Annotated in this window: 52 protein-coding genes (1 of these 52 cut by a window edge); 18 read left to right on the forward strand and 34 right to left on the reverse strand. The window is 49.2% G+C overall.

Translation table 11 applies throughout. From position 1 onward, the window contains the following. The 7 genes from K3G39_RS15810 to K3G39_RS15840 all read right to left on the reverse strand — a co-directional run. A protein-coding gene (locus K3G39_RS15810; protein WP_220627149.1) for a M20 family metallo-hydrolase crosses the window boundary here: on the reverse strand, positions 1–265 show its 5' end (the start). Its footprint begins 800 nt before the window's first position; only the first 265 of its 1,065 coding nucleotides appear in the window; it begins with the start codon at positions 263–265; its stop codon lies off the left edge, out of view. Then, a complete protein-coding gene (gene argB, locus K3G39_RS15815) occupies positions 258–1,073 on the reverse strand; it encodes an acetylglutamate kinase (RefSeq protein ID WP_255594411.1) in 816 nt (271 codons plus the stop codon). Before argB ends, K3G39_RS15810 begins: the two co-directional genes overlap by 8 nt. 23 nt (positions 1,074–1,096) lie before the next feature. Beyond that, positions 1,097–2,047 (reverse strand): acetylornithine carbamoyltransferase, encoded by a 951-nt coding sequence (locus tag K3G39_RS15820; RefSeq protein ID WP_220627150.1) that lies wholly within the window; start codon positions 2,045–2,047, stop codon positions 1,097–1,099. Next, on the reverse strand, positions 2,047–3,195 hold the full coding sequence (locus K3G39_RS15825; RefSeq protein WP_220627151.1) for an aspartate aminotransferase family protein: 1,149 nt from the start codon (positions 3,193–3,195) through the stop codon (positions 2,047–2,049). The genes K3G39_RS15820 and K3G39_RS15825 overlap by 1 nt, the downstream gene beginning before the upstream one ends. 128 nt (positions 3,196–3,323) lie before the next feature. After that, positions 3,324–4,325 carry an N-acetyl-gamma-glutamyl-phosphate reductase gene (argC, locus tag K3G39_RS15830; RefSeq protein ID WP_220627152.1) on the reverse strand — a complete coding sequence of 334 codons (1,002 nt, stop codon included), beginning with the start codon at positions 4,323–4,325 and terminating at the stop codon, positions 3,324–3,326. Then, positions 4,325–5,521 (reverse strand): argininosuccinate synthase, encoded by a 1,197-nt coding sequence (gene argG, locus K3G39_RS15835; protein ID WP_220627153.1) that lies wholly within the window; start codon positions 5,519–5,521, stop codon positions 4,325–4,327. The genes argC and argG overlap by 1 nt, the downstream gene beginning before the upstream one ends. A gap of 7 nt (positions 5,522–5,528) precedes the next feature. After that, positions 5,529–6,197, reverse strand: coding sequence for a GNAT family N-acetyltransferase (locus K3G39_RS15840; protein ID WP_220627154.1), 669 nt, complete (start codon positions 6,195–6,197; stop codon positions 5,529–5,531). A gap of 554 nt (positions 6,198–6,751) precedes the next feature. On the opposite strand from K3G39_RS15840, the gene K3G39_RS15845 reads away from it, so the two are divergent. Further along, positions 6,752–7,030, forward strand: coding sequence for a hypothetical protein (locus K3G39_RS15845; protein WP_220627155.1), 279 nt, complete (start codon positions 6,752–6,754; stop codon positions 7,028–7,030). A 1-nt stretch (position 7,031) separates the two neighbouring features. Here the strand turns inward: K3G39_RS15845 and K3G39_RS15850 are convergent, their stop codons facing one another. From K3G39_RS15850 to K3G39_RS15880, 7 genes are all read right to left on the reverse strand, one after another. Beyond that, entirely contained in the window at positions 7,032–8,279 is a 1,248-nt protein-coding gene (locus K3G39_RS15850) for an aspartyl protease family protein (RefSeq protein ID WP_220627156.1), read from the reverse strand. 294 nt (positions 8,280–8,573) lie between these two features. Beyond that, on the reverse strand, positions 8,574–11,195 hold the full coding sequence (locus K3G39_RS15855; RefSeq protein WP_255594412.1) for a DUF5686 and carboxypeptidase regulatory-like domain-containing protein: 2,622 nt from the start codon (positions 11,193–11,195) through the stop codon (positions 8,574–8,576). A gap of 325 nt (positions 11,196–11,520) precedes the next feature. Next, positions 11,521–12,255 carry an acetolactate decarboxylase gene (locus K3G39_RS15860; RefSeq protein WP_220627158.1) on the reverse strand — a complete coding sequence of 245 codons (735 nt, stop codon included), beginning with the start codon at positions 12,253–12,255 and terminating at the stop codon, positions 11,521–11,523. Positions 12,256–12,305: 50 nt separating this feature from the next. Continuing rightward, the gene (locus tag K3G39_RS15865) at positions 12,306–13,373 is read right to left on the reverse strand and encodes a DUF5700 domain-containing putative Zn-dependent protease (RefSeq protein ID WP_220627159.1); all 1,068 of its coding nucleotides are present in this window, start codon (positions 13,371–13,373) and stop codon (positions 12,306–12,308) included. A 79-nt stretch (positions 13,374–13,452) separates the two neighbouring features. Then, complete coding sequence (locus K3G39_RS15870) at positions 13,453–14,022, reverse strand: DUF4256 domain-containing protein (protein WP_220627160.1); 570 nt, start codon at positions 14,020–14,022, stop codon at positions 13,453–13,455. An 18-nt stretch (positions 14,023–14,040) separates the two neighbouring features. Beyond that, positions 14,041–14,685 (reverse strand): hypothetical protein, encoded by a 645-nt coding sequence (locus K3G39_RS15875; protein ID WP_220627161.1) that lies wholly within the window; start codon positions 14,683–14,685, stop codon positions 14,041–14,043. 36 nt (positions 14,686–14,721) lie between these two features. Continuing rightward, positions 14,722–15,081, reverse strand: coding sequence for a DUF4180 domain-containing protein (locus K3G39_RS15880; RefSeq protein WP_220627162.1), 360 nt, complete (start codon positions 15,079–15,081; stop codon positions 14,722–14,724). 1,124 nt (positions 15,082–16,205) lie between these two features. Between K3G39_RS15880 and K3G39_RS15885 the strand changes: the two genes are divergently transcribed. The 4 genes from K3G39_RS15885 (at position 16,206) to K3G39_RS15900 (ending at position 20,805) form a co-directional block, all read left to right on the forward strand. After that, entirely contained in the window at positions 16,206–17,813 is a 1,608-nt protein-coding gene (locus K3G39_RS15885; protein WP_220627163.1) for a sodium:solute symporter, read from the forward strand. Beyond that, the gene (locus K3G39_RS15890) at positions 17,753–18,205 is read left to right on the forward strand and encodes a GNAT family N-acetyltransferase (RefSeq protein WP_220627164.1); all 453 of its coding nucleotides are present in this window, start codon (positions 17,753–17,755) and stop codon (positions 18,203–18,205) included. The genes K3G39_RS15885 and K3G39_RS15890 overlap by 61 nt, the downstream gene beginning before the upstream one ends. Before the next feature lie 4 nt (positions 18,206–18,209). Continuing rightward, a complete protein-coding gene (locus K3G39_RS15895) occupies positions 18,210–19,283 on the forward strand; it encodes an alanine racemase (RefSeq protein ID WP_220627165.1) in 1,074 nt (357 codons plus the stop codon). 193 nt (positions 19,284–19,476) lie between these two features. Further along, positions 19,477–20,805 (forward strand): Na+/H+ antiporter NhaA, encoded by a 1,329-nt coding sequence (locus tag K3G39_RS15900; RefSeq protein WP_220627166.1) that lies wholly within the window; start codon positions 19,477–19,479, stop codon positions 20,803–20,805. A 52-nt stretch (positions 20,806–20,857) separates the two neighbouring features. On the opposite strand, the gene K3G39_RS15905 is transcribed toward K3G39_RS15900, so the two are convergent. After that, on the reverse strand, positions 20,858–21,781 hold the full coding sequence (locus tag K3G39_RS15905; protein ID WP_220627167.1) for a universal stress protein: 924 nt from the start codon (positions 21,779–21,781) through the stop codon (positions 20,858–20,860). A 161-nt stretch (positions 21,782–21,942) separates the two neighbouring features. On the opposite strand from K3G39_RS15905, the gene K3G39_RS15910 reads away from it, so the two are divergent. The 7 genes from K3G39_RS15910 to mnhG are packed head-to-tail and all read left to right on the forward strand — an operon-like array spanning position 21,943 to position 27,852. Next, entirely contained in the window at positions 21,943–24,258 is a 2,316-nt protein-coding gene (locus K3G39_RS15910) for a putative monovalent cation/H+ antiporter subunit A (RefSeq protein WP_220627168.1), read from the forward strand. Beyond that, positions 24,255–24,797: an MnhB domain-containing protein gene (locus K3G39_RS15915; RefSeq protein ID WP_220627169.1), complete on the forward strand. Its 543-nt coding sequence runs from the start codon at positions 24,255–24,257 to the stop codon at positions 24,795–24,797. The genes K3G39_RS15910 and K3G39_RS15915 overlap by 4 nt, the downstream gene beginning before the upstream one ends. A 4-nt stretch (positions 24,798–24,801) precedes the next feature. After that, on the forward strand, positions 24,802–25,164 hold the full coding sequence (locus K3G39_RS15920; protein ID WP_220627170.1) for a Na+/H+ antiporter subunit C: 363 nt from the start codon (positions 24,802–24,804) through the stop codon (positions 25,162–25,164). Positions 25,165–25,173: 9 nt separating this feature from the next. Further along, positions 25,174–26,682, forward strand: coding sequence for a proton-conducting transporter membrane subunit (locus K3G39_RS15925; protein ID WP_220627171.1), 1,509 nt, complete (start codon positions 25,174–25,176; stop codon positions 26,680–26,682). Position 26,683: 1 nt separating this feature from the next. Continuing rightward, positions 26,684–27,181 (forward strand): Na+/H+ antiporter subunit E, encoded by a 498-nt coding sequence (locus K3G39_RS15930; protein ID WP_220627172.1) that lies wholly within the window; start codon positions 26,684–26,686, stop codon positions 27,179–27,181. Further along, positions 27,178–27,447 (forward strand): monovalent cation/H+ antiporter complex subunit F, encoded by a 270-nt coding sequence (locus K3G39_RS15935; protein WP_220627173.1) that lies wholly within the window; start codon positions 27,178–27,180, stop codon positions 27,445–27,447. Before K3G39_RS15930 ends, K3G39_RS15935 begins: the two co-directional genes overlap by 4 nt. Before the next feature lie 3 nt (positions 27,448–27,450). Further along, positions 27,451–27,852 (forward strand): monovalent cation/H(+) antiporter subunit G, encoded by a 402-nt coding sequence (gene mnhG, locus K3G39_RS15940; RefSeq protein WP_220627174.1) that lies wholly within the window; start codon positions 27,451–27,453, stop codon positions 27,850–27,852. Positions 27,853–27,857: 5 nt separating this feature from the next. On the opposite strand, the gene K3G39_RS15945 is transcribed toward mnhG, so the two are convergent. Next, on the reverse strand, positions 27,858–28,664 hold the full coding sequence (locus tag K3G39_RS15945; protein ID WP_220627175.1) for a metallophosphoesterase: 807 nt from the start codon (positions 28,662–28,664) through the stop codon (positions 27,858–27,860). 195 nt (positions 28,665–28,859) lie between these two features. Between K3G39_RS15945 and K3G39_RS15950 the strand changes: the two genes are divergently transcribed. Further along, a complete protein-coding gene (locus tag K3G39_RS15950; protein ID WP_220627176.1) occupies positions 28,860–30,638 on the forward strand; it encodes a chloride channel protein in 1,779 nt (592 codons plus the stop codon). 10 nt (positions 30,639–30,648) lie between these two features. Here K3G39_RS15950 and K3G39_RS21195 read toward each other — a convergent pair whose 3' ends face one another. Further along, the gene (locus K3G39_RS21195; protein WP_220627177.1) at positions 30,649–32,355 is read right to left on the reverse strand and encodes a DUF748 domain-containing protein; all 1,707 of its coding nucleotides are present in this window, start codon (positions 32,353–32,355) and stop codon (positions 30,649–30,651) included. Between the two features lie 232 nt (positions 32,356–32,587). On the opposite strand from K3G39_RS21195, the gene K3G39_RS15960 reads away from it, so the two are divergent. From K3G39_RS15960 to K3G39_RS15970, 3 genes are all read left to right on the forward strand, one after another. Continuing rightward, on the forward strand, positions 32,588–33,142 hold the full coding sequence (locus K3G39_RS15960) for a TetR/AcrR family transcriptional regulator (RefSeq protein ID WP_220627178.1): 555 nt from the start codon (positions 32,588–32,590) through the stop codon (positions 33,140–33,142). A gap of 23 nt (positions 33,143–33,165) precedes the next feature. Beyond that, positions 33,166–34,023 (forward strand): alpha/beta fold hydrolase, encoded by an 858-nt coding sequence (locus K3G39_RS15965; protein WP_220627179.1) that lies wholly within the window; start codon positions 33,166–33,168, stop codon positions 34,021–34,023. Positions 34,024–34,088: 65 nt separating this feature from the next. After that, a complete protein-coding gene (locus K3G39_RS15970) occupies positions 34,089–34,685 on the forward strand; it encodes a hypothetical protein (RefSeq protein WP_220627180.1) in 597 nt (198 codons plus the stop codon). 51 nt (positions 34,686–34,736) lie between these two features. Here the strand turns inward: K3G39_RS15970 and hisIE are convergent, their stop codons facing one another. From hisIE to hisH, 4 genes are all read right to left on the reverse strand, one after another. Beyond that, the gene (gene hisIE / locus K3G39_RS15975) at positions 34,737–35,342 is read right to left on the reverse strand and encodes a bifunctional phosphoribosyl-AMP cyclohydrolase/phosphoribosyl-ATP diphosphatase HisIE (RefSeq protein ID WP_220627181.1); all 606 of its coding nucleotides are present in this window, start codon (positions 35,340–35,342) and stop codon (positions 34,737–34,739) included. A gap of 120 nt (positions 35,343–35,462) precedes the next feature. Continuing rightward, positions 35,463–36,221 (reverse strand): imidazole glycerol phosphate synthase subunit HisF, encoded by a 759-nt coding sequence (gene hisF / locus K3G39_RS15980; RefSeq protein WP_220627182.1) that lies wholly within the window; start codon positions 36,219–36,221, stop codon positions 35,463–35,465. Beyond that, positions 36,215–36,937: a 1-(5-phosphoribosyl)-5-[(5-phosphoribosylamino)methylideneamino]imidazole-4-carboxamide isomerase gene (hisA, locus tag K3G39_RS15985; protein ID WP_220627183.1), complete on the reverse strand. Its 723-nt coding sequence runs from the start codon at positions 36,935–36,937 to the stop codon at positions 36,215–36,217. Before hisA ends, hisF begins: the two co-directional genes overlap by 7 nt. Next, positions 36,934–37,515, reverse strand: a complete 582-nt coding sequence (gene hisH, locus K3G39_RS15990; protein ID WP_220627184.1) for an imidazole glycerol phosphate synthase subunit HisH — start codon at positions 37,513–37,515, stop codon at positions 36,934–36,936. Before hisH ends, hisA begins: the two co-directional genes overlap by 4 nt. Positions 37,516–38,240: 725 nt before the next feature. On the opposite strand from hisH, the gene K3G39_RS15995 reads away from it, so the two are divergent. Then, positions 38,241–40,280: a S9 family peptidase gene (locus K3G39_RS15995; RefSeq protein WP_220627185.1), complete on the forward strand. Its 2,040-nt coding sequence runs from the start codon at positions 38,241–38,243 to the stop codon at positions 40,278–40,280. Between the two features lie 236 nt (positions 40,281–40,516). On the opposite strand, the gene aroF is transcribed toward K3G39_RS15995, so the two are convergent. From aroF to K3G39_RS16035, 8 genes are all read right to left on the reverse strand, one after another. After that, the gene (gene aroF, locus K3G39_RS16000; protein ID WP_220627186.1) at positions 40,517–41,527 is read right to left on the reverse strand and encodes a 3-deoxy-7-phosphoheptulonate synthase; all 1,011 of its coding nucleotides are present in this window, start codon (positions 41,525–41,527) and stop codon (positions 40,517–40,519) included. Further along, positions 41,524–42,312, reverse strand: a complete 789-nt coding sequence (gene trpA / locus K3G39_RS16005; protein ID WP_220627187.1) for a tryptophan synthase subunit alpha — start codon at positions 42,310–42,312, stop codon at positions 41,524–41,526. The genes aroF and trpA overlap by 4 nt, the downstream gene beginning before the upstream one ends. Next, positions 42,302–43,492, reverse strand: coding sequence for a tryptophan synthase subunit beta (gene trpB, locus K3G39_RS16010; protein ID WP_220627188.1), 1,191 nt, complete (start codon positions 43,490–43,492; stop codon positions 42,302–42,304). Before trpB ends, trpA begins: the two co-directional genes overlap by 11 nt. Before the next feature lie 89 nt (positions 43,493–43,581). Beyond that, on the reverse strand, positions 43,582–44,223 hold the full coding sequence (locus K3G39_RS16015) for a phosphoribosylanthranilate isomerase (protein ID WP_220627189.1): 642 nt from the start codon (positions 44,221–44,223) through the stop codon (positions 43,582–43,584). 39 nt (positions 44,224–44,262) lie between these two features. After that, positions 44,263–45,087, reverse strand: a complete 825-nt coding sequence (gene trpC / locus K3G39_RS16020; protein ID WP_220627190.1) for an indole-3-glycerol phosphate synthase TrpC — start codon at positions 45,085–45,087, stop codon at positions 44,263–44,265. A 29-nt stretch (positions 45,088–45,116) separates the two neighbouring features. Continuing rightward, entirely contained in the window at positions 45,117–46,127 is a 1,011-nt protein-coding gene (gene trpD, locus K3G39_RS16025; protein WP_220627191.1) for an anthranilate phosphoribosyltransferase, read from the reverse strand. 85 nt (positions 46,128–46,212) lie between these two features. Beyond that, a complete protein-coding gene (locus K3G39_RS16030) occupies positions 46,213–46,776 on the reverse strand; it encodes an aminodeoxychorismate/anthranilate synthase component II (RefSeq protein WP_220627192.1) in 564 nt (187 codons plus the stop codon). 1 nt (position 46,777) lies between these two features. Further along, positions 46,778–48,187, reverse strand: coding sequence for an anthranilate synthase component I family protein (locus K3G39_RS16035; protein ID WP_220627193.1), 1,410 nt, complete (start codon positions 48,185–48,187; stop codon positions 46,778–46,780). Between the two features lie 555 nt (positions 48,188–48,742). Between K3G39_RS16035 and K3G39_RS16040 the strand changes: the two genes are divergently transcribed. Then, complete coding sequence (locus K3G39_RS16040; protein WP_220627194.1) at positions 48,743–49,150, forward strand: hypothetical protein; 408 nt, start codon at positions 48,743–48,745, stop codon at positions 49,148–49,150. Between the two features lie 83 nt (positions 49,151–49,233). Here K3G39_RS16040 and hisB read toward each other — a convergent pair whose 3' ends face one another. The 5 genes from hisB to K3G39_RS16065 form a co-directional block, all read right to left on the reverse strand. Then, a complete protein-coding gene (hisB, locus tag K3G39_RS16045) occupies positions 49,234–50,328 on the reverse strand; it encodes a bifunctional histidinol-phosphatase/imidazoleglycerol-phosphate dehydratase HisB (protein ID WP_220627195.1) in 1,095 nt (364 codons plus the stop codon). A 57-nt stretch (positions 50,329–50,385) separates the two neighbouring features. After that, on the reverse strand, positions 50,386–51,432 hold the full coding sequence (gene hisC / locus K3G39_RS16050) for a histidinol-phosphate transaminase (protein ID WP_220627196.1): 1,047 nt from the start codon (positions 51,430–51,432) through the stop codon (positions 50,386–50,388). Beyond that, positions 51,425–52,714, reverse strand: coding sequence for a histidinol dehydrogenase (gene hisD / locus K3G39_RS16055; RefSeq protein WP_220627202.1), 1,290 nt, complete (start codon positions 52,712–52,714; stop codon positions 51,425–51,427). Before hisD ends, hisC begins: the two co-directional genes overlap by 8 nt. Then, the gene (hisG, locus tag K3G39_RS16060; RefSeq protein WP_220627197.1) at positions 52,714–53,565 is read right to left on the reverse strand and encodes an ATP phosphoribosyltransferase; all 852 of its coding nucleotides are present in this window, start codon (positions 53,563–53,565) and stop codon (positions 52,714–52,716) included. Before hisG ends, hisD begins: the two co-directional genes overlap by 1 nt. A 363-nt stretch (positions 53,566–53,928) precedes the next feature. Next, on the reverse strand, positions 53,929–55,557 hold a 1,629-nt coding region (locus tag K3G39_RS16065; protein ID WP_220627198.1), incomplete at its 5' end, for an MBG domain-containing protein.

Genomic DNA, 55,557 nt, shown 5'->3' on the forward strand with positions numbered 1-55,557 from the left:
TAGCGGCAAAGGGGTCGCGGGTATAGCCGGTATTGGGCTTTACGGTATCATGGTGCGAGTTGAGCAACAGCGTTGGCAGCAACGGGTCAAAGTGCCTGTTAAACGCCCAAACATTGTTCAGTTTGCGCTCTATCTTCACCCCTTTACGCTCCAGAAAACCAGCCAACAAATCAGCTGTCTTTTTTTCCTGTTTGCTAAAGGAAGGTATAGCGATGAGTTGCTGTAGCAGATCAAGTGCCTCCAGGTATAAGTTTTCCTTATGCATGGCTGAGCGTGATGGTAGTGCCTGAAAATTGACCGGAATCTGCCAGAGAAGGCAACCCCTCCGCTTCCCCGATCAGCACGGCGCTCACGCCCTGCCGAAGTGCCGCAAATGCATTGTCCAGTTTGGGGATCATCCCGTCTTTTACGACTCCGTCTGCTTTCAGGGCGCTATACCTGTGCTGATCAATATGCGGGATAACAGCAGCAGCATCTTCTGCATCAGACAGCACGCCCTTCTTCTCGAAACAATAAACCAGCTGCACCTGATAATATGGTGCCAGTGCGGTCGCTAATACCGAGGCAATGGTGTCGGCGTTGGTGTTGAGCAGGTTGCCATTTCCATCATGGGTGAGCGGAGCAAAAACGGGGGTAAGTCCGGCAGCCAGCAGCGCCCGTATGGCGGTGGCATTAATGGTTTCGGGACCAGCAATATCACCGGCATAGCCATAGTCGACTGTTGTGACCGGGCGTTTGGTGGCAGGTATAGCATTTGCATCAGCGCCAGTCATCCCGATGGCATTGCAACCGAGCGCCTGTAGCTGTGCCACCACATTTTTGTTGATGAGTCCGGCGTATACCATCGTCACAAGGCGCAGTGTTTCAGCGTCAGTCAGGCGGCGACCTTCTACATAAGCTGGCTGTATACCTAACTGCAGACCAATAGTAGAAGCGATTTTGCCGCCGCCATGCACCAGCAGTTTCGGAACAGGCAGATGCGCAAAATCTTTTAAAAACCGCTGCAGGCGTTCCGGGTTGTCTAAAATGTTGCCGCCTATTTTAACGATGTACATGTTATTTAATGAGTGCATGAGTGCGTTAGTGAATGAGCAATTCAATTATTCTCTAACATCCGCTTCAACACGGCCTGCGCAGCATACAGCCGATTATTCGCTTGTTCGATCACCAGTGAGTTTGGCCCGTCCAGCACCTCATGGCTTAGTTCCAGACCGCGGCGAACCGGGAGGCAGTGCATTACTTTGGCGTTGTTGGTCAGGGCCAATTTTTCGTTGGTGATCATCCAACCCTCACCATCTGTCAGCACTTTGCCGTATTGCTCGTAGCTCGACCAGTTCTTTACATACACAAAGTCAGCATTCTGCAAAGCCTCATCCTGGTTGTGCAGTACCTGTGCACCTTTCGTGATCTCCTCTGCCAGGTCGTAACCTTCCGGATTGGTGATAATAAGTTCCACATCCGCCTGCTGCATCCACTCAGCAAATGAATTGGCCACACAATGCGGAATGGGTTTGATATGCGGTGCCCAGCTTAACACAACTTTTGGTCGCTTACCTGCAGCAGCCTGTTCTTTGATCGTGACAAGGTCGGCCAGGCTCTGCAATGGATGACGTGTTGCTGATTCCAGGCTCACCACCGGCACACCTGCCAGCTGAATAAATTTGTTCAGTAGGTCTTCGCTGTAGTCCTCCTCCTTATCCTGTAATTTCGGGAAAGAGCGGATACCGATGATGTCGCAGTACTGGCCCATTACGGCAGCAGCTTCACGGATGTGCTCCACTGTGGTGCCGTCCATGATCACGCCATCGCGGGTTTCCAGCGCCCAGCCTTCTTTGTCGAGGTTCATCACCATCACGTTCATACCCAGGTTCATACCTGCTTTTTGTGTGCTCAGGCGGGTACGCAAGCTCGGATTCATGAAGATCAGGCCAAGGGTTTTATCCTGCCCGAGCGATTTATGCGCGTAAGGGTTGTTTTTTAGTTCGAGTGCTTCGTTCACCAGAGCGGCTACGTCCTGCACATCGTGTACGGAAGTGAATTGCTTCATCAGGCGGTTACTTTTTTGGTAAGAATGGACGAAAATGCTTTCAGAAACTGATCGGCTTCGGTTTTGCTGATGGTCAGGGCAGGTAGCAGACGAAGCGTGTTTTTGTTGGAGGAACTACCCGTAAAGATGGCGTATTGGTTCAGCAGTTCTTTGCGGATGGCTGCGCAGGGTTCATTCAACTCTATACCTATCATGAGGCCCTGTCCGCGCACCTCTTGCACACCCGGCATCCCTTCGAGTTTTTCACGCAGATAATGCCCCATAATAGTCGCATTTTCCAGCAGGTTCTCATGCTCGATCACTTCCAGCACAGCCAGCGAGGCTGCGCAGGCCAGGTAATTACCTCCAAAAGTTGTGCCCAGCATACCATGGCGCGCCTCTATTTTCGGATTGATCAGCACACCACCTACCGGGAAGCCGTTGCCCATCCCTTTGGCAACCGTGATCAGATCTGGCTGGATGCCTGCATGTTGATGAGCAAAGAATTTACCGGAGCGACCATAACCCGACTGCACTTCATCTAAAATAAGCAAAGCACCTACTTTTTTACAGCCTGCTTCCAGTGCTTTCAGGAAATCAACTGTCGGGATGTTTACCCCTCCTACACCTTGTATACCTTCCACAATCACAGCAGCCAACTCTGCTCCGTGCAGTTGCAGCGACTCTTCAAAAGAGGTTGCGTCGTTAAACGGCAGGAAAATTATGTTATCGGTCTGGTTGATTGGTGCCACAATGCTCGGGTCATCAGTAGCAGCGACAGCAGCTGACGTGCGGCCGTGGAATGAGCTTGTAAAGGAAATGATCTTTTTACGACCAGTCTGGAAAGAAGCCAGTTTCAGCGCGTTCTCGTTGGCCTCGGCACCGGAGTTGCACAGGAAAAAGTTATAGTCATCGTAACCACTGAGTTTGCCCAACTTTTCGGCCAGTTCCTGCTGCATCGGCATTTGAACCGCATTGGAGTAGAAACCGATGTCGTATAGCTGGCGCGCGATGCGCTTTACGTAGTGAGGGTGAGAATGACCGATCGAAATAACGGCGTGGCCACCGTAAAGGTCAAGGTATTTGCGGCCTTCCTTGTCCCAAACAGACAGACCGGCGGCTCTTACAGGTTCGATATCGAAGAGCGGATAAACATCAAAGAGGTTCATGGCTATGGAATTAGATGTAGGAGGTTAGAAAATAGATGTAGAACAGTGTTCTTGGGTATTTTAACATGGCTAAATGGCTCTATTGTTAAATTGTTGATTGCTGATGGTTATCTGTTTACTGATAACTGTTAAAACGTCGTTGCTTTTAACTTCAGGCCTGTAGTTTCGTCCAGCCCGAAAACCAGGTTCATGTTCTGTACGGCCTGTCCGGCTGCTCCTTTCAACAGGTTGTCGATCAGGCTGGTTATGATGAGCATATTCCCTTGTTTTTGCAGGTATAGCACGCACTTATTGGTGTTCACCACCTGCTTCAGGTCAGGGTTTTGATCAGTTACCAGTGTGAAAGGATGTCCTTTGTAATAGTCCTTATAAAGAGCTTGCGCCTCTTCCAGCGTCAAATCCGTTTGCAGGTAGGCCGTAATGAAAATGCCGCGGGCAAAAGGTCCCCGGTAAGGTATAAAGTGAATGTCCGGCTGACTATCCGCCTGCAAGCTTTTAAGACTTCGCTTGATCTCGCGCAAGTGCTGGTGCTCCATCACTTTATAAGTCGAGATGTTCTCGGTGCGCCAGCTGAAATGCGAAGTAGCACTCAGACTTTGGCCGGCTCCGGTAGAGCCCGTTATACCACTCACATGTACATCGGCGCTGATCAGTTTTTGCTTGGCCAGCGGCAGCAAAGCCAGCTGTATACCTGTGGCAAAGCAACCCGGATTGGCGATGTGCTGCGCCTGCTGAATCTGCTCACGCTGTAATTCCGGCAAACCATAGACAAAACTTCTTTCCCCAGTCTCAACCACATCACATGTGGTATTTTCATTCCAGCGGAAATCCTGGCTCAGGTCGATGATCTTTGTCGCAGCCGGAACTTCATTTTCAGCCAGAAATTTAGCCGCCTCCCCATGGCCGGCACATAGAAAGAGCACATCCACAGCTATAGCAGCGTCAGCTGAAAACAGCATTTCTGTTTCGCCCAGCAGATCCGGATGCGTGGCGTACACTGGCTTGCTTGCCTGGCTGCGGCTCTGTACGAAAGCCAGCTCTACATTCGGGTGAAGCAGCAGTAAACGCAGCAGCTCACCGCCGGCATATCCTGCTCCGCCTACTATACCTGCTTTTATACTTGTTGCCATTATAGTCCGGTGTTGTTGATCTTGTGGTACATCATGGCCTGGTTGCCGAATATCTTGGAGAAGCCTTTCACATCCTCACCTGACCAGGCATTGTTCATTTCACCGTAGCTGCCAAACTTCGACGACATCAAATCATGCTCCGACTCTATACCTTCCACCTGGAAGCGGTAAGGCGCCAGCAGCACATGTACTTTTCCGGTCACATTCTCCTGCGTTTCCTGCAGGAAGGTCTCGATGTTACGCATGGTCGGGTCGATGAACTGCCCTTCGTGCAGCCAGTTGCCGTACCAGGTTGCCAGTTGGTCTTTCCAGTAAAGCTGCCATTTGGTGAGTACGTGCTTCTCCAGGGTATGATGCGCCTTGATGATTACCATCGGGGCAGCCGCCTCGAATCCTACTCTGCCTTTAATACCAATGATTGTGTCACCCACGTGGATGTCACGGCCAATGGCAAAAGGGCCCGCTATACCTTGCAGCGCCTGAATAGCCTGTACCGGACTATCGTATACCTTCTCATTTATACCTACAAGCTCACCTTTTTCGAAATGCAGTGTTACGCGCTCTGGTTGCTCTTTGGTCAATTGGGTTGGGTAAGCTGATTCTGGTAGTGGCTGGTGCGAGGTCAGTGTTTCTTTGCCACCCACTGAGGTACCCCAGATGCCTTTGTTGATCGAGTATTGCGCTTTTACAAAGTCGTATTCCACGCCGTGCTGCTTCAGGTACTCAATCTCTTCTTCACGCGACAATTTCATGTCACGGATCGGCGTGATAATCTCAATCTCCGGAATCATCACATGGAAGATCATGTCGAAGCGCACCTGGTCGTTGCCGGCGCCGGTGCTGCCGTGGGCCACATAATCGGCGCCCAGGGCTTTGGCATGACGGGCAATGGCCATGGCCTGCGTTACGCGCTCGGCACTAACCGAAAGCGGATAGGTGTTGTTCTTCAGCACATTCCCGAAGATCAGGTACTTGATGCAGCTCTGGTAGTAGTACTCGGTTTCGTCCAGGTTGGTGTGCTGCGTAACGCCCAGGTCATAGGCGCGCTGCTCGGTCTGCTGCAGTTCTTCTTCTGAGAATCCACCGGTGTTCACCAGTACAGAATGCACTTCTAGTCCTTTTTCCTCTTTCAGGAATTTCACGCAGTAAGAGGTATCAAGGCCGCCGCTAAAGGCTAAAACAACTTTCTTCTTCATGTTATTTTTAGATGCTTGTCGGGTTGATGTTTTGGTTTCCGTGGCTTTGCGCAAAGGTGCCATAGCCAACAGGTATAGCCGGTTCTTCGATCGGTGTCAGGATTTGTAGTTGCTCCCTGGCAATCGGCTTTTGCTCGCGTGCCGGATCATAAAGCATGGCGGTGCAGAGGCAGTTGCTGCGCTCCTTCATCACCAGAATGTCGTAGTTGATGCAGCTCTTGCAACCGTTCCAGAAAGCATCGTCGTCAGTCAGTTCAGAGTAGGTAACCGGACGGTAACCCAGGTCAGAATTGATCTTCATTACGGCCAGGCCAGTAGTCAACCCAAATATTTTGGCATCCGGATACTTGTGGCGCGACAGTTCAAAAATCTTGTTCTTGATCAGCTTGGCCAGCCCGCTTTTACGCAGCTCCGGCGATACGATCAGGCCTGAGTTGGCCACATATTTGCCATGGCTCCAGGTTTCAATGTAGCAGAAACCCGCCCAGGCACCGTTCAAGTCCAGGGCAATTACGGCCTTGCCTTCCAGCATTTTTTGGGCTATGTAGTCCGGAGTACGCTTGGCTATACCTGTACCCCTGGCTTTGGCAGATGCCTCCATTTCATCGCAGATCTGCTGCGCGTAGCTGGTGTGTTGCACATCGGCAACGGTAATGATAAAAGGAGATGGATTCATTTTAGAAATTATATACCCGGGCTATACTTGCGCATAACCAGTTGATACAGAATTAAAAATACCAGAAACAATGCTGAGAAAAGGCTAAGCGGTGAAGCATACCTTTGTCAGGCAACATTAAATACAATACAAAGAATTGGGAAGATTGACTACTGCGTAGGTAGTCGGGAAGCACGTCGGCCTAGGGCCTGTAGCGGACCACGGCATTAATAGCCCTCAAAACTATCCTGACAGACAGGATAGAAAAAGTCGCACCCTTCAGAGAAAGGTGATTTACCATCACAGATGATAAAACCGGCTTTTTTTTCATTTCAGATTGTTGGTTCAATTTTTAAAAACAGGTGTTTGCCTGTTTCACAAAGCAAAGATTTGCAATTAATATCGGTATCTACAACAAATGGTTGTAAATTATGATAAAATTTACACCTTACTACAAAATGTTACAACATTTAGTTTGAATCGACTCTTAAATCTTTCAAAAGAAGCTATAAAAGCTTAACCTGGCAGGAAGGAGGCTGATAAAATTATAGTGGCTTTGCGTATCTTGCGGCGCAATGAAGAATTTATCCCTCAGCGTTATCATCGGCCTTCTCTTTTCCGCCATCGGCACGGCTTCCCTGTTCCTGACCCGCGACCCGCTTATGGCTGCCATTTGGCTTAGTTTCGGTAATGGCCTTATACTTTCCAACCTGCGCTTCAGCAGACCTGATACGGCCGGCAATTTGGTGGCTGCCCCTGTTCCTAAAATCAGGTTCTATGTCGGAATTGCCTTAATTGTGATGGCGGTGATTTTACTGGGTGTGCAGGTATACACGGATATGCAGCAGGCCTGAGTTAGATCCGGCTCTGTAAAACCATCTCTACGTTCATCATCTTAGAGTTACGCTTCAGCTTCAACCGTACCTTGCGCCCCGGTTTGCTATCAAACAGTTCTAGCAGCTCGTCCAGAGCCAGTTCGGTACAATCACGCCCGTTGATGTTGATGATCTGATCGCCGGGCAAAAGTCCGCTTGCTTTGGCGGGCGAGTCGTCTATCACATGCGACACGATGTAGAAATTGGCGCCGGGCAGCGGGGTACTGATCTCAAAACCAGTCATGTTATAGTAAAACGGATCTCGGTACTTGCGATTGGGCATCAGGATCATGCGCTCGTGCGGATAGTCGAAAATAACCGTGAAACGCTTCAGAATATCAGAACCGATATTGCCGTTGCGGTTTGCCAGGTTGAGCGCCGCTTTGATCGACTCCTCGTCCGGGTATGAGGCCGGCAGGTTTTGTAGTTCGTATTTGCCCAGCGAAAAACTGTTGATGCGCCCGATCTTGCCGTTAATGTCCCCGCTCAATCCGCGACCCAGGTAGGCTTCCATCACTTTTGGAGGTAACTGCAAACGCTCATCCGTTGGCAGGTATAGCGATATCGAGTGGCTCGCTCCCGTATCAATCACGAGTTTCACTTTTATGGAATCCCCGTTGTGCTGCCGCACGCCCGCTTCTACATAGGCCTTGGTATTCTCGATATGGAGCGGGTATACCTCCCCTTTTTTCGGGATTCTGAGTTTAACATCAGGCCGGTAAAGCGTCAGGGTTTTGTTGCTGTAGTTGATCTTGACAATGAAATTCCGGAAAATGTCGTACCCGATGATGCCGTGTACTGCCATCCCCATGCGGGTTGACAGATTAAAGACATCCTCCATCAGCACGTATACCTCGTGGTTCACCCCCACTATACCTGGCATGCGCATAAAATTTCCTTTGGAATAAACTGCTTCCAGTTCATGACCGGTACCCAGGCCCTGCAGGGTGATGCGACCTGCTTCGTTCAAACTAAGTGAATCTGAATAATTCAGGCGAGTGATCAGGGTGTTTTTCACACCGGAATCCAGAATAAAATTGAGCGGTTGCGAGTTGTTGATCTGTACCGGGATAATGATCAGGTTATGAACGAGTTTGAAGGGAACAGTAATGCTTTTGCGTTTGGAGGTGAAGTAGACGGTATCCCTGGAAATAGCCTGCCCTACCGCTTCAGAAAATGACAGACAGAAGCAAAGACAAAGCAGAAGATAAGAGGAAAACCTTGCCATGGGAAAATCTACATAAGACACAGATAATCAGTCTTATTAGTATACGTAGATTTTCAGGCAAGATGGTATAGCTACTGAAATATATTTGTTCAGTGCAATAAAACAGATTATGACCCGAAGCCACTAGCTTATATCCTGACACAATGCCAAACACACCATCAGTACAGCGCTATACCTACACGACTTGTTTCAGCTCTAAACAGATCAGCAGCAGCTCGGGTATTACCTTATTTTTAAACCGTTGCAGGTATTAAGAATGGCATTAAAATACAAACCCGCTTTCCTCCTTAAACTCTAATTCTGATTAAATTTCAAAAGCGTCGCTATACCTATCCTGAAGCCGACTTCCTGGAAGCTGCGGTCGTGGAAAGAAGCTGCCGTTTCGATGCGGAATACCCGGAATACATTGTCGAGGGAGTAGCCGACTTCATAGTAATGCGGTGAGTGTTGGGTTTTGAGGTAGTTGAGGAAAACGTTTTCCTTTATACCTGTAAAGCGTACTTCCGGAATCTGAGTGAGCAGGAACTTGCGGAACTGGTAGTGCGTGTGTGCAGAAAAATAACTGCCCTTGGTGCTGTATTGGTAGTAATCGAGCAGACGGAACGAACCGGCAGGTTTCAGACTGCTCAGGATAGTGCGGTTGCCGTCGAAGTGGTTGTAATCCATGAAGTACATGCGCTTGCTATTCAGAAAAGTGCCGCCGCGCAATTCAAACTCCAACTTGCCCCTCACGCCAAACGCCAGCGCATGGTTGATGCCCAGCTGCACCTGGTCGAAGTTCACATCACTTCCCAGAACTCCTGAAATACCTTTGCGGTACATAAACAGCAACTCCGGTGAGCGCTCCATGATCGGAATCTTGCGGCCGTTGTATAGACGGTAGCGTTGCACGGGGCGGTAACTCACGTTAGCCTGTAGTACCAGTGCCTCGTGTTTCGGAAATTCAGTGCTCTCCAGCTCCACGTTGTCCGGCGTGCTGGGGGTAAAGATTCTGTCCTCATCAGTGTAAAAGAAGCTGCGGTCGGTGTTGTTGTAAAGTTGGTTGCGCTGCGACCACTCTATATTTCCGCTCACTTTCAACCAAACAGATGGCTTGTACTCGAAGCCGGTTTCCACAAAACTCTTCTCGTAAATCTTCATGTAGTTGCGTCGGAAAAGCAGTGTGCTGAGCGTGTTGATGTGCGGATGGATCGGGTTTTCGCTGTTGAACTGCTCCACAAATTTACCGCCGTCCAGGTATAGCATATGCGATTTGCCCTTGCTCCTCACTGAATGCGCCATGCGGGCTTTGGCATAAAAAGTTTCACTATCGAAGCCATATCGGAATGTAGGCGCAACTTCAAAAGAGCGGCGCAGACTATCATACTGGTGGCGCAGTTTGCCGCTCAGATTCACGTTCCAGCCCTCCACGGTGTTATAATACACATTCGTGAAAGTCGGGTCGATGTTCATGCGCGTTCTGGGTGAAAGTCTGTAATTGCCACCCGTCACCAGATCCAGCGGCTTGAATTTTCTCTTTTTGATAACCTTAGTGGAGTCTTTGCCTGTCAGCTCAGCCGATTTGATTTGCGCCAAAGAGTCATCGCGCTGGTAGCCTTTAAGCTCTTTGTCACTTAGCGGTACAGGGCGCACTGAATCCCAGTAGGCGGAGTCGCGTTTGGTGGCCAGTTTGTCTACCGTATAGCTGCGCTCCGATACCACTTCCGGATCTTTCCGCTCTTTCAGGGCTTCCTTTTCCTGCTGCACAATGAGCTGCCGGAACTGCTTGCGCGTCAGTTTATCCTGGTTGGCCAGCGCCTCCAGGTTGGGGTTTTTATTGCTCGACTTAATAGCGGCTATGGCTTCAGGTACTTCTTCTACTTTCTCATCGATAATCTCCTTCGGGGCCACCAGCTTTTTGTTGAGCACGACCTGGTAATCGGAGCTGGAAGCCAGGTAGCGGAACTCGCCACCAAAGCCCATCACCTTGCCTGAGAAATGAAACTGGTGCGTGGTCGGCATCCAGACGGTTGGCGCTACTTCGGCATAGTTCTGCTTCACCTTGATCGGGAAGCCCATCATGCTGGTTTTGAGGTCGAGGCTGTGGATGGCCCAGTAGCCTTCTATGATGTAGATGTAGCCTTCAAACACATTATCGCCGCGGGAGCGTGGGGTCACCTTGATCTTGTTTACGTCGATGTTGCCTTCCTGAAAACTGCCCTCGTATTGGAATTTGTAATAGGCAAAAGCGGAACGAGAAAGCGGCGATACCATCTCTACTACTTTATCATTGTAGAAACTCGCGCTCACAAAAGTCATCGGCGAAATACTGCCTTTGTTGTCGCCTGAAGTGCGGATGGAGATCACTTTTTCCTCAAACTTGTTGGGTTGCGCAAACTTGATCTCACTCACCGATTCCAGCGTATAGGCTTCGTTCAGCTTCACCCCTTCTTCTTTGAGTTTGTTTTTCAGAAAGAAAGGCGCATCGGTCAGTTCGCCGGTTCCTTTCACGTATACCTTCATCTTGTAGCTGTCGTACTGCAGCAGGTGGTATTTCTTTTTGGCGATCGCCTTGCGCATAATGGTATAAGCCGGGTCCTCCCCTTTGCCCTTCACCTGCACCTCTTTGAGGGCAAAGGATTGCTCTCCCAATCGGAAATCCTGCTGCATCCAACTATCCGTGATCTCTACCTGCACCTGCTGCGCTTCGTAGCCGATGTATTTCACCACCACCGTGTGCTTTCCGGCGGGCAGTTTTATCTCAAAATCGCCATTGGCGTTGCTCGACGAGCCGTTGTTGAGATTGGTGATGTAAACCGAGGCAAATGGCAGCACTTCGCCTTTCTGGTTTTTGATACTTCCGCGTATTCCTTGCGCAGAAAGTGAGAACTGAAATACGAGCAGTAAAAGGGTAAGCAGACAGGAAAATAAACGCATAGGAGTATCTGGCAATTTAATAAGCTTCAATGTCAGGAAGTAGTAAGAGCTTAGCTTTGTGAACTGAAATCAGAGCAGGTTTGAACACAGACAAGAAAAAGCGCATAGCGCAGAAAGGAAGCTAAATTAGTTTTCATAAAAAGGAATTAAGGTAGAAGCAGCAAGCAATAGAATTCTTACCGCAATATATAGTTAAGATGCAATTTAACCTCTATCCGTTGCATGATATTTCAAAAAATAAGGAATAGCCCGAAAAAATAAACAGCTGCTATACCTGAGGACTTCCAACAGGTATAGCAGCTGTTATGAACAGGTCAATGTTGCGCTATTCCATCGGCAGATATAGCGTCAGACTGCCCAGTTTGAATGCCGCTTCATCCAGGTGACCCATTTTAGAGCGGTCTTTCGTGATCAGGTGCAGGTGCATGAAAGTATCGTGGTGGGTGAACACGGCTTTGTGCTCTGTCGAGAAGAAACCGACAATGTCTACCACCTCGTTGCGCAGCGCATAATTTACCTGCCCCTGGTGGGCTTCGTCAGGATTACTGACTTTAGAACCTGCCGGCAGATTGACAATGTGGATGGTTGCTTGCTCGATTTCGCCGCTCACCTTAAATGGAAAAGGCCGTTTGCTGTTTTGGGTTTCGCTGTCCAGGTATAGCTCCAGTTGCTGCATGGTTTGGATGGAGTCCGGCAAGGAGCGCTCCTGCCAGGCGGGCACCTGGGCATAAACAAAAAATGGGGCTTTGGCCGCAAAGGTCTCTTCTACCTGCATGGTCAAGTCGCTCACCACCACCGATTTATAGGACTTCCCATCCATGATCAGCAACTCGCCTGCCAAGTACTCTACCGGCCCCAACCCGTATAACTGCTCTTTTCCTGCAATCGAATCCAGATCGATCGTACCGGCCAGTTCGCCTTTCCACATCACGTTGCGCATCGCTCCCACTACCTGCACTTCGCTGGCAGCATAAGACGCGGCCTGATGGGTATCTGAGGTGCAACTGCTCAACAGAAGAGCAGATATAAGACTGAAGGAGGCAAGTGAAAGGTGTTTCATGTTCTTATTTTGTATCCGCTACCCACCTGAGGCAGCAGACAAATATAGCTTTAGTTTAAAACTTTGGCTTCGGACTCTACTTTCTTGAGGTATGCAATGGCTTCGTCAGAGAAAACAAAGGGCTTCGCTTTGTCTTTGCGGGCAGCTTTGTTGTAGAGGTGGATGATCTGGAACGGATTGCCCATAATCGACACCAGCTTCTTTTTCAGCCCGTTTCGTTCAATCACATCGGTCATGTAGAAGCCGGGTATGTGCCCACTCATACCTATCACCTGGTTTCTTATTTCTTTGCTGGAGTACTGCTTTTCGCCGGAGGCTATCTCTTTGATGGCGGCATCAACTTTGGGAAGGTGCTGTTTGCCCAGGTCCAGCAAGTAGGTTCCCCACTGCATATCGTCCGGCATGTTGGGTGCAACCGCATATTTCTTGTCAATCAGATCAGGAACGCCTTCGTTCATAATCAACTGCAGCATCAGCAAAAGACTTTTATCTTGTTCGGCCACATCATAGCGCTTTGTTTTGTTGAGCGTATGGTGCAGCTCGTGACCACCCACAGCGCCAGGCTTCACCTGGTTGAACTTGTACTCGAGCCACAGGTTAAGCACTATGTTTCCTTTATGAGCCACCGCATCGTTGCCCAGCGCGATCAGGTATACACCGGTTTCAGGGTTCTTGCTGTGCAAGCGTTTTGGCAGCATACTGTAGCAGGTTTGGTACATTGTGTTCACATAACCCTCTTTGTCGGCAGCTAACTGCGCCAGGTATTGCCGAAGCTCCGCTTCATGCGCTTTGTAGACGTGAATGCTGTAGGTCATGTAGTTCGCCTGCCGGTCCTGTAACCGGGCTTGCAGGAGGCTGTCATGCTCAGGCATGTAAACCACTTCCATCGTCTTGCGAAAGTTGTTCAGGTAAGCTTCCTTGTAATTCTGGTTTTCGATGTACTGCTCGTTACCTTCCATAGCCAGAAACTGCTGCCAGGTAGCATCATGCAGCCGTTTACCCGATTTCAGGGTATCCACCAGTTCAAAGTAGCGTTCGGCTGCCGATACATCCACTACCTGCGCCTGCGCAGCATATCCGGAAGCAGCTAAAAGCAAAAGGGTAAAAAGTTTTTTCATGTAGGTATAAGTTTGTTTAGTTAATCAATCTGAATTGATACTAGCTGATGCAAGGTATAGCTTAGGTAGAAGAAGATGCTCAGACCCTCAGCGAGCCACGGAATGCCCGGCTACTGTAATAGGATTGCGCGCCGTTGTGGTATACAAACACATGGCCATAGCGGAAATCGGCAAACAGTGCTCCTCCGAGTTTTCTGATGTCGGCTGGTGTCTGGATCCAGCTTGAGGTTTTCTGATCGAACTTGCCAAGTTTCTGTAGCTCCCGATATTCCGTTTCTGATAAAATCTCAATGCCCATATCAGCAGCCAAATCCAGCGCATTGTTTTCCGGTCGGTGCTCTTTCCTGGACTCCAGTCCTTCACGGTCAAAGCAAACGCTCCGTCGTCCTTTAGGGCTTTCGGCGGCGCAATCGAAGAAAATGAATTCGCCGGTTTTTGGGTCTTGCCCGACCACATCCGGCTCACCTCCCGTTGTCTCCATTTCGTGCAGCGACCACAGTTTAGCAGGGTTCGCTTCCAGTCTGGCTTGTACATCCGCCCACGCTATACCTGTGTGGCGTTGCATGTTTTTTTCAAAGCGGGATTTGAGGGTGTCAAGAAGTGCTTTACTTTGCTCCGGGGTTACTTCTTTTGTATTTCCCATGGTCATTTCTAGGTTTAAAAATAGCTATTCAACACTAACGCTAAACTTGTCCTGCGTGCCATACTTTTCTGGTTTTCCCAGCGAGACCAGCCACCTGTCGTATGTTGCTTTGGCCAGCCATTGTACCACGTAATTATCCTTTAATTCGCTTACCGCAGCAGCTTCGCCAGCCAGCTTTTGAGCAATCTCATAGAGTTCACTTCTCTTGCTGTGATGGAGCACAAAAGCGGCATAAAATTTATCGATCGGCAAGCTGATTTGTTCGTCCTGGTAGAGTTGGGTGACTTGCCTGAGTCTTATGCTGTCTCGCTCCGCCATACTGTCTTCGAACAGGCCAAGATAAGTGCCAACGGTCATACGGTCTGATTGGTCTGTCTCATAAGCATACGCTAACTTATGACTCGCATCACCAGCGTTCATGACCGCAGGATTTAAGGGACGCAGCAGGCCAACCAGCACACCCAAAGCGCAAATAGTTGTTATAGTTAACGGCAGTCTCAGCCATTTTTGATCGAGGTTTGGACGTAAAATCTTAGTTATACCTACCACCAATAAAGCTACCAGGCACAGGACAATGACTGCAAGCAACAGAAAGCTCGTCAGGCGATAGACATAAGAGAGTATGCCAACAGGTATAAGGAAAAGCAGCGGGGTGAAAAACTTTTTCATTTTTGCAATGGTTATCTATGGCCTTTTATTTTTCAGTTATTGAGAGAGTTTAGCTAGACCCTCTTTAAGAGAGCTCACAAAATTGACTTGTTTACCTTTGTTGCTTTCATAAATGAAGTCTTGCACACTCTGCCGGGTATATTTTGAGAAGTCACCAACGATAGCCAAACGGACGCGATAATTGGAAAACTTTTGCAGTATTTCGCCTGCCATTCCATTCTTCAGTTCAAAAAAATCAGGTGTGATGTTCTTCTCGTATATTAAAATTCTATCAAAGTTCTGGTAGTAAATGCTTCCCAATAAGTCCACTCCGTCTTCACTGCTATTGATTATCCTGTCTTCCGATATCACTTCGGCTATTTTAATGTCGTTTAAAGAATGTGTTTCTATTTTCATTTTGTTTGTAGGTTTGCAAGGGGCCTTTTAGCAATCCCCCTAACGGTTTAGCGATGAGCAGTAGCGAACCGCAGGAAGCTATTGCTTGTAGGTTTTGTTGTGCGCTCGGCCATTTTCATTCTATTGGTTCCCATTTTCCTTTCTTGAAGAAAACGTGATGAAATTTCGGCGAGCTGAATACTAGATAAAAACTCCAGGCACTTCGGTAAGTTGTCGGATTACTTGTCAAAATATGGTGTGTTGGTTGTTCCATTTCAATAATTAGTCTGTCAGAGCGGTAATTTTTGGGGTCAGTCGTTTTAATTGTCCCTCTATATGTCTTCAATATTTTCTTTTTGTCTGTAACGTGAAAGAAGATTGAGTCTTTGTCAGTTATTTCATACCGAAAATGATTGTATTGCCAATCCGTTTGTTTACCCTTAAAGTAATCTCTATTTATCACATATTCACCGTAGTAGTCGTCTTTGTCCAATTCTGTTTTGGAAGTCAACCAATTTAGAATGCTGATGAGAACAACAAGTCCAATTATACATAACCAAATAATTCCGAGTATTTTTCCGATCAAAAGTTTTCTGGATAAAAACCATGTAATCAGGAGAATTCCTGTCAGTGGGACAAGAATCTAAATGAAGAATAAGTTAAATCCAAAACCAATTTTGATTGCTTAGTTGTCTTATTTTAGCTTCCGCATAACTAGAGTATAGCAGGAGGACCTACTCCCACTAGCTGCACTATACCTAGCCAAACTTCCTTCTCCAACTATTGTAGTTATATAGCGTCCATCCAATATAAGCATTTATCTAAATTTTCAATCCAATATTCATAATAATTTAACCCAGCACTCCTCCTTTTCAAAATGAATTTACCGGGCTGAACAACCCATTTCATTCGTTCTGTCTAAATATTATTATCCTAACAAAACCTGCCCTTCAACCCTCTTTTTGACTCGCTACCAGTCGCTGCTTGTTTTCACCCGATTTGTATAAAAACCACACACCATTTTAGCTAATCCTTACCCCCAAGAGCGCTTTTCAAGGCCAAAACGGGCTTTTTAGCATAATTTTGAGTATATTCAAAATACCCGATACTGGTAACCATTACACAAACTTATACTATTCTAATACATGCACATTATTGACCTTACCATCTTCGTGCTCTATATGCTGGCCATGCTGGGCGTTGGTTTTTACTTCCTCAAAAAGAACCAGGGCGCAGACGATTATTATGTAGGAGGCCGGAACATGGGAAGCAGTCACATTGGTCTCTCGGTAGTCGCAACGGATGTGGGCGGTGGCTTTTCAATTGGCCTGGGCGGGCTCGGCTTCGTGATGGGACTCTCGGGTGCCTGGATGCTCTTTACCGGTTTGCTCGGAGCCTGGCTGGCAGCAGTTTTCCTGATACCTAAGGTCAAGCGCAATCCGGCTTTCGACAAGTTCCTCACCTTCCCCCAGATCTTCGGCCATTATTTCAATGCACGGGTGGCGCTGCTGGCGGGCATCATCTCGGCCATCGGCTATACCGGCTTTACCAGTTCCCAGATTCTGGCGGGTGCCAAACTGGCCAGCGGCACTTTCCTAAACCTCGACCTCAATACTGCTCTCCTCATCATGGGCATCATTGCGGTGGTTTATACCGTGATGGGTGGTATGAAAGCCGTTATCTATACCGACACCATACAATGGGCTATCCTGATGGGCGGACTCATCTTCATTGGTATACCTGTTTCTTTTCTGGCAGTCGGAGGCGGCGTAGAGCAGATCGGCTTTGGCCAGCTCACGGACTTGGCCTGGCTTTCGGCGCAGTCCGGTCACAGTATGGAGGCTATTCGCAGTACCTTGCCGGCCGAATTTCTCACGCTTACCAATATCACCTGGCAGCAAATCGTGAACTGGGCCATCACCATCATTCCGATCTGGTTTGTAGGTATGACGCTCTACCAGCGCATCTATGCCTGTCGCGATGAGAAAACGGCAAAACGGGCCTGGTACCTGGCCGGTTTGTTTGAGTGGCCGATCATGGCATTTATGGGTGTGAGCTTAGGTATACTGGCCAGGGTGGCTGCTGAGCAAGGGATGTTCGACGCACTCGGAATGGGCGCTGCAGTAGACCCGGAATCGGGGCTGCCGATGCTGTTGCGCTCGGTGCTACCGGTTGGTTTGATGGGCCTGATGCTCTCTGCCTATTTCTCGGCTATACTTTCTACAGCCGACAGTTGTCTGATGGCCTCCTCTGGCAATATTGTGACGGATGTGATCGGGCATTTCACTAAAACCGACCCGGATTCGCCCAGGATGCTGCGTTTGTCGCAACTGATCACACTCCTTGTCGGAGCTTTTGCGCTTTGGCTGGCTACCAACATGACCAACGTGCTCGACCTGATGCTCTATTCCTACGCTTTTATGGTGTCAGGCCTGTTTGTACCGATCATTGGAGCGCTGTTCTGGAAGCGCCGCAGCAGCGTGGCAGCTTTCTGGGCCATGCTTGCGGGTGGCGCTACTACCATTCTGCTACAGGTAACCATGAATACCGAGGGTCTCGTAAACATGCCGTGGTTCGATCTAAGCTTTAGCTTGCCTTACGGCCTCGACCCTAATTTATTTGGCCTCACCGCTGCCCTTGTACTTTACATTACGTTAACAATACTTTACCCCAATAAAACAGAAAAAGAGAAATGGCAGAAAACAACTCCGTCCAATACGAGATCCATACCCCAGCCAATCACCAACAACTAAACCGCGACCAAGTGCTTGACTTCCTGTTCCATCACCTGGACCAGTACGGCGACGCCCGCGAAGACATTGCCAAGTGCATGGACTATGCGCTGTCGGATGCAGAGGGCAAAGGCGGTTCGGTGATCGTTGCCCGGGAAGATGATAAGGTAGTGGGCGCGCTTATCCTGAACAATACAGGTATGAGCGGGTACATACCGGAGAACATACTCGTATACGTAGCTGTGCATGGCAACCAGCGCGGCAAAGGCGTTGGCAAAAAACTGGTGCAGCTGGCCGCCGAAACTGCTGATGGCAGCATTGCCCTGCACGTGGAGCCCGACAATCCGGCCAGACACCTCTACGAGAAAATGGGCTTCACTAACAAATATTTAGAATACAGACTTATCCGATAACAGCATGGCCGTCTTAAAACTGTGCCGCAAGAAACTCAGACACAACTATAATCACCTCGACCGGGTGTTCCGCGAGAAGGGCATCGACTGGGGCATTGTCACTAAATTGCTTTGCGGCGAACAGACCTTCCTGAAAGAAGTGCTCGACCTCGGCGTAAAGGAGGTTCACGATTCCCGCGTGTCTAACCTGATCGCCATCAAGAACATGGCCCCCGATGTGCAAACCGTTTACATCAAACCAGCGCCGAAACAAAGTATACCGGACATTATCCGCTACGCCGATGTGAGTTTCCAGACCGAACTTGACATTATCCGGCTGCTTTCAGAGGAGGCTGTCAGGCAAAACAAAACGCACAAGATCATCATCATGATCGAAATGGGCGATTTGCGGGAAGGCGTGATGGGCGATGACCTGGTGGACTTTTATGCCCAGATATTCAAACTGCCCGGCATCTCTGTGATCGGGCTTGGTGCGAATTTTAACTGCCTGCACGGCGTAATGCCGACGCAGGACAAACTGATTCAACTCAGCCTGTACAAGCAGATCATCGATGCTAAGTTCAACATTGAGATTCCCTGGGTGTCGGGCGGCACTTCTGTTACCATTCCGCTGCTCTTCAACCACCTGATGCCAAAAGGTGTCAACCATTTCCGGATTGGCGAGGCGCTTTATTTCGGACTTAACCTGTTCACCGGCGAGACCTTTGAAGGTATGTACGACGATGTGTTTGAGTTTTGCGCCGAAATCATCGAGCTCAACGAGAAACCCATGATCCCGATCGGGATGCTGGCCGAAAACCCCAGTGGCGAGAGCTTCGAAATTGACGAAAGCCTTTACGGCAAAACTTCACACCGCGCCATTCTGGATGTCGGGCTGCTGGACATCAACCCTAAATACCTCATCCCCAAAGACCATGGCCTGAGTGTAGTAGGCGCAAGCTCTGACATGCTGGTGGTAGAGTTGGGTGAGAATGAGCAGCACTACAAGGTGGGTGACGTGATCAGCTTCAACCTCCGGTACATGGGAGCGCTCAGCATCATGAATTCCCGCTACATCGACAAACAGGTGGTGGAATGATGTGCCTCCAGTCTTGATTAACTGAGCTATACCTGACACCCTCCCTCCGATACATACCGGAGGGAGGGCGTTGCTGCTTTTAAATAGTTTTAGCGTGCAGGTATAGCCGGGGCAAAACTTTTCGGGACTTGCTACGTCTCTAAGGAGAATCTGAATATGGCTATCTCTTTATACCTTGGCTGCTAAACCGACTTTGACCCATCGTATTGTCTACTCCTTCGAAAGTTTCGAGCAGGTGCTGGTGCGTGGTGGTACGTTTACTATGATGGTCGCTTTGCTGGCCCTTTCATGGCTCAACTCGCCCTGGGGTGCTTCCTGGCTATACCTGTGGGAAAATCCGCTGACCATTACGTTGGGGACTTACAGTGTTTCAAAACCGATCGGCTTCTGGGTGCAGCAGGTTTTGCTAACGCTCTTCTACCTGACATTGGGCCTGGAACTGAAGAGAGTGCTGCGCGTGGGTGAACTGAAGGAATGGCCTGATAGAATGTTTGCTGTAGCTGCGGCTTTAGGAGGTATGGCTATACCTGCGGCGCTATACCTATACCTGGTTCCGGCAGCTTCGCAGGCCGGCTGGTCTGTAGTGGCCACCGCTGATGCAGCGGCCGTACTGGCGCTGCTGGCACTGGCCAGTAATTCCCTGCCGTTTTCGCTGCGCGTGTTCCTTTCTTCGACTGCCATCGTGCAAGGTATAGCCACTTTATTGCTGAGTGTGCTGCTCTATACCTCCATCCAGAACCTGCTGGCGCTTTCGGTTGCCACGGGTGTGTTTGGCTTGCTTGTGGTGCTGCGGGCGCTGCGCAACCGTACCATGTGGCTATACCTGCTGCTGGGCCTGGTGATGCTGGTGTGCTTCCTGCTGGCAGGTGTGCAGGGTGCCGTGGCTGGTGTGTTGCTGGCGCTCGTTATCCCGATCCACGCGAGGGTGCTGGAAGAAGATTTCGTGACAACCACCGATACTGTGATGGGGCAGCTCCATGCCCTGCGCATGATGAAGCGCCCCGAGCCCGGCGAAGAAATAGAAGAAGACTTTCAGGCCGCCGTTCATACCCTGCGGGTTAATAGCACAAAGGCTCTGTCACCGCTCCGACGGTTGCAGCAAAGGCTTTCGCCCTGGGCGCTATACCTGGCTCTGCCCCTTTTTGCCCTGACGTATGTGCCGTTTGCCTACAATAGCTTTGCCTGGCGAGAGTTACTGGGTCCCGTGCCGCTAGGTATATTCGTTGCGCTGGTATTGGGCAAGCCCCTGGGTATGCTGCTGATTGCCTGGCTGGCTTCTTTATCAGGTATAGCGCGTATACCTGCCTCGGTGCATTGGGGACAACTGACGGGAGGTACAATGCTGATGGGTGCCGGCTTTATGTTATCGCTGTTTCAGGCGCAGCAGGTTTTTCCGCTTACCGAGCAACTCACCCTCGTAAAGATCATCCTATACGCTGCTGCTGCCGTGGCCGGGCTGCTCGGCATACTGGTGCTTGCGATAGCAGGCAAAACAAAAGACCTGCCACACACGCTGGTATAGCAGGTCTTTTAAATTTAGTTTTGTATTTGCTCCCGGGGCAGCAAACGAACGCTTATTCGGTGCTCAGAAGGGCATCGAGGAAACCGATCTCTTCTTTCTCTTTCTTATACACGATCATCGGGATGTCGTCGTTGTAGCGCAGGATTTTTTCCGTCACGCTACCCAGCACAAACAGCGCAGCAGCCGATTTACCTTTGGCACCGATCAAGAGCATGTCCGCTTTAGCGCGTTTGGCTTCCACCATAATCAATTCGCCCACATCATCCTCGTTTTCCTGTTTTACAAGTCGCAGCTCAGCACGCTCTTTCAACGCAGGGAAGCGCTCCAGCACCTGCTCAAACTTGTTGCGGGCCAAACCTTGCATGCGCTCGTCAAAGTCTTCGTAGCTGATGCCCAGCGTGATGTAACCGGTAGGCACCTGGTAAACGTGCAGGCAAGTGATGCGCACATCTTGTCTAAGAAGTGAAGAATTGAGCATACGTTCCAGCGCCATCAGGGAATAATCTGAGAAGTCAACGCTCACCATGATGTGGCTCAAAACACTGTCCTCGTTTTCCGGGACAAACAGAACACTCACGCGGCCGTTGCGCAGAATTTTCTGGGCCAGCACGCCGCTTCCACGCATGTGGAATTTGCGACCGACTACCACCAGGTCAATCTGATTTACTTTAGCCAGGTGCAACAGCTCTTTCAGTGGCGATCCTTCCACTACCTGCACCTCCACCTTCACCCGGCTGTCGGGGCCGAAGTGGCTGTCAACTTTTTCAACAAGCGAAGCACGGAGTCTTTCGTCGGCCGACATGCCGTTGGGCATGCTTTCGAGCAGTTCGTCAGGCAGGTCCAGGCTCTTTTCGGCGTGGATGAAGTAAACTTCCTCTATTTCAGAAATGGAGCAAAGAAAAGCGGTGTAGCGGATCAGGGTATCGTCCATCTCCGACAGGTCGAGCCCCACCATAATACGTTTCAGCGAATTCATGATAATGATTTGGTTTATGGGTTTACGTTTGCTGCGCTTGTCTTTTTCGTGATCACCCCCTCAATTTCGCCCCTGACGTAACATAAAATGCGCAGATTGGTACTAAGTGTTAAATCAGCTACGAAATTAACAAGGATACATTTACAAACTAAGCATTTTTGATGTTTTTAGCTATACTCGCAGGTTTCCTGTTAGCATTTGCCGCACCTTTGCTTTACCGCTGGCTCGGCAAATGGGTATACGTGCCCATGGCCCTTCTGCCTTTTTCCATCTTCTTATACCTGCTTACGCTTGCTCCTGCCGTGCTTGGCGGCGACAATTTAGGTGAACTGCATGCCTGGGCTCCCTCTCTCAACATCAACCTGCATTTCTTTCTCGACGGGCTCAGTTTGCTCTTTGCTTTGCTGATCACGGGCTTCGGTACCCTTATTATGCTATACGCGGGCGGCTACCTCAAAGGCCATCCTTTGCTGGGGCGCTTCTACTTATACCTGGCGCTGTTCATGACGTCGATGCTCGGGCTGGTTCTGGCAGGTAATATCATTTCCATATTTGTGTTTTGGGAGCTCACCAGCATCAGCTCATACCTGCTCATCGGTTTTGGCCACGACAAAGAGTCCTCCCGCAGTTCCGCACTACAGGCCTTGCTCGTTACCGGTTTGGGTGGACTCGCCCTAATGGCCGGCCTGATCCTGCTAGGAATAGCAGGCGATAGTTATACCGTGAGCGATTTGCTGGAGCGGGGCGATATGGTAACAAGTCATACGCTATACCTGCCTGCGCTGGTGCTGATCCTGCTCGGTGCTTTTACCAAGTCCGCGCAGTTTCCTTTTCATTTCTGGCTTCCCAACGCCATGGCCGCGCCCACGCCGGTGAGTGCCTACCTGCACTCCGCTACCATGGTGAAGGCGGGTGTATACCTGCTGGCCCGGCTCACTCCCGTGATGGGCGGCACCGACGAATGGCAATATACCCTGATGCTGGTGGGCGGTATTACCACCTTGCTGGGCGCCTTACTGGCCACGCAACACCTCGACCTGAAAGCCATTCTCGCCTATACCACCATCAGTGCGCTGGGCCTGCTGGTGACCATGACAGGTATAGGAACAGCTCCCGCACTGGAGGCGATGGTGGTGTTTCTGCTGGCGCATGCCCTCTACAAAGGTACGCTGTTTATGGTGGCCGGCAACGTGGACCACGCCACCGGTACCCGCGATCTGACGGAGCTGACCGGTCTGTCTGGGTCGATGCGCTATACGGCTATTGCTGCGCTGCTGGCAGGTATGTCTATGGCGGGCTTGCTGCCTTTTTTCGGCTTTATCGGCAAAGAGTTGCTCTATGAGGCATCGCTTCAGGAGAGTCCATTTCGATGGTTGTTATTTGCAGTGAGTTTCTTCTCCGGGATGGTATTTGTGGCTGTGGCGATTGCGCTGGGTTTTGGTATTTTCTGGCGCCGCAGCACGAGCCCTACTGCCCTGCAGCACCCCGACAAAACTCTGTTATACCTGCCTCCGCTCTTACTTGCCAGCACAGGACTGATCTTCGGTTTGCTGCCGGGCTTTTTTGTAACGCCGCTGCTGCGCCGTGCCGCGGAGGCCATGCTGGGTGTGGAGCAAAAGTTTGAGCTGGCGCTGTGGCATGGTTTTAACCTGGTGCTGGGCCTGAGTCTGCTCACGTTGGCACTGGGCTATGTGCTATACCGCTTTTCAAACCAACTGCTCAGCTACGCCGCCCGCTTCAACGGACTTTACCTTTTCGGCCCGGCCAATCTGTACCGACTGGCGCTCAAAGGCTTTCTGGCTGGTGCTACCAAAATAACAGCCACTGTACAGAACGGGTACCTGCGCAGCTACATTGCCGCCATCATCACGGCACACATAGCCTTGGTAGTAGTGTCGCTCTGGAAAAACGGACCGCGACTGGAGATAGCCAACCGCCTGCCCGAGCTTTCACAACTGCGCATGTATGAAGTGGTGTTGCTGCTGATGATCGTGCCGTCGCTGATCTTCCTGTTCAGGTCTCGTTCCCGCCTGACCTCCATTGCCATTATGGGCATTATTGGCTACTCAGTGGCACTCTTTTACATCCTCTTCGGTGCTCCCGATGTGGCGGCAACCCAGCTGCTCATCGAAACGCTTACTGTCGTGATCTTTGTCCTGATCCTGCACAAACTACCGGCCTTTCGTTACCTGTCGCACGCTTCGGAGCGCTACAAATATGTGCTGCTCTCGCTTAGTTTCGGGGCCATGATGACCTATATTATCCTGATCGTGAAACAGTATCCGCTCGACTCGCAGTTAAAGGCTTACTACGGCGAAAACAGCTACCTGCTCGGGCAGGGACGCAACATCGTCAACGTAATTCTGGTCGATTTCAGGGCGCTCGATACGCTCGGCGAGATTGTGGTGCTGGCGGTGGCGGCCATCGGCATTATGGCGATGCTGAAACTACGCATGCAGAAAGGAGATAAACTATGAAAACCGTCATACTTGCGACCGCTATTCGCATCCTCATACCTATCTTCATTATCTTCTCAGTTTATACCTTGTTCCGGGGTCATAACCACCCGGGCGGGGGCTTTATCGGCGGCCTGATCGGAGCCATTGCGTTCGTGTTCCATACCATGACCCACGGCCCGCAGCAAACCGTCGACACCTTCTTGAGACTCAATCTCTACGGCTATCCGCGGCAGCCTAACCAAAGCCGCTCGCTCTACCTGATGCGGATGATGCGTGTGAATGTGTGGCGGCGCAGGAAACTGGCCCGGCACCCGGAAATAAAACAACGCATGATCCGCATCGAACCAATTTACATTATCGCGACAGGTTTGCTCTTGTCTGCCACCAGCGGTGTGGTCGGGCTAATCGCAGGACAGCCTTTTATGCATGCCTTCTGGACGGACTTTTACATACCTGTATTAGGTAAACCAGGCACCCCTATCTTGTTTGATCTGGGCGTATACCTGCTGGTCATCGGGGTAGTGCTCAAAATAACCTTTGTAATGTCAGAAGAATAAGACCATGGAACTCATACTGCCTTTTTTGATCGGAATTCTTTTTTCGGCGAGCCTATACCTGATTCTGCACCGGCATTTTTTTAAACTCATACTCGGGCTGATCCTGTTCGGCCTGTCCACCAACCTGTTTCTGTTCGTGATTGGCCGCCTGACGCGCGGAGGTTCGGCTATTATTGGTCAGGAAGAAAAAGTAGCCACCGAACCCTTTGCCGACCCGGTGCCACAGGCGCTGCTGCTTACCGCCATCGTGATCGGCTTTGGCATCCAGGCATTCGCCATCGTGCTGATCAAGCGGGTATACCAGTCGTTCGGCACCACCGACCTCGACGACATGAGCACCACCGACCAGATAGAAGACAACCACTAAGCACACCCTATGAACCACCTGCTCATCATGTTGCCGATGCTCATTCCGCTGTACGGGGCTATTCTGAGTCTCTTCTTCTGGCGGTATGTGCGTGCGCAACAGCTTATCGGCATCCTGGCACAAGTCTGTTTGCTGATTGCTACTTTCCTGCTGCTCTTCGACGTAAATGATAACGGCATCCGGACCTCCCAGATCGGTAGCTGGCCTGCCCCCTTCGGCATCACGCTGGTGGCTGATTTATTCAGTTCAATGATGGTAATCACCAGTGCCATCACCGGTATGGCCATCTACCTTTTTTCCATCAAAGGGCTCGATAAGGCAAGGCAAACATTTGGCTATTACCCGGTGCTTCTCATCCTGCAGTTGGGCGTGTCAGGCGTCTGTCTGACGGGAGATCTGTTCAACATGTTTGTATGGTTTGAAGTGCTCCTGATCTGCTGCTTTGTACTGATCGCGCTGGGAGGAACCAAACCACAGCTGGAGGGGGCTATTAAATACCTAACCATCAACTTTCTGGCAAGTGGCTTTCTGCTCACAGGTATAGGGGTGGTATACGGGATACTGGGCTCTCTTAACCTGGCTGAGTTAGCAGTGCTGGTACGAACGCCGGTATCGCACCCGGCTCTCATTACCATGGCTGGTATGTTTTTCCTGATCGCCTTTGGCATCAAGTCTGCTATTTTTCCGCTGTTTTTCTGGCTGCCGGCCTCATACCACACACCGCCAATCGCCATTTCAGCGTTCATAGCAGGTATACTCACCAAGGTAGGTATGTATGCGCTGATCCGTCTTTTCACCTTAATCTTTGTCACCGATCAGGGCCTGACTATTCCGCTTTTCACGGTGCTGGCAGGTTTTACCATGGTGGTTGGGGTATTGGGGGCTGCCTCGCAAAATGATTTTCGCAAAATCCTCTCCTTCCACATTGTCAGCCAGATCGGGTATATGCTGATGGGGCTGGCGCTGTTCACCCCCCTGGCCATTGCGGGCAGCATCTATTTTATTATTCACAACATCCTGGTAAAAACCAACCTCTTTTTAATCAGCGGGGTGGTGGCGCATCGCCATGGTACCTTTGCACTAAAAAAGCTTGGCGGCGTATACCTGCAGCAACCTTTCCTTTCGGTGTTGTTTTTTATCTCAGCTTTTTCACTGGCGGGCATACCGCCTTTCTCGGGGTTCTGGGGCAAGTTTATGCTGGCCAAGGCCGGTTTCGAGATTGACAGTTTCATCATTGTGCTGGTTTCGCTGGCTGTCAGCCTGATTACTATCTTCTCGATGACCAAAATCTGGAATGAAGTGTTCTGGAAGAAGAAACCCGAAACGGACCCTTTGCTAAATGTGATCACGAAGCAAACGCACCGCGATAACCGGCTACTGCACCTGCCGGTTGCTTTACTGGCCATGTTTATTCTCTTCATCGGGCTTTATGCCGAGCCGGTGGTTTCGATGGCACAACTTGCAGCCGAACAACTTATGAACAGCGAATTATACATTAATGCCGTATTGAAAAAATAGCATGAAAACATTTATCATCCATTCCCTGATCGCTTTTATTGGCAGTTACCTTTACTTTAAATACGGTGAGCCTCTATTGCCTTATAATGCGGTCTGGGCCGTCTTTGTATCAACCTTCATCATGTTTGTGCTGTGGCTGACTTCGGCCTCCTATCACCGCGCCTATTTTCATAAACTGCCAAAGGCGATCAGCTTTATCGTGTTCTTTCTGAAAGAGCTTGTGATTGCCAACCTTCGTGTTGCCTACGACATCCTGACACCCGCTTACCGCATGAAACCTACTGTGGTGGCTGTTCCGCTTTCCGTTACAACAGACCTGGAGATTACCCTGCTGGCCAACATCATTACCCTGACTCCCGGCTCGCTCATGATCGATATAAGCGCCGACCGCAAATTTCTGTACATGCATACGCTTTATGTAAAAGACGACGATGTAGAGCAGGTCAAATACAATGTAAAACACGGTTTTGAGCGCCGGTTAATGCAGTTGACCCGATGAGTATATTTTCGTTTACACTCATTTTTGCCATGGCTGCGCTGAGCCTTTGCCTTGTGATGACAGGTATACGGTTTGCCATCGGCCCGACACTGCCTGACCGTATCACAGCATTTGACCTGTTTGTGGCCAACGTCATCGGCATCGTGGCCATTTATACCGAGCTCACCGGCAACCAAGACTTCATTGACGTAGCCATTATACTATCCCTGTTCGGTTTTCTCGGCTCTATCTCTTTTGCCTATTACCTCATGAAATCAGCCCGCTAGCCTATGTTTGAAGACATTAATTTTCTGCTTATCCGCGAAATCATCAGTTCGGTTTTTATCATCATCGGGGTGATGTTTATGTTGATCTCCACCATCGGTCTGTTACGTTTCCCGGACTTTTATATCCGCATGTCAGCCATCACCAAGGGGGCAACATTGGGGCTGGGGTTTATTCTGTCAGGTATGGGTATTTATTTCAACGAGCCCGACATGTTCCTGAAAGTGATGCTGATCATCGGCTTTACTTTTCTTACCTCGCCCGTGGCGGCACACGTGATCGGGCGAACGGCTGTGCGCAACAAGATACCGTTCTGGGACCATACTAACCTGGATGAGTTTAAAGATTACCTGCACAAAGAGCACAGTGCCCACCGCGACCATGAACGGGACAATACGCAGGTATAGCAGCCTTAATGTGTGGGGTGATGTAGGAAAGGTCGGATAGAATCGGCATAGGTACTGAAGGCTTCGACAGTCGTCAGGATATGATCAGGATAGGTCAGTGCTGTGAGTTTGCCACCGAATACGCAGCCTGTGTCGATGTTGATGGTGTTGTTTTTCCAGCGCGGCTCCAGTACAGGGGTATGCCCGTATACCACCACCGCGACTCCAGAGTAATCTGCGGCCCAGTCGAGGCGAACCGGCAGACCGTGTGCATCCACTTCTCCAGTAGTAGGGCCATACAGGCAAAGGTCACGCACTGATTTGCTGTGCCGACCGTGCAGGCGTTCTTCCAGCCCGGCATGCGCCACTACCAAGCGCCCTTCATCTAAAATAATATGATGCGGCAGATGCCCCAGAAACTCCCGTACCCTCGATATAAAAGCCTGATTATAGTGTTCGAGCTGCGCCATGGTCAGTTCCAGCCCGTGACGCACCTGCACATTACGCCCCATTAACTTGCGGTAGAGTTTGTCGTCGTGGTTGCCGCTAACACAGAGGGCTACCTCCTGCTCTACCATGTCCATCACCAGGCGCAGCACTTCCGGTGAGTTCGGGCCGCGGTCCACCAGATCGCCTACAAACACAACCATGCAACCTTCGGGGGCCGTTATGCGGTAACTGCCTGCTGCTTTGTCGTCTTTTACCTCATAGCCAAGCTTATAGAGCAATGCCAGTAACTCATCAAAACAGCCGTGCACATCTCCAATAACATGGAAATGGCCGTGCAAGTCTTTGAGTATCAGGTTTCCGCTTCCGTCTGGCTTATGGTGCATTGGCTTTTATTGTATCGTTTCTGATATGATCTTAACCAATATATTAACTAAAAAACAGCCTCCCGGGTTAGATTTGGTATGTTATTTTTTTTCATAGCCGCCAGATTTTATACTTTTAGACCCGTGAACTTTCTATCCCGGACTTTAAGTACATTTTTTTTGTAAACCCGGCTGATCTTTCCCGTATAGTCCCACATGCCACAGCTCCGCAAGTATAAATTACCTCTCCTCTGGCTCCGCCGACATACCTCCACCCGCAACTTCATTCTGATTTCCAGTGTATTGGTTGGCCTTACAGCCGGCCTTGCTGCCGTAATCCTCAAAACACTGGTGCACTACATCCAGCAGTTGCTGGCCTATGGCAACCGGCTGCTGGAGGAACCGGTGTGGCTGGTGGTATTTCCACTCGTAGGCATTTTACTGGTGGTGTTTCTTGTGCGGGTCTTATTTAAAGGGCAGCTGGGTCGCGGAACCGCCAGTATTCTGCATGCTATTTCTCAAAAATCGAGTTTGGTGGAATCGCACAAAATGTACTCGCATGTGCTCACTAGTGGTATCACAGCAGGCTTTGGGGGTTCGGCTGGTTTGGAGTCGCCTATTGTGGTGACAGGCTCTGCTATCGGTGCTAACTTTGGCCGGGAATATCACCTCAACTACCGTGACCGTACGTTGTTGCTGGCCTGTGGCGCGGCCGCAGGTATAGCAGCTGTGTTTAATGCGCCTATTGCCGGGGTTCTCTTCGCTATCGAAGTACTCCTTGCCGACATTAGTATCGCTGCGTTTATACCTCTGATCATGTCATCTGTGGTGGGAGCCCTCTGTTCGCGCATTATCCTAAAAGAAGAGCAGCTTTTCTTTGCTGATCAGTTAGGTTTCTTTGCCGCATCTCACGTGCCATTTTACATCTTGCTAGGTATACTTACCGGACTAATGTCAGTTTATTATAGCCGGGCAGCCTGGCGCATCGAAGCACTTTTTGAGCCTTTTCAGGACCAGCCTTACCGCCGGGCACTCGTGGGCGGTGTACTGCTCGGCTTGCTGATCATGCTGTTTCCGCCGCTCTTCGGCGAAGGATATGGAGCTGTTAAACTTTTGGAGAGCGGTAAACCTGAAGCATTACTGCAAGACAGTTGGCTTTCCTTTTTTGGGACGAATGAATGGTTGGTGCTGGGCTTTGTAGGGATGCTGGCATTAGTGAAAGTTGCGGCTACGACTTTTACAATTGCTGGGGGCGGCAACGGCGGTAACTTTGCGCCTTCTATGTTTGTGGGAGCCCACGTTGGTTTCTTCTTGAGCCGCCTCACCAATATGCTGCAAATTCACAAATTGCCCGAGGGTAGCTTTACAATGGTCGGGATGGCGGGCATCCTGAGTGGCGTTATGCATGCTCCGCTCACCGCTGTCTTTCTGATCGCTGAAATATCAGGTGGCTATACCTTGATGATTCCGCTGATGATCGTGTCGGCCTCCGCTTATGCCATGGTCAAATACTTTGAACCCTTCTCTCTCGACACAAAGAAACTGGCCCAGAAAGGCGAACTGCTCACCGCAAACAAGGATCGCACCGTGCTTCGCATCATGCAGATCCGTCATTTAGTAGAAACTGATTTTCACCCTGTCAGGTATACCGCTACACTGCGCGAACTAGTAGATGTAATTGCTCAGAGCCGCCGTAACCTATACCCAGTGGTGGACGAACAGCAAAAACTACGGGGGATCATCCTGCTCGAAGATGTGCGCGAAATTATGTTTAAACAGGAGAAGTATGACGAGGTAATGGTGACAGCACTGATGTCGGCCCCCCCTACCGTAGTGCGCCATAACGATACCATGGCCGACGTGATGAAGAAGTTTGATGAAACCGGCGCCTGGAACCTGCCCGTGCTTAAAGACGAGCTGTACCTTGGCTTTGTCTCCAAGTCAAGTATCTTTACCAAATACCGCAAGCTTTTGATCAAAACAACAGGCCACTAACTCCTCAGCTTTATCTATTAGCATCTTTTAGGTCAGCGCCTATACCTTCGATGCCTGCCGCAGTACGGAAACCACTGACGAGGCAGTCTTTCCAGTAGTTGAAAACAGAGCGGTTTCTGGCACGCACCACGTCAATTTTACCAGCACGAAGGGCTTCTCCTTTTTCTGGATTATCGGACTTGATCACAACCTTATTGGCCACTTTAGATAGGAGCTTTTTGGCAAATGACTGGCGTTTGTTTTCGTCCTTTGTCAGCACATCTACTTTAAAATTCTGATAACGTACATTAAGGTTGCCGCTGGCTTTGTTGCGGTACAGTTCTATCTTAAAATCACTTTTCTGCAATCTGCCCTCTTTCACACTGATAAATGTAGTCGGCTCCAAAATCGGATTAAGTACCGCCGGATCGGTGGGCCCGGCCCTACCTTGTATAGTATGGTAGCCATCAGGATCCAATAAGTTCAACCTGATGGTGACGGCAAGTGGTGCTTTTCCGTATGCCTTCGTTTTTGCCTCCACCACAGCCGGAGTCTTGGCGGACATCTGGTTTTTGTCGTTGGTCACGTTGCTGATCGTTGCGTAAAGATTTTCGAAGGTGATGATGCCTTTCTCTGTCGCCTCCTCTGCAAGCTCTTCGTAACGGATGTGCATCCCCTGCACCTCTATTTTTTGGATGGTCAACCCTGTCTTCAGCTCTTGAATGATGTCGTGCGGGAGTGGTTTAGTTCCCTTCACTGCAAAATTCTTCCTGTCCATGTACGCACTCAAAGATGGATTTTTGATCACCATATTTTTGGCTGAAAGGTTATTGTATCTGGAATGTACTTTGTAATCTACGCCACTCAGGTTAATTTCCGGCACCTCCAGCCGAATCGTCGAAACAGCTTTCCCTTCTTTTAAACGTGCTAAGGCTGCATTCTCCAGTAGCGGAATCAGTTTCAGGTTGCCGAGGTTGAGCGTCGCGTCTTCCGTATTGGCTTTGAGCGCTGTTGCCTGGAGTTTGTAAGTGCCATCTGGCAGCGTGAGTTCAACTCTTCCCGATTCCAGGGCAATCCGGCGGGCGTAGTAGGCACGATCTTCATCCTGAAAGGCGGTGCTGTCGAGATTGAAGTCTTTCACCGTCACCCTTAGATCTTCGAGTACGATCCGATCCGATTTCGCGTCCTGCCCTTCCCGGATACGCAGCGATCCCTCCGTTACTTGGATGCTCCCGATCTGCAGATTCCTCATGATCCCATCTACGGCTTTGTGCAGCGGCTCATGGGTTTCAGTGGTATCCTGGCGCATTTCGGTGATCAGGATGCTTGGTTGCGTAACCCGTAGCCTGCTCAAATCAAGTGGTTTGCCGCGCAGTATCCCGATGAAGTTTATACCTGCCAATACCAGTCTGTTTGTTTTGAGATCCAGCAGGGTACGGGGTGCTTTTGCTGCTGCGGTATCCTGCTGACTTGCCTCGTGTCGTTGGGCCCATGCCTCAAAGTCAGGAACCAGGCTGATAGAATCTGCTTGAATGCGTCCGCTTAGAAAAGACGAGTCAAGACCATGCAGCTTTAAGGAGTAAAGTCCGTTCGATTCTTTTTTTACCCGAGACTCAAGTTCGTCCTGTAACCAGGGGTTAAAATACAGCGATGAGAGAATGCCAGTGATTATGAATAGAGTTGCAAGAATGAGGAGTAGCCATAGCCACCATTTTTGAAGGAGCGTTTTAATTTTCACGTAGCTGATTAGTTTCAGATGAATACGAGCACAAGCACGATGTGTTTATAACCTTGCTGCCTGCCACTTGTTTCTGGCAAATCTGATCCCTTACAACTGTGTAGCACAATTATGAAGTCAGGTATACGGCATTATAAAATCAAGCGTTAAAAAGAAATTGCGCTTAAAAGCACAACTTTAGCTATGAACGAACGTTCAATCATTGTATATTTGAACAAATGTTCAGGTTACAATGCCCCGGTTTCAGGAAAAAAGAGAATACAGCATTAATAAATTGGTCGAGGTAGCCTTAGGGCTCTTCGCATCGAAGGGTTATGAAGCTACTTCGATCCGCAACATCGCCAGTCAGGCAGGCATGTCACTCGGCCTGCTCTATAATTATTTTAAAAGCAAAGATGAGTTGCTGGAAGAGATTTTCCGGCGCAGCGTAGAAGACATACACGCCTCCTTTGTACAAACGCCTGAGCAAGGCGGCTCTGGTATAGAGCAACATATCCGGCAAACGGTGAAGCTGCTGAAGGAGAAACAGGATTTCTGGAAGCTGCTGCACGGCATCCGGATACAGTCGGAAGTAGTCAGGAAGTTGATGGACGGAATGCAGGAACAGACAGCCTACATCGAAGATCGTATCCGGCAAAACCTGATCGAGGCGGGCATCCCCTTCCCTGACCTCGAAGCCAAACTCCTCTTCGCCTCCATCGACGGTATGGCAAGCCATTTTCTGCTCTACGACAATTATCCCATCGATGACGTAGCTTCACTCCTGATCATGAAATATAAGAAGTGACTTTAGTTTTTTTTGATAACAAGATGAATTCTCCCAAATGGCTTGATCGCATTTTATACCCTTTCGCTCACCACACGATAGAACTCCAAAGCGGACAATTGCATTATGTGGACGAAGGACAGGGCGAACCCATTGTGTTTGTGCACGGCACCCCTACCTGGTCGTTTGTCTGGCGACAGCAGATCAAGGCGCTCAGCCGGACCTGCCGTTGCATCGCCCCCGACCATCTGGGTTTTGGACTGTCCGACAAACCAATGGACTTTTCCTATACCCCCGAAGCACACGCACAAAACCTGGAGCAACTGATCGACCAGCTTCAATTGAAAGACATTACCCTGGTGGTACACGATTTTGGTGGTCCTATTGGTCTAAGTTATGCCTTCAGGCATCCGGAAAATGTCAAGCGTTTGATCATTTTAAATACCTGGATGTGGTCGCTGGAAAACGAAAAGCAGATGATGAAAATCAGTAGTTTTCTCAATGGACGCGTTGGGCAGTTCCTCTACCTGAACCTGGGCTTTTCGCCGCGTATGCTCCTGCCCAAAGGCTACCATCAGAAACGACACCTCAGCAAAGTCGTGCACCAACATTACTTAAAACCGCTCAATAATAGCCGTAACCGAATGGGTACCTGGCACTTTGCGGTTGCGCTAAAAGAGTCGGGACTATGGTTTGCCAGCCTTTGGGAGCAGCGCGAAAAGCTCCGAACTATACCTAAAATGATCCTTTGGGGAGAAAAAGACAAGTTGCTGCCATTACACTTACTGGAACAGTGGCAACAGGCCTTTCCGGAAGCCGTGGTAAAGCGTTTTGAGGCCGGCCATTTTGTGCAGGAAGAAAAAGGAGGAGAAATTGCAGATTCTATTAAAGATTTTATATAAAGAATATGTAATATTAATTGCAGTTAAAGTAATCTTTTTCATACCTTTATAGTCAAATTAAAACTATGAAAAGGATCATAGCCGCTACATGGCTCTTAGTTATTGCATTTTTCTCTGTTTCATGCGACGAACAGAATGATGAGAGCACCACGATCATACCGAGAGTGGAGGCTACAATGGAAAGGTCTTTTAATTATATCGAGTCTGCAGAACAGGAAAAAGCAGTCTATAGCCTTAGCTTACGGGAAATGGTACTTTCTTCTGATGAAGATAAACTACAGATAAACTTTGCGCCCTCCCGCCCTGCTGGAAATGATGCGTTGGTATTCAGTATTAAGCAAAGCGAATTGTTTAATGGCTTTATCGGCACATACCCGATCAGATCTCTTTCGAATAACAAAAGAGGCCGCGCTGATATTACCTACTACCACTACTACAACAAAACGAGCAAAAGCGCTTTGTTCAGCAGTGGCAACCGCATGGAAGGTCAGATTGAAATCAAAGCTTACGATAGCACGACCGGCCTGGCAAGCGGTAGTTTTGAAGTAACGATCAGCAATGTCACAGATCCTACTTCTTACGAAGACAATCCTGCTAAACCTCGTAAGTGTAACATCACACTGAGAGGTAATTTCAATAACCTGAAACTGATAAACGCTTAATCTAATCAAGTTAAAGATAAGGTAAAAGCCAGTCGCCCACGCGACTGGCTTTTATTTTTTATGGCGTTCCTGCAACACAGCCACAACATCAGCAAGTTCAAGGCCTGTAGCCGCCAACAGCACGAGCAGGTGGTATAACAAATCGGCCGCTTCGCCTTTCATAGTATCCAGTTTACCGGCCACAGCATCGATTACGGTTTCCACAGCCTCCTCGCCTACTTTTTGGGCAATCTTGTTCACGCCCTTATCAAACAGGAAATTGGTATAGGACGCTTCCGTCGGGTTCGCCTTACGGTGCTGTATGACCTCCTCGAGCCGGGCAATGAACTGGATAGCCGCCATGCGTTTAGCAGATGCATCTTCCCCAAAACAACTGGTATCACCGGTATGGCAGGTAGGTCCGTTGGGTTTCACTTTGATTAAAAGCGAGTCATTGTCGCAATCTTCAGTGATATTTACCACTGTTAAGGTATGGCCCGAGGTTTCGCCTTTGGTCCAGAGGCGGTTTTTAGAGCGGGAGAAAAACGTCACCAGCCCCTCTTTGTGTGTTTTATAAAATGCCTCCTGGTTCATGTAGCCTAGCATCAGCACCTGACTCGACTCAGCATCCTGTATTACGGCAGGTATAAGCCCGCCCATTTTATCGAAATCCAACATAGAGAAAGTTTAAGATTGTTAAATTGTTGATGGTTAAATTATTGTTTGGTGCACGATTCGTACAGGTCGCGACCTGCTCCTACAAAGGTTCTTTTAACCATTCACTCATCCACTCAATTGTTAGCACCTCACCGCTATACCTTCGCCTTTAAGAAACCGCTTCAGATCAGGTATATCCAGTTCACGGAAGTGGAAGAGACTGGCGGCGAGGGCAGCATCTGCATGGGCTATCTGGAATGCGTCAGCGAAATGCTGCATGGTGCCGGCACCACCTGAGGCGATAACAGGGACGGAAACAGCTTCTGAAACGGCCTTGGTGATGTCGAGCGCAAAACCTGCTTTGGTGCCGTCGTTGTTCATGCTGGTGAGTAAAATTTCTCCGGCACCGAGTTCCACCACTTTTCTGGCCCAATCAACGGTGGCATGTTCGGTTTCTACGGTTCCGGCGCGGGCGTATACCTTCCAACCTGTGGCTTCGGTATACTTGGTGTCAATGGCCAGGGTTACGCACTGACTGCCAAAGCGGCACGCCAAATCCTCCACTAGTTGCGGGTTGCGTATGGCAGTGGAGTTAACCGACACTTTATCGGCACCCGCCATTAAGAGCACCTCCACATCGGCCACGGCACTGATGCCGCCACCAACCGTGAAAGGTATATCGATGTGGCGGGCAATATCGCGCACAAGCTCTGCAAAGGTCTTGCGCTCTTCGTTGGTGGCGGTGATGTCCAGAAACACCAGTTCGTCTGCACCCTGTTCTGCATACCACTTGGCCAGCTCCACCGGATCGCCGGCATCGCGGATGTTCTCAAAGCGGACACCTTTTACGGTGCGACCGTTCTTGATGTCCAGACAAGGTATAATGCGTTTGGTTAACATAAAAATCGCGCTAAGTCCTTTAATGTGATTGTTCCTTCGTAAATCGCTTTCCCAATGATGGCGCCCATTACGCCAATTTCCTGCAGTTCCTCCAGATCCTGTACCGTTGTCACACCGCCGCTGGCAATTACCTGGGCATCGGGCAAGGTGAGTTTCAGGTGACGGTAGGTGTTGGTGGATGGTCCCTGCAGTTTGCCGTCTTTGCTCACGTCGGTGCAGATGAACAGTTTAGCTCCGGTTTTCAGGTAGCCTGACATAAAATCCTGTAGCGGGTATTTGCTTTCTTCGGTCCAGGCGCTGATGGCGATGTTGGTGCCTTTAAAATCCGCTCCGATGATGATCTTGTCAGCCCCATACTGCAAGAGCCAGTTTTTTACCTTCTCCGGCTCACGCACCGCTATGCTGCCGGCCGTAATCTGCGCAGCACCCGCCTCAAAAGCCTGTTTCACCGCCTCGTCTGACTGCAAGCCACCACCAAAGTCTATAACAAGGCTGGTGTTTGCAGCAATACTTTCCAAAACAGACAAGTTTACCGGTTTACGGGCGCGGGCACCATCGAGGTCCACCAGGTGCAGGCGCTTGATGCCGTTTGCCTCAAAGCGCTTGGCCACTTCCAAAGGGTTGCTGTCGTAGGTGGTTTGCTGGGCGAAGTCACCCTCGGTGAGGCGCACGCATTGACCACCGATCAGGTCAATGGCAGGTATAATCTCCATCATAAGGCAAGGAAGTTTTTGATGATCTGTGAACCGGCAGGACCGCTTTTTTCAGGGTGAAACTGCGCAGCATAGAAGTTTTTATATTGTAAGGCAGCCGAGAAGGGCTCCGGATATGAGGTTTGTGCAATGGTATACGCACTCAACGGTACATAAAAGCTGTGTACATAGTAAGCGTATTCCCCTTCGGCTATACCTGCAAACAAAGGTGATTGCAGTTTCTCCAGTTGGTTCCAGCCCATATGCGGCACTTTCAGGTCTGTTTGAAATCGTTTGACAGGCAAAGGGATGATGCCCAACATGCCCGTATCGCCCTCTTCGGAATGCTCGCAGAGCAACTGCATACCTAAACACACCCCGAAAAAGGGCTGCTCGAGCGTTGGCAGTAACTTATCCAGATTGCGGGCCCGCAATTGCGCCATGGCAGATGAAGCCTCTCCCACTCCCGGAAAGATCACTTTATCTGCCGCCTTAATCGTTTCAAAATCAGAGCTCAGCGTAGCCTGCACCCCCAGCCGCTCCAGTGCAAACAGCACCGACTGCACATTACCAGCTTTGTAATCAACTATAACGAGGTTCATTTATTTAATTAAGACTTAAGAATCACAAATAATGATTGAAGCAAAGCCTCAAATCAATTCAACTAATTATACCTTTCGCTGAAACAAGCTTAAGTACCTATTTTCTTGTGCTTATTGCGATGAATAAAAAGCACGCTACACTCGTTGCGTAATATATCAGCGCAAAAGTCATATCCTCCTTTTCATCACTTCTAGTATACCTGTTAACAATCTGATTGCTCCTTTTATGTGCAGTATAGGTATAGAGTCCAGCTAATAACATTGTACTGGGGAACACAAACCTCTCTCCATCTGAAATATCATACCCCATACGATCCAAAACCTCTACTGCACACAGGTAAATTGTGAAAAGATTAAGGCTTAAAAAAGCACTGACAGATCCCAAAGCCCTGGTATAGCCTGTCGGTTTATTTTTGAGAGATCGTTTTGTCAACTCAAAGAATAAATAATCTAAAAACATATCTCTGGTACAAACAAAAAAAGCCTGACTCTGTTCGGAGTCAGGCTTTTGGAAAGTCTATTTTAGTATTACTAAATCAAATCCATAGGCTAGCGGCTCCGAAACTTTTGTTTCGTGCATGATGATGGTGCAGATGTGCCAGTGTGCCTTTCATTGCTACAAATATAGGGTACGACCAACGTAATACCATACCTATACCTGATTCTTTTTTCCTGCCAGGCTCAATTACCTTTTCAGAATGTCAGGTTTTGGGTATTTTTGAAGTATGAAAAAGATAATGATACTGGCTGGTGTGTTTGCCGTGACAATGGCGCAGGCACAACAGCGCATGACCCCGGAACTACTCTGGAAGCTGGGTAGGGTTTCTGCAGAAACCATAACCCCCGACGGTAAATCCGTGATTTATGGCGTCAGCTACCCCAATGTGGAGGAAAACAACAGTGAGCGTAACCTCTATGCTATACCTGTTACGGGCGGACAACCAACGCAGCTGACATCGACCAAGGGCGGCGAAAGTGTCGTGCATATCGATAAGGTTAACGGCAGCATCGTATACCTGCACAAAGGCCAGTTGTGGCAGTTATCGGGTGGCAAAGGCGAGCCAATACAACTGACCAACGTGGAAGGTGGCCTGAGCAACGTGCGCTTCTCACCGGACGGAAAACATCTGCTCTTCTCCCGTGAAGTCGAAATGAAAAAAATGCACAGTACCGATATCTACCCGGAGCTAAAGAAATCGGATGCCTATGTATACGACGACCTGAACTACCGCCACTGGGATACCTGGGAAGACGGTAAGTTTCAGCACATCTTCTTCGCCAGTTATAATAATGGGCAGTTAGGTACACCGGTTGACCTGATGAAAGGTGAGCCATTTGATGCACCGCAGATGCCTTTCGGGGGCAAGGAAGACGTGATCTGGAGTCCGGACAGCAAGGCCATTCTTTACGTAAGCAAGAAAAAGTTCGGTAAAGCGTATGCCGTAAGCACCAACACCGACATCTACCGCTACGACATTGCCAGTGGTAAAACAACTAATCTCACCGAGAATAACCTGGGCTACGACACCCACCCTATCTACAGCGCCGACGGCTCTAAACTGGCCTGGCTGGCCATGGACGAAGACGGCAACGAAGCCGATCAGAACGAGTTGATCGTTATGGACATCAAATCCGGCAAAAAGTACAACCTGACCAAGGACTGGGACGAAACGATCAACGGATTTGAGTGGAGCAACGATGGCAGCAGGATCTGGTTTGTGGCCCCAACCAAAGGTACGATCCAGGTATACGAGATCGCACTAACTAAGAACCTTAACAAGTTCACAACTAAAGGTATACGCCAGGTAACCAAAGGGCAGTTCGATGTGAACGGCATCGTGGGCCAGGGTGGAAACAACCTGATCGTGACGCGCAACGACATGAACCGCGGGACGGAACTATACCGTCTGGAAACCAAGTCAGGGAAGCTGACGCAGCTGACCACAGTGAATGACGAGGTATACGGCAAGCTGGCGAAGAGTAAAGTGGAGCCACGCACGACAAAAGCCAGTGATGGCAAGGACCTCTTTTCATGGGTAGTGTATCCACCGGACTTCGATCCGAACAAGAAATACCCAACGCTACTTTATTGCCAGGGCGGTCCGCAGTCGGCTCTGACACAGTTTTACTCTTACCGCTGGAATCTGCAGCTGATCGCGGCGCAGGGTTACATCGTGGTGGCACCAAACCGTCGCGGTATGCCGGGCCATGGGGATGAGTGGAACCGACAGATCAGCGGCGACTGGGGCGGGCAACCTATCCGAGACTACCTGTCTGCTATCGATGATGTGGCCAAAGAATCTTATGTAGACAAAGACCGATTGGGTGCAATTGGTGCGAGTTATGGCGGCTACTCGGTGTTTATGCTGGCTGGTTTACACGAAGGCCGTTTCAAAACTTTCATCGCCCACGATGGTTTGTTTGACATGCGCAGCTGGTATGGAACAACCGAGGAGATGTTCTTCGCCAATAACGAACTGAAAGGCCCTTATTGGGAGACCAAATCACCGCAAAGTTACAAGGAGTACAACCCGATCGAGTTAGCCAACAAATGGGATACGCCTATTTTGATCGTGCAGGGCGGTCAGGACTTCCGTGTAGGTATAGAGCAAGGTCTGCAGGCTTTCCAGCTAGCGCAACTCAAAGGCATCAAGAGCCGCTTGCTATACCTGCCAGACGAAAATCACTGGGTACTGCAGCCGCAGAATGCCATGGTATGGCAGCGTGAATTCTTCAAGTGGTTAGATGAAACTCTGGATAAATAAGCAAACTAAAACAGAAAGCCCGGTACCATTCAGTACCGGGCTTTCTGTTTCTTTAGAATCTCTTCTATTGACAAACTATTAGGTAGAACCCTTTTTCTTTCTTGTGGACATATAGCAGAAGCCTAAGCTACTTAGAAACAAGATTTTTAACAGAATGACAAACGTCAAGTTTCAATTTCAGACAAAGCGTATCAACTCAATGTATAATCAAAAGCTATGATCAACGGATAACGAATCTAAAAGCTCTCCCGCAACTTATACGCCTGCCGCATGCGCTTAATCAGGCACTCTGATTCCTGAAAATTAACCGTCTGTTGTCCGTCCGAGAAAGCCTCTTCCGGCTTCTGATGCGTTTCGTATATCACGCCGTCGGCTCCTGCCATTACAGCGGCCAAAGACATCGGCTCCACATGGTCGCGCAGACCAATGCCGTGTGATGGGTCCACAATTACAGGCAGGTGGGTTTTGGCTTTAAGCACCGGCACAGCGTTCAGGTCGAGCACGTTTCGGTAGGAGTTTTCGTAAGAGCGTATACCGCGCTCGCACAGCATAATCTTTTCATTGCCGTTCGAGAAGATGTACTCAGCAGCTTGCAGCAATTCTTCTATCGTTCCAGAAATGCCCCGCTTCAGTAACACGGGCTTTTGCGCCTCGCCCAGTGAATCTAGCAAATTGAAATTCTGACTGTTACGGGCTCCTACCTGAAACACATCCACAAAGTCCACCATGTCTTCAATCTGCGACACTTGCATCACCTCAGTGATGATTTTGATGCCGTTTTCGCTGCAAAGCTGGGAAAACATGCGCAAGCCTTCCAGCCCCATACCTCTGAAAGCATAAGGCGAACTGCGCGGCTTGAACACACCGCCCCGCATGATCTTCACGTTATTGGCTTTCAGGTGCTCCACTACCAACTCGATCTGCCGCTCACTTTCGATGGAGCAGGGACCAGCCATGATACTGAAATTGCCTTCTCCGATCACCACGCCATCACCTAAGTCGATTAACGTAGGATTAACGCGCCACTTGCGGGAGATCAGTTTGTACTCGTCTGAGACGCGGTGAATATCCGCTACGCCCGGCAGCTGCCCCAGCGTACGGATGTCAAAATCTTTCTTGCCTATACCGACTATGTAGTGCGCTTCCTGTGTTTTTACTTCGCTGGCTTTAAAGCCTATACCTTTCACTTCCTGCAGTATATCTTCCAGTAGTTTGGCAGGTATACCTTGCTGCAATTGTATGATCATGCTGTTTCTTTGTGTCTGATGCTCTGAATAAATGTGCTGATGTTTTCGCTGAGACTTTCCTCTTTAGCTATGGCCTTAATAAAAGCACTACCGATAATGGCACCGCTGGCGTGATGGCAAGCCTGCTCAAAAGTTTCTTGGTTATGAATGCCAAATCCGATGACGCCTGGGTTGCGTAAGCCCATTTCTTTCACCCGCTCAAAGTAAGTGGTGTTTACCACCGACTGTCCCGTCGTGCTGCCTGTTACCGAAGCCGACGACACCATATAAATAAAACCATTAGTGTGGGTGTCGATTTCACGGATGCGTTGCTCCGGCGTCTGCGGCGTGATCAGGAAAATGTTACTGAGTTTATATCTTTCGAATACCTCCTTGTACTCCCGCACATAGTCCGAAAGTGGCAGGTCCGGCAAAATCAAACCGTCTATACCTAGTTCGCTGGCCTTCTGCAGAAAGCGTTCCACACCATACTGCATCACCGGGTTCAGGTAGCCCATCAGCACCAGCGGTATCTGGGTATGCTGACGGATATCCTGCAGTTGCGCAAATAACGTAGGAATGGTCATGCCGTTTCGGATCGCGACTTCAGAGCTCTGCTGTATGGTCGGGCCGTCAGCCAGCGGGTCAGAGAAAGGCATTCCGATTTCGATCAGGTCTACCCCATTTTTCTCCAGTTCGAGTATGATCGGTACCGTATCCTCTAAATTCGGAAAACCGGCCGTGAAATAAACTGAGAGTAAGCCCTGCGGCTTTTGGGCGAATAGTTGCTGAATTCTATTTATCATCGAAGTTGAATCTGTCTAAGTAAGTTGCCAAATCTTTATCACCGCGCCCGGAAAGGTTTAGTACCACCACTTCATCCGGCTTCGCTCCCAGCCGACTAATGACAGCCAATGCATGTGCTGTTTCCAGCGCAGGTATAATACCTTCAAGTCGGGTCAGTTCCAGCACCGCCTGCAGCGCTTCCTCATCGGTAATACTCTCAAAAATCGCACGGCCCGATTGGTGTAGATGTGCATGCAGCGGCCCCACACCCGGATAGTCAAGGCCTGCGGAAATAGAATAAGGCTCTGTCACTTGTCCGTCTTCAGTCTGCATCAGCAAGGTGCGACTGCCGTGGATGATGCCCTCTTTTCCCAGCACTGAAGTAGCGGCAGATTCACCGGAGTCTATACCTAAGCCGGCGGCTTCCACCGCAACCAGCTTTACTTCGGGCGTGTCAAGGTAGTGGTAAAAAGCGCCAGCCGCGTTGCTGCCGCCGCCCACACAGGCCACGATATAATCCGGGTCCTCACTGCCGGTCTTCTCCAGCAACTGCGCTTTTATTTCCTCTGAAATCACTGCCTGAAAGCGCGCTACCATGTCCGGGTATGGGTGCGGCCCCACCACAGATCCGATGATATAATAAGTGTTTCCCGGGTTGTTGATCCAGTCACGGATAGCTTCGTTGGTCGCGTCTTTGAGGGTACGGCTACCGCTGGTGGCGGGCACTACGGTTGCACCTAACATTTTCATTCTGGCCACATTAGGGGCCTGACGTTCAATGTCTACTTCACCCATATACACGATGCACTCCAGGTTCATCAGCGCACAAACCGTAGCGGTAGCCACGCCATGCTGACCAGCCCCCGTCTCCGCTATGATGCGGGTCTTACCTAGTCGCTTGGCCAGCAGGATCTGCCCAATGGTATTGTTGATCTTGTGCGCCCCAGTATGGTTCAGATCCTCCCGTTTGAGATAGATATTGGTGTTATATTTTTCTGAAAGGCGCTTGGCAAAGTAGAGTGGTGTCGGGCGACCCACATAGTCCCGCAGCAAACTCTGCATTTCCTCCTGAAAATCCGGCTCCGCCATGATAGTCAGGTAATTCTGCCGCAGTTCCTCCACATTAGCGTATAGCATTTCGGGAACATAAGCCCCGCCAAACCTACCGTAAAAACCGTTATCGTCTACTGAGTAATTCATGTTTTTATATTTTGTCATTTCGAGCACAGCGAGAAATCTGGTAATCACTGCCAACTCAGATCTCTACTATCGGTGAGGTGACAGATTGCTTAATTCTTGTCCCTTATTAATTTAATTAACTCCTTCAGTTTCCCCACATCTTTCAGCCCAGGCTCCAGCTCAAAGCCACTGTTCACGTCGATGGCGAATGGATTTGGTCGTAGCTTCTCGAACTCTTTGCTCTGCAGGTTTTCCAGATTCAGCCCCCCGCTCAGAAAGTAAGGTATAGGTGAGAAGTAGCCTTTGAGCATTTCCCAATCGAAGACCGTACCGTTGCCGCCAAAGTTGTTGCCACGGGTGTCGAAAAGGAAAAACTCGCAGTAACGTTCGTAGAGCAAGGTGCTCTCGAAAGAAAAACGATCATCCACCGAAAAGGCCTTGATCAGGCGTATACCTTTCTCCAGCAATTCCCGGCACTGTCTAGGCGTTTCGCGACCGTGTAGTTGCACCAGATCCAGTCCATATTTCTCTATGGTAGCCTGTATAACTTCAGTAGCTTCATTCACAAACACGCCCACTTTCTGTATACCAGCCGGAAGATCGGCTAAGAGTTCCGGGGCAATGTAGCCTTCGCAGTAGCGCTTGGAGCCTTTATAAAAGATAAAGCCCATGTAGTCGGGCTGTAGTGCAGCGACCTGCCGGATGTTATCCGGGTCGCGCATACCGCAAACTTTTATTTTCAGGTCTTTCATTCTGCTGATCGTTTAAATAGTGTCAAGTGTAATTCGAGCTTAAGACTGCACCTGCACAAGCGAATCGTGTTGTTGCAGCTGGCGCAGTTCCCGGATAAACTCAGCGGCTGCACGTTCCGGCCTTCCATCTGTCATAAAGGTCTCCCCGATCAGGAAGCCATTATAACCCACTTGCTGCAACTCCACCAATGTATCAGGTGACTTCAATCCACTCTCCGATACCTTAGTCAAACCTGCCGGAATGTGCTGCGCCAGCTCCATGGACAAGGCAACATCCGTCTGAAACGTCTGGAGGTTGCGGTTGTTTACTCCCACGATCGTCACGTCATCACAAAGCGACGCTTCCAGTTCCTGCTGAGAATGCACCTCCAGCAAAACCTCTAGTCCGAAAGAGCGGGCGAAGGTAGCCAGCTGTTTTAGTCTGTTGGGTTCCAAAGCAGCCGCAATCAGCAAAATGGCATCGGCTCCAATAGACTTGGCCTCCACGATCTGGTACTCATCCACTGTGAAGTCTTTGCGCAGGATCGGGCAGTAATTATACTTGCGGGCGATCATCAGGTCTTCGTTCTTGCCTCCAAAATAGTGTGCGTCCGTCAGGATAGACAATGCCGATGATCCTGCCTGCATATAGCCAATAGAAGTGCGTTCCACCGATACGTACGGGTTAATATCGCCTTTGGAAGGAGACTTTCGCTTGATCTCGGCAATAATGCCACTCTTGTCCGGCCGCAACAGGTAGCGTTCCAGCGACAGGCAAGGCGTCTCGAAGTATAAACTCTTCTCCAGTAGCTTCACCGGGTATAGCGCCTTGCGGTCTGCTACTTCTTCGTATTTATGGGCGATGATTTGGTCCAGTATATTCATGGTTATCGAAATTGAAGATGTTGAAATAATCAGGCTGTCACCAGCTTCGTATCTTGTATCAGTTTGTTAAACAAGGTATAAGCCATGCCGGATTGCAGCGTTTCTTTAGCTAATTGCACAGCCTCAGGTATAGCGGTTTCTGGGCGGGCGCAGTGGATGGCCATACCAGCGTTGGCGGCGACTACATCAGTTTGGGCTGGCGTTCCTTTGCCTTTCAGCACCTTTAGAAAAATGTCGGCTGATTCCGCTATACCTCCTCCGCCTTTGATCTGACTGTGCTCCAGACGACCAAGACCCAGATCACTGGCATCTAGCAATTGCTCTTTATTGTCTGCAATCACTTTAAAAGGACTGGTCAGGGAGATTTCATCATAACCATCCAGGGTATGGAGGATGCTATACCGGATGTCAGGTTGCTGTTGGTAGAGGTAGCCAAACATGCGGGCCAGCTCCAGGCTGAAAACACCCACCAGCTGTTTCTTAGGGAAAGCTGGGTTCACCATCGGGCCGAGCATATTGAAAAAGGTTTTCACGCCAAGGTCTTTCCGAATGGACCCGACACTTTTCATGGCCGGATGGAAAAGCGGGGCATGCAGAAAACAGATGTTATAATCCGCGATGCTGCGCTCCAGTTTCTCGGTATCAGTGGTAAACGATATACCTAGCGCCTCCAGCACATTGGACGAGCCGCAAGAAGAAGAAACCCCGTAGTTGCCATGTTTGGCCACCGCAATGCCATTCGCCGCTACTACAAAGGAAGATAACGTGGAGATGTTAAAAGTATCCTTGCCATCACCGCCTGTGCCACAAAGGTCAATTGGGTCGTAAGTATCCAGATCTACCCGATGGCAGAGCTCCAGCAAGGCATTGCGAAAGCCTTCCAGTTCCTCCACCGTGATGCTGCGCATCATGTAAACCGTCAGGAAGCTAGAAACCTGGTTTTGGTTATACCTGCCAGTAGCAATGTTTTTCAGCACTTCCCGTGCCTGTTCCCGGCTCAGGGTTTTATGTTCAAATAAGTGATTCAGTATTTCTTTCATGCTTGCTATTTTTTTTGTCTTTCCGAGTGCGGTGAGAAGTCTGCTATATTTATAATTCAGATCTCTCCTATCTTCAAGATGACAGTCAATGTGTTAACCAGTTCTGGATCATTTCCCGTCCATGCTCCGTCAGCACGGACTCGGGGTGGAATTGCACGCCACGCACATCATAGTTTTGGTGGCGCAGCGCCATGATATTTCCGCAATTATCTACTGCCGTTGGCACCAGGCTGTCAGGTAAATTTTGCTCCACCAGCCATGAATGATAGCGGCCGGTTTTGAATTGCTTCGGCAGATTTCGGAAGAGCGGTTCTTGCTCACAAATCACTTCAACAGGTGTAGCTATACCGTGCCATACCTGATTGGTGTTTAATAACTTACCGCCATATACCTCACCTATTGCCTGATGTCCGAGGCAGACACCGAAAAGGCTTTTGCTTGATCCAAACTCCCGGATGATTTCTTTAAGCATCCCGGCCTCATCAGGTATACCGGGCCCTGGCGAGAGCATAATTTTCTCAAATTGGGCTACCTCCTCCAGGCTTGTCTTGTCGTTACGACGCACGGTTACTTCAGCTCTCAGTTCCTGCAGCAGGTGCACAAGATTGTAAGTGAACGAATCGTAATTGTCGATTACCAGAACTTTCATATTAATTGATCTCCTGAGCTAAAGTGAGGGCTTTGCGAAGCGCCATTAGTTTATTGTCGACTTCCTGCAGTTCGTTGTTATCGTCAGAAGCGGTGACTATACCTGCCCCAGCCTGGTAGAAGAGTTTATAGTCTTTGCTCAGAAAAGATCGGATCATAATCGCGCTGTTGAAATTGCCGTTGAAATCCATAAAGCCGATGCAACCGCCGTAGAAAGAGCGATTGGTGGTTTCGTACTGATCGATCAGTTGCATGGCCTTGTACTTGGGAGCGCCAGAGAGTGTACCGGCCGGAAAAGTACTGGCCACCATTTGCAGTGAGTCATCCTGGTTGTGTAGCTGCCCCGATACTTTGGATACTAGGTGAATGACATGCGAGTAGAATTGTATTTCCCGGAACGTCTCCACTTCCACGCTATGCCCGTTGCGGCTCAGGTCGTTGCGCGCCAGGTCTACCAGCATCACGTGCTCGGCGTTCTCTTTCGGGTCAGCCAAGAGTTTATCGGCCAAAGCAGCATCTGCAGCATCATCACCGGTTCTTCGGAAAGTACCAGCTATCGGAAATATGCTGGCCTTTCCGTCTTTGATCACCAACTGCGCCTCCGGTGAAGAGCCAAAGATCTTGAAGCTGCCGTAGTCGAAGTAGAACAGGTATGGCGAGGGGTTAACAGAGCGGAGGGCCCGGTATACATTAAAGTCATCTCCCTGAAAAGCCTGCTCGAAGCGACGAGACAATACCAGCTGAAACACATCGCCCCGGAAGCAGTGCTCTTTTGCCCGTCTGATATTCTGCAAGAAAGCCTCTCTGCTGATATTACAAGCCTCCTCGCCTATTGACTTGAAGGTATAGCTCGGAATGTTGCGGCTGTTGAGTAAGGCTTCAAGCTGCACTATGCCATTTTCATTTTCCCCACCATAGGTATGTGAAAAGATAAAGGCCTCATTTGTAAAGTGGTTGATGGCAATGATATAACGGTATACGGCATAGTATAGATCCGGCATCTGCTGGCGTTCCGGTCGAAGTTTCAACTCCACATCCTCAAAATAGCGCACTGCATCGTAGTTCATGTAGCCAAACAACCCATTGCTGATAAAGTTGAAGCTGCTTTGCTCCGGCTCGAATCTGCCGGCAAAAGAAGACAGTCTCGCAGGCACATTCAGTTCATTTGAGATGGGCGTTTCTACCGTGCTGCTGTCCGGAAACACTTCAGTCAACACTTCGTTTTCGGCTTTAATGCTCGCCAACGGACTGCAGCAGATATAAGAGAAGCTGTTCTCCGCGCCGTGGTAATCCGAGCTCTCCAGCAGGATGCTGTTTGGGAAACGGTCGCGCAGTTTCAGGTATACACTCACGGGCGTAAGCGTGTCGGCCAAAAGCCGTTTATAGGTTGTTGTAATCTTATACTTTGTCATTTTTCAGATTGGGTTGAAAACAAAAAAGCCTGCTGTTCAGATGAACAGCAGGCTTTTATACCTTTGGCTATAGACTATACTATCTCTTCATAATATACATAGCAGGGCTGTTCACGAAACTTTGCGTAACGTGCCACCACCATGCAGTATGAAGAAGATTTTGGATCATGTGCTTTGTTAAATGCAGGAAAAAATAAATTCCTGTGTTGCAAAGGTAAATGCTAAACCGAGGAATGCAAATACTTTTGAAATTTATTTTGAAAACAGAAACATCCTGCTTTTGTTTTCAAAATAAATGCTTTTTGTTAGCCGGCGCTTTCGTCTTTGGGAGAGCAAATTCCAGCTTTGGGAATTCTGATAAACGCAAGCAGAGAGCTCGCTCGTCATTATTCTTTGTTTACCAGCTATTTCAGGCATCCAGCAATACTGGCATTTATTGGGTCTGGTTTTTGCGCAACTCTTATTCCGTGCGTATGTCTATTCCTGCTTTGCTGCTTCAGCCCAAAACCGGTATGAGCAAAAAGTGATAAAACAGGAAAGATTAGAGAAGGTTCTATGAAATTGGTCAGAAACGAAATTTTACACCGACAAAGCAATATTCTTATTGAGTTTAACCATTCTGAGGGATGGCTTTATGTGAATTGGCGCGGCTATCAGAACTATGACACAGTAGTGTCCGGTTGTGAGAAAATTCTGGAAATCCTGCTGGAAATTAACTGCACCAAAGTTCTGAATGACAACACGAATGTTGAAGGCATCTGGTCGGGTGCCTCCAGGTGGGTAGGCCAGGACTGGCTACCGAGAATGCAGGCCGCCGGATTGGAATGTTTTGCCTGGGTGTATTCTCCCAGTGCTTTTAGCCGGCTATCTGCTGATAAGACTCTTAGCTGCACAGAAGACCAGAGTTTTATTAAGACTTTTTACGACATAGAGGCAGCCAGCGACTGGTTGCGCGCCTGCTGAACAACAACCAACCACCTAATCAACCAGATAAAAAGGCTGACCGCTCTCCTGCAGTCAGCCCTTTTTATTATAAAGCAGTACGTTTACAAAGTCCCCTTTGTGCTAGGTATAGAGTTGTCTTCAGGATTTCGCTTCACGGCTATCTGAATCGCTTTGGCAAAAGATTTGAAGATTGCCTCAATCTTATGGTGCTCGTTTTGCCCTTCGGCTTTCACATTGAGGTTGCACTTGGCTGCGTCGCTAAATGACTTGAAGAAGTGGAAGAACATTTCAGTCGGCATGTCCCCTACTTTCTCACGATTGAATTCAGCTTCCCATACCGTCCAGGGTCTTCCGCTGAAATCAATGGCTACCTGCGCCAGCACATCATCCATCGGCAATAAAAACCCATAGCGGCTAATGCCTTTCTTGTCTCCTAATGCTGCCAGAAAAGCTTCGCCAAGGGCCAATCCGGTATCTTCAATGGTATGGTGCTCATCAATATGCAGATCGCCCTTCACCTGTATGCTCAGATCCAGTTTGCCGTGCTTGGCCAACTGCTCCAGCATGTGGTCAAAGAAGCCAAGACCGGTGTGGATGTTCATCTGCCCGGTGCCATCTAGGTTTAAATCTATAGCGATATCCGTTTCATATGTCTGGCGCCTGATGGAGGAACGGCGTGCGGGCAGCTTCAGAAAGGTATAGATCTCATCCCAGTCATTGGTGCTTAGAGCAGCTTCCTCTACCTTATTTTCTCCAATAAAAATAGCCTGGGCACCTAGGTTCTTAGCCAGTTGCACATCCGTCAGTCTATCCCCGATCACATAGGAATTTGCCAGGTCATATTCTTCAGAAAGGTACTTTTTCATCATTCCTATACCTGGTTTTCGGGTCTCCAGCCCCTCGTGCTCAAAACTTCGGTCGATCAGGATATCGTCAAACGTTATACCTTCCCCTTTCAGAATATTGAGCATTTTATTTTGATAAGGCCAGAAGGTGTGCTCCGGATAAGAATCTGTACCAAGCCCATCCTGATTGGTCACCATCACCAATTCGTAATCCAATTCCGTGTAAATATTGTATAGGTTGCGAATCACTTTTGGCAGGAATTCAAACTTTTCAAAAGAGTCTACCTGGAAATCCGTTTTCGGCTCAACCAGAACGGTGCCGTCACGGTCTATAAATAATGCTTTTTTCATTTTTGACTTAAATAGTACGGCATTCGCAGATTGCTCACAAATACCGGGTACTTACGTTTATTTAAAATTAGCTAAGGCCTGAAACAACTGCTGGTTCTCATCCACAGTACCAATAGAGATACGCAGGCATCCCTCACAACCCGGCAGGCTGGAACGATTCCGCACCACAATGCCCTGCTCTAGCAAATAGGTATAAAGGCGATTGGCATCTTTTACTTTTACAAGCAGAAAATTGGCATCTGATGGGTATACCTTTTCCACTACATCCAGCGTCGGAAGGGCCTGCATGAGCATTTCCCTTTCCTGCACGATCTCCTCGATCATGTAAGCCAGTTGCTCGGTCTGCTCCAACGCTTTGAGTGCCAGTTCCTGAGTAGCTTCATTTATGTTATAAGGCGGTTTGATCTTGTCGAGTAGTGCGATGATCTCTTCCGAGGCGAAGGCCATACCTAGCCGCAGTCCTGCCATACCCCAGGCTTTGGAAAAAGTTTGCAGCACGACCAGATTTGGGTACACGGCTAAGCGCGTAGCCCAGCTCGGCGCATCAGCAAAGTCAATATACGCTTCGTCGACTACTACCAGTCCGTCAAAATTATCCAGCAGGGTTTCAATGCTTTCTGCCTCGATCAGGTTGCCAGTCGGATTATTGGGTGAGCAGACAAAGATCAGTTTGGTCGTTTCCTTCACCTGCCGCAGCACTTCCAATACCGGGATCTGAAAATCGGGCGTCAGTTGTACTGCATCCAGTTGCACTTCGTTTAGATTAGCCGATACTTCATACATGCCATAAGTTGGGGGTAGGTGCAGCATGCTGTCCTGGTCCGGTCGGCATACCATCCGAAAAAGTAGGTCGATGGCCTCGTCGGAGCCGTTGCCCAGGAATATTTGTGATGCCTTTACGCCTTTTATTTCAGCAATCTTTTCCTTTAACTTCTTCTGATGCGGATCCGGGTAACGGTTATACCCTTCTCCAGCCAGACTGCCCAAATTATTTTCGTTAGCGTCTATAAACACGTTTGCTACGCCTTTGAACTCATCCCGAGCAGATGAATAGGATTTCATTTTGAGCACGTTCGGACGTACTATACTTTCCAGGTTAAACATATTGAACCTCCTTCAGCCTGATACTAACTGCATTTTTGTGCGCTTCCAGTCCCTCAGCGTTAGCCATTACTTCAATGGTTTTGCCGATGTTTTGCAATCCCGACTGGGTGATGTGCTGGAAGGTTATTTTCTTGACAAAACTATCAAGTGACACACCGCTATAGGCTCGTGCAAAGCCATTAGTTGGCAAGGTATGGTTAGTACCAGAAGCGTAGTCACCAGCCGACTCCGGACTATAATTGCCCAGAAAGACAGAGCCTGCATTGGTGATCTGGTCCAGCACCTCTTCATAATTTCGGATCGAGAGGATTAGGTGCTCCGGTGCGTATAGGTTTGAGAAACGCAGCATCTCTTCCACATTGCCTAGTAATATACCCAGGCTGTTTCCCAGGGCTTTGGCAGCAAAATCTTTGCGCGGCAAGTTGTTCAATTGTACCTGCAGCTCCTGCTCTATCCTGTTTAGCATTTGGGCAGAGTTGGTCAGTAGTATCACCTGCGAATCAGCTCCGTGCTCTGCCTGCGACAGCAGGTCAGCCGCCACAAAAGCCGGATTGGCTGAATCATCCGCAATCACCAGCACCTCCGATGGTCCGGCCGGCAGGTCGATGGCCACGCCAGTCTTGCTAAGCATTTGCTTCGCCACCATCACATACTGGTTACCCGGACCGAAAATTTTGTTCACGGCAGGTATAGACTCAGTACCAAACGCCATGGCCGCAATAGCTTGTGCACCTCCCACTTTAGCAATCTTTTCTATACCTAGCATCGAAGCCGTGTAGCGTATAGCCGGGTGTATAGAGCCGTCTTTAGCCGGCGGCGTACATAAGATCACTTCCGGACAACCGGCAAGTTTAGCAGGCACCCCCAGCATAAGTAAAGTTGAGAACAGTGGTGCTGTGCCCCCGGGTATATATAAACCAACACGGTCAATGGCCACGCTCTTACGCCAGCAAGTCACACCAGGCATCGTCTCTACTTGCTTCGGCTGCTCTGCCTGCTGCGCGTGAAAAAGCTGGATATTGCTATACGCCTGCAGGATGGCTTCTTTCAATTCAGCTGACAGTTCAGACGCTGCAGTTGCGATCTCCTCCTGAGAAACAAAAAGATCAGTGAGTTTCACACCGTCATACTTTTGCGTCAGCTCCTGCAAAGCAGCATCGCCCTGCTCCTTCACTATCTGAAAGGTTTGGGCTATACCTGCTTCCAGGTCTTCGTAATTCTGTGTGGGCCGCTTCACCAGCTCCTGCCAGACTGCCACTGCCGGATATTCTATTTTGCGCATCATACAATCATCTTTTCAATAGGTACTACCAATATACCCTGTGCGCCGGCATCTTTGAGCTTCTCAATGATCTCCCAGAAATCATCCTCATTTACAACAGAGTGCAGCGAACTCCAACCCTCTTCTGCTAGTGGCAGGATGGAAGGTGATTTAGCACCCGGAAGCAGTTGACTGATCTCGGCAATCTTTTCGTTTGGAGCATTCAGCAGAATATACTTGGCTTTCTGGGCACGTTGCACAGCATGGATGCGGAACAGCAATTTATTCAGGACCTCCTGCTTCTCCGCATTCAGGCCACCGTTCGCAATCAGTACTGCCTGTGACTTGAAAACACGCTCCACCTCACGCAGACCGTTGCTGATCAGGGTACTGCCTGAGCTCACGATGTCGCAGATCGCATCTGCCAATCCGATACTCGGCGCTATCTCCACGGAACCACTGATGGTATGGATATTAGCCTGTACGCCTTTCTCATCGAGGTATGCCTGCAACAGTTTGGGATAGGATGTCGCAATGTTCTTACCCTGCAAATCGCTGATATCTTCGTAAGGGTCACCCTTCGGCACAGCCAGCGACAAACGGCACTTCGAGAATCCAAGTTGCTCTACTGCCAGGTGCTGCATACCTTCTTCAACCAGCACATTCTCTCCAACTATCCCTATGTCGGCGACGCCATCAGCCACATAGCCAGGTATATCATCATCGCGCAGGTAGAGGATCTCGAGCGGAAAATTGGTGGATTCAGTTTTAAGTTTAAGCGAGCTGGTGATGAACGAGATACCGCACTCACGGATCAGTTTAAGCGAGTCTTCACTCAGCCTACCGGACTTCTGGATTGCTAAACGTAGCATATATAGTAAATGGATTTAATAGGTACAAATAAGAATGACCTTGCTGCTGGCAAAGTAGGATAAGGGTACGATGACCCTATTGGGGGCTATATGGTGCTATGATTCCTCTTACGAGGAATGATGGAAATGATGATGCGCAGCAGAACCACAGGCAACAGGCGCTGCCGTGATAGAAGTAAGAATGATATGTAGCGTGGTTTTGCTCATACTGCTGTCGCAAAGGTACTGTTGATTTTGGTCTATACAAAAAACAGCCGATAATGTTTTTCAACAGGTATAATTTGGCCCTTAAATAAAAAGGCACCCGTCAGTTACGACAAGTGCCTTTTTATTTAAGGGCCATAAGACTCTGCAAGCGTCAGCTTACTTCTTAAGGATCATCTTGATGGTCTGTGCTTTAGAGCCAGTGATCAGACGGGCAAAGTACACGCCTTCAGCCAGGTTACGGGCATCCAGCTCGTACTCGTATACCTGTCCGGCATCAGCCTTACCAGTTGCCACTTTTTTGATCAAAGAGCCTCTAACATCGTACACTTCCAGCGCAAAGTTCTGATCCGTATCGAAAGCGAAGCGGATTGTTGTTCTGTCAGCGAAGGCATTAGGGTAGTTATCAAAGCGGGCTACAGACAAGCCTTCTAGTTGGTCAGCAATCTCGAGTTTTTTGCCGTTGCTGTTACCGTTGACTGACTTGTTCTCGTGTATTACGATGGAACCACCGCCGAGAGCTGTTGCGGCACTTCCTGGTTCAACATTCTCGTCAGAGGTGTATTCATTATCATATACAACTGTTCCAGAATGTTTCTCCCAGATCTTAATTCTAAACTGATCAACACTAGGATTAGACTTGATATGGCCATCCACAGCAATTACTCTGAATGCGTACCCTCCATTGCCGTTGATTGTACCCTCACCAGTGTAAGTAGCTTTGTGCTTAGCAATAACTAAGGACATCTTAGTATGTGAAGAACTTTTGAAGTCGAGGTTACCAGCATTTAAGTGGAAAGTAGTGTTACCATCTACTTCTTCAACTTCATTTTTGCCCTTCTTATACTTAGCATTAAATCCAAAGTTGGCTTTACCTGCAACTTGCATATATTGGTAAGCTATGTATTTAGGAGAGGTAATCCATCCACCACCAGTTACAAAACCATCTGTTGGGTCATACACCGGAAGATAAGCAACAGCCTCATCACAACCACCTTCAACTTTAGCTTCTACTTTGTAAACTTCTACAGGAAGTGTTTCTGTCATTATATAGGTAGCTACACCATTAGCACCTGTTATAACGGAACCTTTAAATCCTCCATTGACATAGAAGTTAACTCTCACTCCATCTACTGCAGGAAGAACTTGGGCGCTTAAGGTAGCGAGAGATCCAACTTTAACCGGATTGCTGCTTGCACTGGCATCTACAGTTACAGCGTCAACTGTTAGAACACCATTGACATAAGTAACATCATAGTTGCTGAGTTTAGCATCTGTACTAGCTGGTATAACAGTAGTACCGCTGAAACTATAACTAGTGGTGATAACTTCACCATTTACAGCACCTGATACTGAGCACTCAAAATCTTCAGGATTTACTTGACCACAGTATTTACTCATACTTGGAGCAGTGATAGTTAGTGGCGCTTTTTCGATGGCGAAGGTCTTGCTGTCAGAAGAAGCAAGGTAGTTGGCTGTCTCAGCATAAGAGTAAGAAGCCGTGGCCGTGCCAGCATTCACGTTGTCGGCATAAGCAGCTTCCGGAGTCAGATCCAGGCCACCGGCACCGGTCACTCTCACTGTAGCTGGTGTGTGAGCTGAACCATTGTAAGTGAAGACACCTTCAGCGATAGTCACAACAGTTTCTGTAGCGGCCTTGCCGATGGCGAAGGTCTTGCTGTCAGAAGAAGCAAGGTAGTTGGCTGTCTCAGCATAAGAGTAAGAAGCCGTGGCCGTGCCAGCATTCACGTTGTCGGCATAAGCAGCTTCCGGAGTCAGATCCAGGCC

It is taken from the genome of Pontibacter sp. HSC-14F20 (genome assembly GCF_019599265.1).
GTDB lineage: Bacteria > Bacteroidota > Bacteroidia > Cytophagales > Hymenobacteraceae > Pontibacter.

Bases quoted from the DNA above. Each gene is read 5' to 3' on its own strand.
- K3G39_RS15925 (WP_220627171.1), top strand. From the start codon at position 25,174: ATGAACCACCTGCTCATCATGTTGCCGATGCTCATTCCGCTGTACGGG.
- K3G39_RS15920 (WP_220627170.1), top strand. From the start codon at position 24,802: ATGGAACTCATACTGCCTTTTTTGATCGGAATTCTTTTTTCGGCGAGC.
- K3G39_RS15820 (WP_220627150.1), bottom strand. From the start codon at position 2,047: ATGAAGCAATTCACTTCCGTACACGATGTGCAGGACGTAGCCGCTCTG.
- trpA (WP_220627187.1), bottom strand. From the start codon at position 42,312: ATGATAAATAGAATTCAGCAACTATTCGCCCAAAAGCCGCAGGGCTTA.
- argG (WP_220627153.1), bottom strand. From the start codon at position 5,521: ATGAAGAAGAAAGTTGTTTTAGCCTTTAGCGGCGGCCTTGATACCTCT.
- K3G39_RS15905 (WP_220627167.1), bottom strand. From the start codon at position 21,781: ATGAATTCGCTGAAACGTATTATGGTGGGGCTCGACCTGTCGGAGATG.
- trpD (WP_220627191.1), bottom strand. From the start codon at position 46,127: ATGAAAGAAATACTGAATCACTTATTTGAACATAAAACCCTGAGCCGG.
- K3G39_RS15960 (WP_220627178.1), top strand. From the start codon at position 32,588: ATGCCCCGGTTTCAGGAAAAAAGAGAATACAGCATTAATAAATTGGTC.
- K3G39_RS15895 (WP_220627165.1), top strand. From the start codon at position 18,210: ATGGCCGTCTTAAAACTGTGCCGCAAGAAACTCAGACACAACTATAAT.
- K3G39_RS15950 (WP_220627176.1), top strand. From the start codon at position 28,860: ATGCCACAGCTCCGCAAGTATAAATTACCTCTCCTCTGGCTCCGCCGA.
- trpC (WP_220627190.1), bottom strand. From the start codon at position 45,087: ATGAATATACTGGACCAAATCATCGCCCATAAATACGAAGAAGTAGCA.
- mnhG (WP_220627174.1), top strand. From the start codon at position 27,451: ATGTTTGAAGACATTAATTTTCTGCTTATCCGCGAAATCATCAGTTCG.
- K3G39_RS15845 (WP_220627155.1), top strand. From the start codon at position 6,752: ATGAAGAATTTATCCCTCAGCGTTATCATCGGCCTTCTCTTTTCCGCC.
- K3G39_RS15880 (WP_220627162.1), bottom strand. From the start codon at position 15,081: ATGAAAATAGAAACACATTCTTTAAACGACATTAAAATAGCCGAAGTG.
- K3G39_RS15865 (WP_220627159.1), bottom strand. From the start codon at position 13,373: ATGAAAAAACTTTTTACCCTTTTGCTTTTAGCTGCTTCCGGATATGCT.
- argC (WP_220627152.1), bottom strand. From the start codon at position 4,325: ATGGCAACAAGTATAAAAGCAGGTATAGTAGGCGGAGCAGGATATGCC.
- hisA (WP_220627183.1), bottom strand. From the start codon at position 36,937: ATGATGGAGATTATACCTGCCATTGACCTGATCGGTGGTCAATGCGTG.
- trpB (WP_220627188.1), bottom strand. From the start codon at position 43,492: ATGAATTACTCAGTAGACGATAACGGTTTTTACGGTAGGTTTGGCGGG.
- K3G39_RS15825 (WP_220627151.1), bottom strand. From the start codon at position 3,195: ATGAACCTCTTTGATGTTTATCCGCTCTTCGATATCGAACCTGTAAGA.
- K3G39_RS16015 (WP_220627189.1), bottom strand. From the start codon at position 44,223: ATGAAAGACCTGAAAATAAAAGTTTGCGGTATGCGCGACCCGGATAAC.
- aroF (WP_220627186.1), bottom strand. From the start codon at position 41,527: ATGATCATACAATTGCAGCAAGGTATACCTGCCAAACTACTGGAAGAT.
- K3G39_RS15860 (WP_220627158.1), bottom strand. From the start codon at position 12,255: ATGAAACACCTTTCACTTGCCTCCTTCAGTCTTATATCTGCTCTTCTG.
- K3G39_RS15970 (WP_220627180.1), top strand. From the start codon at position 34,089: ATGAAAAGGATCATAGCCGCTACATGGCTCTTAGTTATTGCATTTTTC.
- K3G39_RS15935 (WP_220627173.1), top strand. From the start codon at position 27,178: ATGAGTATATTTTCGTTTACACTCATTTTTGCCATGGCTGCGCTGAGC.
- K3G39_RS15890 (WP_220627164.1), top strand. From the start codon at position 17,753: ATGGCAGAAAACAACTCCGTCCAATACGAGATCCATACCCCAGCCAAT.
- K3G39_RS15995 (WP_220627185.1), top strand. From the start codon at position 38,241: ATGAAAAAGATAATGATACTGGCTGGTGTGTTTGCCGTGACAATGGCG.
- hisIE (WP_220627181.1), bottom strand. From the start codon at position 35,342: ATGTTGGATTTCGATAAAATGGGCGGGCTTATACCTGCCGTAATACAG.
- K3G39_RS16035 (WP_220627193.1), bottom strand. From the start codon at position 48,187: ATGACAAAGTATAAGATTACAACAACCTATAAACGGCTTTTGGCCGAC.
- K3G39_RS15965 (WP_220627179.1), top strand. From the start codon at position 33,166: ATGAATTCTCCCAAATGGCTTGATCGCATTTTATACCCTTTCGCTCAC.
- K3G39_RS15855 (WP_255594412.1), bottom strand. From the start codon at position 11,195: ATGCGTTTATTTTCCTGTCTGCTTACCCTTTTACTGCTCGTATTTCAG.
- hisG (WP_220627197.1), bottom strand. From the start codon at position 53,565: ATGCTACGTTTAGCAATCCAGAAGTCCGGTAGGCTGAGTGAAGACTCG.
- K3G39_RS15875 (WP_220627161.1), bottom strand. From the start codon at position 14,685: ATGAAAAAGTTTTTCACCCCGCTGCTTTTCCTTATACCTGTTGGCATA.
- K3G39_RS16040 (WP_220627194.1), top strand. From the start codon at position 48,743: ATGAAATTGGTCAGAAACGAAATTTTACACCGACAAAGCAATATTCTT.
- K3G39_RS16030 (WP_220627192.1), bottom strand. From the start codon at position 46,776: ATGAAAGTTCTGGTAATCGACAATTACGATTCGTTCACTTACAATCTT.
- K3G39_RS15850 (WP_220627156.1), bottom strand. From the start codon at position 8,279: ATGGCAAGGTTTTCCTCTTATCTTCTGCTTTGTCTTTGCTTCTGTCTG.
- K3G39_RS15870 (WP_220627160.1), bottom strand. From the start codon at position 14,022: ATGACCATGGGAAATACAAAAGAAGTAACCCCGGAGCAAAGTAAAGCA.
- K3G39_RS15930 (WP_220627172.1), top strand. From the start codon at position 26,684: ATGAAAACATTTATCATCCATTCCCTGATCGCTTTTATTGGCAGTTAC.
- hisD (WP_220627202.1), bottom strand. From the start codon at position 52,714: ATGCGCAAAATAGAATATCCGGCAGTGGCAGTCTGGCAGGAGCTGGTG.
- K3G39_RS15885 (WP_220627163.1), top strand. From the start codon at position 16,206: ATGCACATTATTGACCTTACCATCTTCGTGCTCTATATGCTGGCCATG.
- K3G39_RS15915 (WP_220627169.1), top strand. From the start codon at position 24,255: ATGAAAACCGTCATACTTGCGACCGCTATTCGCATCCTCATACCTATC.
- K3G39_RS15840 (WP_220627154.1), bottom strand. From the start codon at position 6,197: ATGAATCCATCTCCTTTTATCATTACCGTTGCCGATGTGCAACACACC.
- hisC (WP_220627196.1), bottom strand. From the start codon at position 51,432: ATGTTTAACCTGGAAAGTATAGTACGTCCGAACGTGCTCAAAATGAAA.
- hisF (WP_220627182.1), bottom strand. From the start codon at position 36,221: ATGTTAACCAAACGCATTATACCTTGTCTGGACATCAAGAACGGTCGC.
- hisB (WP_220627195.1), bottom strand. From the start codon at position 50,328: ATGAAAAAAGCATTATTTATAGACCGTGACGGCACCGTTCTGGTTGAG.
- K3G39_RS15945 (WP_220627175.1), bottom strand. From the start codon at position 28,664: ATGCACCATAAGCCAGACGGAAGCGGAAACCTGATACTCAAAGACTTG.
- K3G39_RS15910 (WP_220627168.1), top strand. From the start codon at position 21,943: ATGTTTTTAGCTATACTCGCAGGTTTCCTGTTAGCATTTGCCGCACCT.
- argB (WP_255594411.1), bottom strand. From the start codon at position 1,073: ATGCACTCATTAAATAACATGTACATCGTTAAAATAGGCGGCAACATT.
- hisH (WP_220627184.1), bottom strand. From the start codon at position 37,515: ATGAACCTCGTTATAGTTGATTACAAAGCTGGTAATGTGCAGTCGGTG.